The sequence below is a fragment of the Desulfosporosinus sp. I2 genome (assembly GCF_000960765.1).
GTDB lineage: Bacteria > Bacillota > Desulfitobacteriia > Desulfitobacteriales > Desulfitobacteriaceae > Desulfosporosinus.
Genome location: NZ_JYNH01000019.1, coordinates 1 through 54,679, shown reverse-complemented (window position 1 = coordinate 54,679; position 54,679 = coordinate 1). Strand labels below are relative to the sequence as shown.

Sequence of the window (54,679 nt, the reverse complement as noted above, 5' to 3'; positions counted from 1 at the left end):
GAACCGGCGACATTGTTCTTGTGTTGACGCTTGACTGGTAAAGTATAGTGTCCGTTTCTTAAGGAAACAAAACTCTCCGAAAACCAGGTTTTGTTGTTCCTGAGTAGTGCATCAAGCTTTGCTTTGATCTGATCAATCGTGATAGCGGTATGTCGCCGAATATTGGCAAGCTCAGCTGATGCCTTATCGTCGACAATACCGTTCCGGATGCAGCGCTCGATTTCATTTTCAAGCTCGGATAATTCGTTGATTGATTCACCGTACCAGGCGATGATGATATCGGTCGACTTAGCTTTCTCGAGGTAAGCTTTTATTCTTCGGCAGGATACAAGGAAGGAGGAAACATGGGCAAACTGATCAGGCATCAGAATTGCATCAATGCCGATCAGGTCAATGACCTTTTGCAGATCCGTCATTGTGGGAAGGGGCGGGGTTCCAATCTGTTCTATAATTCTTTTGGCCTGGGTTGTTTCGTCTAGGCGCCGTATTACTTCCGCCTCGTTTAATGATGGAACAAGGGCAAGACAGCGAGCTTGAACAATATTAGACTGTGCTTTATCTGCAAGTTGCTTAAGGATTTCGTCAAATTCTAGAGTTATATAATTTTTCATTTGGTATCTCCTTATAACAAAATTAGTGAACTCGTTCAACCAAGTTGAACATCGAGTCTTCGGTGACGTAAGTCTCCAGTACGAAACTCTCCACGATAGTCTCCGGTGGAGAGTATCGCCGAAGCCGTTATCCCAATAGGAATACTAACCGGCGAAGGGGAGAGTTTCGCCGAAAGCGCACGGCCCGTAACGAATACTATTGCGCTGAGGATAGACTTACGCCGAAGGCGCAGATCTACAGACGAATACTTTCGCGCCGTAGGATGGAGTCTACCCTCAATGAAGTAGAGTACGGGTTCCCACTTCCACTTGTAGAAGAGGGAGTCTTACGCTTGGGGATAAATGAAAAGCCCGCAGAAAAACATACTACACCTGTAAAAGTGCAAAATGCTCCTGCGGGCAAAATCTCAACATAAAAACAACGCGACAAGCACACCCTGTCACGCATCAATGATTGGAAGTATAGAAGCAGTCTGTTAGGTGTTTTTCAAAAGGGCAACACAACAAACGGGATACTTCCCGTTAATCGAACGCCTTTTGCAACTATATTTAGTTGAGACCCACCGTAACAGATAGAACCGACATCAATACTCCACCTTTTAATATGAAATAATTTTAGTATAATCCTATTTATTACTATTGTCAATATGTGTAAAAATGAGCCGGAAGACTCGAACTGGCATCTGTGACTTTTAGAAGCAGACAAACAGTTAACAAATCTAATTATTAGTTTAAAGGCCTTAATGCCTATGGTATAATATGGCTATAGAGCTTAAATATCAGGGTACCATGAAAAACATTGGAGGAGATTGCAATGCAAGATCCCGTTTTGCCATTTCTTCTCGCCCTGCGTGGAGCAAAAATCTATGATCTTGACGAGAATCCAGTTGATGTGAAGCGGTGGACAAAGTTGGAAAACGTGCGAACCTATTATGAATTTTTCAAACGATATGAAAATGAGTTCTAAGGCAAATCATTGTGCAAAAAAATATATAACAGAGCTAAGAAAAACCCTGTAGCGCAATATCCAAAAGAATATTGGACGGAGGAGCGTCATCCCGGCCACACATACCCTGACATGTCTCGGGGACCTATAGCGCAACTCTCGCTGATTGTATTGCTAGGCCGTTTTCTTTTGGACGGTCTGGCCCTTTTTTATCTGGATTATTTTAATTAACTTGGGAGGAAATGAAAGGAAAACGTGGAAAGTAGAGTTAGAAGAGTAGGTGGAAGAAACTTCTTGACCAAAGAATGCGGTTGGAAATACGGCATGGATATAATGCGTAATGAAATGGAGAAATACTATGATTGAATTAAGTAAGGTTTCGAAGAGCTTTAATTCGGCTGTAAAAGCAGTTGATAATATTGACTTGAAGGTAAATAACGGAGAAATTTTTGGATTTTTAGGACCCAATGGTGCAGGAAAAACAACGACCATAAAAATGGTGACGGGTATTTTGGCCCCAGACAACGGGAGTATCTTGATTGATGGTCTAGACATTACCAAAGATCCTTTAAAAGCTAAAAAACAGTTTGGTTTTGTTCCAGATAGCCCCAATATGTTTTTAAGACTTAAAGGGTTTGAATACCTTAACTTTATGTCAGATATTTACGATGTTCCTACCAAGGAGAGGAAGGAGAAAATCGAAATGTTGAGCAATCGCTTTGAAATGACGAAAGCTTTAGGAGATCAGATTCAGAGTTATTCGCACGGGATGCGTCAGAAGATAATCATTATGGGTGTTCTTATCCATAACCCTTCGGTGTGGATCATGGACGAACCGATGACGGGACTCGATCCCAGGGCTGCCTTTACTCTAAAAGAAATGATGCGTGAGCATGCAGACAAAGGAAATACCGTTTTCTTTTCAACGCATGTACTAGATGTTGCCGAGAAGATATGTGATCGAGTCGCTGTAATCAACAAAGGTAAACTCCTCTTTTGTGGTAAGTTGGGCGAAATGAAAGCTCACTTTAAGGTCCAAGGCGAATCTTTAGAAAAAATATTTCTGGATATGACTGAGCATGAATAAAAAACTATTGATATTAACCATGGCTCTTATGAAAAACGGATTTAGTTTGCCAAAGGAAAAAAGTAAGAAGATTAAACAGATATTACTATTTGTTGTTTTGGCACTCAGCCTTTTGCCGATGGCATATGGCATAATAACTTTTCTAAGGATTACGTATAATGGACTGGCAACAGTTGGCGAAGAAGGCGTTCTATTAAGTCTGGGGATCGCAATTAGTGCTTTTGTGATTTTCTTCTTTGGCCTTTTTTACACCATGAATACTTTCTATTTTTCGGATGATGTTGAGAATTTGCTGCCCCTTCCAATTAAATCGTCCCATATTTTGGGCGCAAAATTTATAATAGTTACAATTTTTGAATACTTGACAGGATGTCTGATTTTCCTGCCAATTTTAATTGTGTACGGGGTGAAAAGTGGAGCAGGAGTTTTATATTACGTTTACGCACTACTCATCTTCCTGACACTGCCTGTGATTCCTATTGTATTAGACGCTGTGCTTGTCATGATTATCATGCGTTTTACGAACCTTGCCAAAAACAAAGACGCCTTCCGGACGATTAGTGCCGTCATTGCCATAATATTTGGAGTTGGCGTCAGTACAATGTCTCAAAGGTTTGTCTTGAACCAAGGAGCTGGGCAAACGCAGCTTGGCAATAACTCCCTGGTAGCAATTACTTCAAATATATTTCCCGCGTCAAAACTTGGGGCACTTGGACTGATTAACCATGGAAGCCCTAGCGGGCTGGTTTATACAGGCCTATTTATCGTCGTGTCCCTACTGGGGTTTTACCTATTTTTGCTGTTGGGTAATAAGCTTTACTTTAAAGGAGTCACAGGGGTTTCGGTATCATCATCCAGCAAAAAGCAAATAAGCTCGGAACAATTGAGCCGGAAGTCGATTCGCAGTACTGTGATTAAATCCTATGTATTAAAGGAATTGCGGATTTTATTTCGAACTCCCGCATTTTTCATAAACTGCATATTGATGAATTTCATTTGGCCAATAATAATATTAATCCCGCTATTTACGCAACCTAAATCTAGAAATGGAATTGGAGCAATAATTGGATTACTGCAAAAGGAAGGAATAACGGGGATGGTGTTTGTAGCTTTTTTTGGAGCCATGCTTTTTGTTTCCTCCAGTAATGGTATTACAGCTACTTCCATATCAAGAGAAGGGGAGAACGTATTCTTTAATAAATATATCCCGGTGAGCTACAAAACCCAAATCATGGCGAAAGTGATTGCAGGCGTCATCATGGGTATCGTGGGAATGCTTTCAATAAGCATTGTTGCAGTGATCGTCTTGAAGCTTCCCTTGTCCCTAATGGCCTTGATCTGTGTTACAAGCTTGTTAGCTATTCTGTTCAGCAATTTCGTTGGTATAATCATCGACCTCTTTAATCCTAAACTTCACTGGGATAATGAACAAAAAGCCATTAAACAAAATTTAAATTTGTTGTTGAGTATGGCTATTTGTGTTGCATTTGGGGGATTAACGATCTTTGCAGTCATCAAACTAAATTTGAATCTAATCCAGGTAGTTGTGAGTTTGGTAGCAGTATACGGACTTTTAGATAGTTTGCTTTATCTGTTTCTAAAGAAAATAGGGAGCAAGATGTTTAGCAAAATTGAATACTAAGACGGGTTTGTTCCCAACGCTTTAGTCTGAGTTGAGCAAAAGCATTGGTATGAGCGGGTTGTAGAGCTGAATATTCTTTTTATAATGTCAAGGACAATCAGCGCCGAATTTTAAGACTACCTTGATGAACGAACCTGAATGAACAACGAAATAGACCACTGTTTTAGTCGAAAAACAGTGGTCTATTTGCTTTTGGTATGGGATTCCAACAATGATACGTGGAATACCATGTGAAAGTTGTGGAAAATAATCATCCTATTTGACAATAAACGAATGATCGTTTATTATAGATTTATCATCAATTTTATCTAAAAGTTAGGCGGCGCTCATGAGAAAAAAATGATGACGAAAAGCAAAGATGCATTAAAATTGCAGTGGTGCAGTTGATTTTGGAGGAGGGGTTCCAGGGCACATCTATCTCAAAAATAGCAAAGGCCGCTGGTGTATCTCCGGCGACAGTATATATCTATTATGAAAATAAGGAGACCATGCTTAGAGAAATTTATCGGGAATATTCTGAAGATGCGATTCAATATTTGCTTCAATGTTTAAGCCCCAATATGGTCGGAGAGGAAATCATTGCGGAACTGATCCGACGGTATTATTTCTTCATTATTGAAAACAAAGAAGTTTTTCATTTTATTGAACAATTTAGTACCTGCCCTGTTCTTCAGAGCAATTGTGGTTCGATGAAGGGACCGGCGGATTTAAATCAGTTGCTGACGGATTTAAAGAAACAGCAGATATTAAATAACTTTAACAATGATAATTTGTACGCTATTCTGTTTGCCCCTGTAAAAATGATTGCAGTGAAAAGTTGTGAGTCTGAAAACATTGCCATGGAACGTTTGGACGAGTTGATTTATATCATTCAAAAAGCGCTTCTTAAAGATTTTAAAATCTAGTCTGAGCTAGGTTCATTCGGTCTCAAACGATTAGATTTCTAGTTCTTAAGCGAGGGTAATAGCTCGCTTCCCTATTTAAAGATTATTAAATGAACATTCGTTTATGAAAGAGGAGACAATTTATATGATACTAGCAATAGAAAATCTTGTTTTATTACCAGGAATGACGTATCCATTAAGGATAGACCGCTTCAGCGAGGATGAGCTAGCCTGTATTCGAGACAAAAATCAAGAGATTGTGGCGTTGCCGTTAAAGAGGCATAGGGACCGACATGAAATCAACGTGGAGGATTTCTACACAACAGGCGTTGTCCTTGAAATACTAGAGGTGAACCCCAGCGAAAAAGGATACCATGTTCAAGTTAAGGTCTTAAACCGTGTGGAAGTATTGGGTATCAACATTGGTGAAAACATGATCACTGGAAAAACAGTTTCCGCGCAGGAAGTCATCGACCTCAACGAAAACGGTCAGAAAGAAATGATGACCTATATTCAAAATATATCTCATCAAATTGGAGCCAAATTCAGAGAGTCAGAGGGTATTGTAAAAGCAATTGATGAGATAAAGGATCTTAATATTCTGATAGGATATATCTCACGGTTTCTTCCCTTCTCAAATGAAGAGAAATATACCTTGATGGAAACAGCGTCATTAAAGGAGCGCAGTTTGACGTTTATTGATTATTTCTTACATTACAAAGAAGCGATTCAGCTCCAGATTGAAATGTCGGAACGATTTTCCGAAAAAGCGAATAAAAATTATCGTGAAGCAGTATTGAGGGAACAGTTGAGAGAGATTCAGAAAGAACTGAATGAAGACGAACCAGTCGGCAAAAAAAAGAAAGATTATAAAACACGCATTGAAGAGGCACACATGCCTGAAGAGATTCTAACAGCTTCACTAGAAGAGTTAAGCAAACTGGAAAGTCAGAATCCTGCAAGCTCGGATTATAATGTGATTCAAAATTATCTAGATCTTCTTGTACAACTACCTTGGGAAATGAAGGCGGAGAAACTCGTCGATATTGGAGAAGCCCGGCGTATCCTAGATGAGCAGCATTATGGCCTGGAAAAAGTAAAGGACCGTATCATACAGCATCTTGCGGTCATGCAATTAAAGAAAGATAAACATGGCTCTATCCTTCTGCTCGTGGGTCCTCCTGGAACAGGGAAAACAAGCCTGGGTAAGAGCATCGCAGGAGCATTGGGCCGAAAATATACGAGACTCAGTCTGGGCGGTATCCGCGACGAGGCTGAAATCCGTGGGCACCGCAGAACTTATGTAGGTGCAATGCCCGGACGTATCCTTCAAAGCATCAAAAAGGCTGGGGTAATGAATCCTGTTATGGTTTTAGACGAAGTGGATAAATTGATGACGGGTTATAACGGGGACCCAGCAAGTGCGTTACTCGAGGTGTTGGACCCTGAACAAAACAATACCTTTACAGATCATTATTTGGATTTGCCTTACGATTTGTCCAACGTATTTTTTATTGCAACCGCAAACTCCCTGGAAAACATTCCTGGTCCCTTGCTGGACCGTATGGAAATCATCCAGCTTTCAAGCTATACAACGAATGAAAAGTTTAACATTGGTAAAAACCATTTAATTAAGGAAGCACTAGAAGAACATGGCTTAACGGAAGCTGATGTCCAAATCAGTGATGAAACCTTAAAGAAGATCATTTCAGACTACACCATGGAGGCCGGGGTCAGGGGACTGAAAAAACAATTGGCCGCCATTGCCAGAAGTGTCGTGGAAAAGATTGTCCTGGGAACCGTTGAAAAACCTTATATTGTTGAAGCGGATGCCTTGGAGGAGATTCTGGGCAGAAAAATGTCCAGGCATGACATGGCTCAGGAAATTAATCCGCCGGGCGTTGTCACTGGATTAGCGTGGACGCCGGTGGGGGGCGAAATTTTATTTATTGAAGCAACAGAAATGCCTGGAAACGATCAGATCATCTTAACAGGTCAGTTAGGAGATGTTATGAAGGAATCGGCAAGGATTGCTTTAAGTCTTCTGAAATCTCGGTTGCCTATGAATGCCATTCAGTTTAAAGATAAAGATTTACATGTTCATGTACCGTCCGGAGCCGTTCCCAAGGATGGGCCGTCAGCAGGAATCGCTCTATTTACAGCATTTGCTTCTTTGATTACCGGTATCATGGTGGACGCGAAACTCGCCATGACGGGGGAGATCACGCTTAGAGGTGTTGTTCTTCCGATCGGGGGATTAAAGGAAAAATTGATAGCTGCGGAACGTGCTGGTATCACCAAAGCCTTGATTCCCAAAGATAATGTTGCCGATCTAAAGGATGTCCCAGAAGAAGTTAAAAATAAGGTTCAAATCGTAGCGGTGGAAACCATCGAAGATGTATTGAAAGAGGCGTTAGGGATTGCTTTGCCTAAAATTGAACAAGTCCTGACAGGACCTGGATTCTTCACTAAGTTAATAGATCAGCAAGATTAATTAACTAAATATATTTTAAAGAAAAGAGGAAATGAAAATGCCCGTAACAAAAGATAGGCCTTATATTTCCCTGTTACGGGTTTGCAGCTCCAAAGATTGTCCGGGAATTTATTGAGAAGATTACCTTTAAGAGCCCTTATATTTTTGTCATCATGACCTATGGAAACAAGCTGGCAGGCGGTGTCAATTGGTTTGACAACTAACATTTCCTTTAAAATAAAATCTGGGGAGGGGGAAGCTATGTCCAAAATCAGTATATTTGAAAGTTTAAGATACATATTGTACAATGTTTTCGGTCAAAGTTTTTAAAAACTACCAAGAGATCAGGAATTCAATCCCCATAGATTTCGTTAACCATCGCGGTTTCGTGCTATCTAAATTATCCAAAGTTAGGGAAATCTGAACATCCAAGATATCCGTTTTAATATACAAAGCTCCTTTAAGGAGTTCTTTTTTTGCCCCCTAACTTCGGATAATTTGCTATGGATAATGTGAAGCAGGGTAAATTAGATGTCTTGAAGAATGGGATAGGAAATAAGAATGGGGAGGCGTATAATGAAATTCTCAAGTCCTTTGATAGTTGTAGATAGTCACATCATTCTTATTTCGTACCTCATTGGTAGGAATAAGCAGGACGTTATGTGCCATGTTGGGTTTTACAATAAAAGGGGTGAGAATTTGGAGATAACAATTGTTCAAGGCGAGATTAAATACTTAGATGATTGTTTAGAAGCCTTAATGAATTCTGAACTAGCTAGTATTTACCTCCCAGATGAAAAAGTGGCAAGAAACCATTTGATTGAAGCATTTGAGAGAAAAGAAATGTATTTAGCGTTAGATAGAGAAGGTAAGTGCATAGGATACATAAGGTTTGTTTTAAATGGTATGTTTTATAATTTTCCATATGTATGTAACATATCTGTTAAGGAAAATTTTCGTATGCGGGGCATAGGAAAAAGGCTTTTAGAATTTTTTGAAGATATAGGTTTTATACATTCCGATAAGGTGTTTCTCCTTGTGAGTAGTTTTAATAAGCGAGCTAAAAAATTGTATGAATCAATTGGTTATAAACAGGTAGGTGTGATTGATGACCTTTATAAAGACGGAATATCGGAATATATGATGATGAAAGTCAAATCATCGTGAGCTGTAGTATATAGAGCGATTCTTGCCAGTTGTTTGCTCCAACTACACATTGGTACTATAAAGAGCTTTGGTCCTCGCTTAAACTGCTAATTATTCTTAAACCCCGTAGTATAAACCGCCACCTCTTTGTAGCAAGCCGTTCCATATTGAGGTGCAAAAATCGTATTCACAGCCATAATCGCAAGGTGTTTCACGCCTATGATTATGGCTCATTTATGCGGTTTTCCATTATAATACGTAGTAATTTACAATGCAATTCTAGTGTTAACAATAATTATTGTTAGCACCTAGAATTAGCACGAGAATTTTAGTGTGAATTGCACAGCGAATTCAAATGCGAATAATTGGGAAGTTATGGGTGATCAACATGCAAGGTTATTTTCTTAAGCCGAGGAATGTACGTTTATTACGTTTATTAGATGGCGAGTGGAAAGTATCCGTGATATTATTGCAACTAGAAAATCTAGAAAATCTATGAAATTGCTTGTGAGCCTTATCTTGAGACCAAGCCTTATGTGTGGTATAGTTTTACATGGAGACCTACAGTAAGGTTAAGCTTTTATGAATGGTGGTGGTTAGGATGGTAACGGTATTTTCTCCAAAAGACCTACTAGATCAATTCGAAAGCATGAGTAAAGAGAACTCGGTTCGGCAGGTGTTTATACCGGGTAAAGGGAATTTTACAATACGTTTTGAAGACGAAGACCAAAACTCTATTGCAGCCGACGTTCAAGCCAATCCTAATCTCGAACGCATGATGAATGAAGGCATGGAGGCTTATAAGAGCGGGAAAAGCTACACAACAGATGAATTACTAAAATCATTATCTATTAAAGATTTTAGCTTATGAAATCTACAGCGGTGATTTGGGCTGAACCAGTTCGTAAGAAGCTAAGAGCTTTCACTGAATTTAAAAGCAAATCTTCCGTTTCTAAGATGAGCTATGCTACATAGTCAAAAGTTTCTTCAACAGTAAAATGCTCACTACGGCATATAATCCCTAGCAGAACAGATAAACCATTAAATAACTGACATGAAATTAAAACTCGTGAACATTGAATAGAAGAGCAGCTTACTCATAAAGGGTAAACTGCTCTTCTATTTATCTGTCGCGAAATCCTACGTGATAACTGGTGTGAATCATGTGGTGAATGCAGACATAGAACCAATGCAACAACCAAACATTTGTTGGACGGCGTATTTTACAATATTTAATATAATTTGGCAGGAAAAGCAAAAGGGACGCTTAATATAAAATGAAGAAGGCATTAAAGCACTAGACATTTTTATCAGCGAAAAGAAATCAAATCGACAATAGACACAATAGATAATCACCTATAAGATTATATAAAGAAGAAAACAGTAGCTTACCACGAAAAGGTTTAAGGGGGACTCAAGACGATTAATGGGTACTGTTATTGAGCCAATGGGTAAAACGGAAATTTCAGTTTACACCTAATTCTTATTCGCGACCCAATGAAGGACACAATTGGAAGACAATTAAATATTTAATGTACTGGAGCTGATAGTCTTCGTTAAATTGAGTGAGGGGATGAAAATACTAGAATGCATTATTTTACTAAAGAATGGTATGAATTGTGCCAAAAGACAAGTGCTCATTTTGGTTTAGAGGAAGATGAAAAAGCAGGTTGTTACTCTGACGAATACTTCCAAGAATTATATAAACTAAGGTTAAAAGATTACATCCATCTACAGGAAGAAATCGCTTCTAAATACAAAACAGATAAAGGAGAGTTCCTCTAAGCACACACCTTTTGATAGTCAGAAATTATCGGAACAGTTCTATCAAGCATTTTTACTTAATCAAGAACACGTAAAGAATGTGCCGGTTGATATGATTGTGATGTTGATCCAACAAGAATTAGGTAAGCTAAGCCTTTCAATAAATGTGGCCACTCCTCAACAAGTCACCTCTCCGCCCCAACCTAACCCAGTTAGCGATTCGCCGACGGAGGTAGCAAATTAATATGAAAGATATATGCACTGAATGTGACCGAAAGGATTCTAATTCATTGTTCCGTGATATAACTCCAAGCCAGTTGCAAAATTGTGATATTATTGTTCACCTCACAAATCATATCGTTATGTGGAAAGGCATAGATTATGGTAATCCTAATAATCATATGTTTACTTATGAATCCACAACTGACGGACTAGATAAATGTAAACCGTTTGATCGGTATTGGTCCGACCTCAGTGGCTATAAGTGTAGAACCTATATTAATTTTTAAATTTAATTGTGAAAAATTCCAATAAAGTCATATGGCTAAGGGGGTATTTTCATGCGATTTCTTAATGTAGTCTCATTGAGCTTAATATTAGCAGTTATATTGGGAGGTGGAGGTTGTTCGACTGTTGCCAAAGTGACAGGAGGAAATGAAGCTAAAATTGCCAACCTCGAAAGTGAGAATCATACTCTTACTGACCATATTGCCTCATTAGAAAAAGAACTGTTGAGATTACAAGCGGAAGTCGCTTCATTTGAGCAACGGTTATCTTTAAATTACGTTGAGTATCACTCTTCGAAGAGGTTTGTTCCTAAGCCTTCTCAAATTCTTGCCTTGCCAATGAAAGATGCAATAATTTATCGGCCAATTGAACAAAACTCTGTGGTAACGGTTTTTGATGCAGTAGCTGCTGAGGGCCAGGAACTATGGTTATATGTCAGCGTACCAGTGTATGATAGTCCGATAAATATGAAAGGTTGGATTAAAGAAAGCGATACAGTTGCACTGACTAAAGATAATGTGAAACTGGTACAAAGTGATGTTGTGGTAGGGGTGGGTACTATGATTTACGAAGTATTTGAGTTTGAAAAGATTTCGGGGACGAAACCAGTTCAAGCATCTAGTGAACTGAGAGGACGATTAGAAGAGAAGAAGAATGGCTGGGCACGCCTATCTTGTCCAGGTGGGTTGACCCTTTGGGTGCTGGAAAAGGATTTAAAATATCCTGAAATAGAGTAAATGTAAGACGAATACCGTTGTCTAACTCTATAGTAAGGGAATTGGGAACCTGCAAAGGTTCCCTTTCTAATTCCCTTTGCGAGAGAACCAAAACGATAAAATCATATCAAAAGAATGTTATATTTCTCAGAAGTATATTTCATTTTGCAAAACGATATAAATTATATGCTTAATACCAGTATAGGTCTTTTTCAAATACTTTATTTTAGTAGATAGTTGCAGATGTTTAATCTCTTACAAATATCCTCTTAAATGTCTCAGAGCACCCTGGTTTACTGCAATATGACAATATAGCACTATTATCGTCTCCACGCACGTTGAGACGATAATAGTGCTATATCGGGGTTGAGTTAAACGCTTGGTGTGATCGGGTTTGAGAAGCTCATGTTCTTTTTGTAGTGACAGGGTGTTCGGGGGGGATATATTGGCCCAATCGTTTTTATTGAACGGTCAGGATTTTTTGCTTTTGCTTGGATCATTTCCGCTATCTTGGGAGGAAATGAAGGAAAAATGTTGAAATGTAGCCGTTGCATAGCTAAGGTGAACTTCAGTGTTTGGTCGATATTAGATTTGCTATTAGCGTAAGTAAATTAATTAGACCATACCATTTCTGGTTTCATTAGCTAAGTTCATATTATAGAACTCCGAAATGACCTCTAGCATTCCCTCTAAGAGAAAACCATGGGGTGTATCTGGATCGGTTTGCTCTGTAGCGGAATGGACATTAACTCCGTGCTTCTTTAGTAGAGCTTTGTAGATTACGTGATCTTCGCGGCTACGACTAAACGGTCAAATTTGTGGACTACGATAGCATCAAATCCTTTGTTCGGTTTCTTAGCTAAAGCGATCATGCGTTGGAAGGCAGGTCTTTCTGCAGTTTTCGCGGATTTACCTTCATCGAGATATTCTTCGATAAGTTTCCAACCTTTGTCTTGGCAGTATTTTCTTATGGCAATCAACTGAGCGGGGATAGATAATTCCTTCTCTGCCTGTTCTTTCGAAGAGACACGGGCGAAAATATTGATAACATGGGCGAATATCATGGTATTTATTCAGAATATTCAAAATATAATATATTAATTTAAAATATATAAAGGGGGGGGCTACTTTGGATATAGATATGAATGGATTAGGATCTCAGTATATTAAAAGAAGCTTCGAGTCTCTTACGGATGATTTAGAATTCTTATTTGAACGATTAAACGTGCCAGTCTGTTTAGCTGCAGTGTTGATTGACGGACCTAATACTGCTATTTCCAGAGATCTCCTGCGGAAAACCTGTGACTCATTGCCCATTCGTTACTCCGAGTATTTGCTACCCCAAAATATCGGGTTGGAAAAGGTCGTTGCATTAATTGAGTCGCTAAATCGGGAAAAAGATATTCATGGGCTGATCATCGAAGTGCCATCCTCTCTTGAGTCCAAGTTAAATCTATTGTATGGCTATATAAGTCCACAAAAAGATATTCGGTTGAACGATGAAGATTACCATAAAATAGAAAAATTTGGCCTTGATCCGCATGAAAAGTATATTTTAAGTATTCTCATGATGCTCGAAAAAGCCTTTAATACTGCCGTCTATCAAGCATAGTAAGTGGTCCTTGCGGAGGCGCTCTCAATGGAAAGTGCGAAGTTAACTCCTTATCATCATGTGTTTGGAATGAAATATTTTTTCGATGGGCAAAAATGAATTCGCCGGTATCGTTACCACAGTTTTGCAATGATTATGATCGTCCAGTAATTTTAAACCAAGAGGGAATACTCAATGCCCTTTGAAGAAGATTTGCGTAAAAAGGACTTTCTGATAACAGCGGAATTACTCCCGCCACGTGGTACAGAGGTTACCGAACTCTTAAAACAGGCAGAAGAATTGAAACCTTATGTCGATGCTTTCATTCTTCAAACTGAAGCGGTTTTTGATCCTGATTCATTTAAATACTTTATGGGAGGTGTGTAAGATTTACCGGTTAAGATTTTGGATGGCATTCTTCCGTTCAGATCAGCCCGGATGGCCCGCTGGGTAAACCAGTTTATTGCTGGAGTTTCCATTCCTCCTAATATCATATGCCGGCTTGAGACTGCTGAAGATCCTGTTTTAGAAGGATGGCGCATTGTTGAGGGTCTTTCAATTGTCTCAGGTTAACACCATTTTTATGATGGAGAGGATGTGTGTGGACATGTCGGTCATATTTTGAAAAAATCACTGATGCGTGGTAAAGCCATATTCGCTGATTAACGAGATACCACCGAAATTCAAAAGATATTATTGGGGATGTTCAGAAGGGAAATATCGTTGGATAGATACTTAGCCTGTTAGCCCTACCTCGGAATGGATGAAAAATGTAATTGCAATAACTATATTTTTTTCGTCGGTCATGTCCAGAGTTCTGAGGTTGTAAATCTAATCACAGCTGCAGCTCTGCAGGTGTTTTTTGTTTCACGAGGCCGGTTCCTGTTTTCACAAGCCAAACTATCTTTTTCATATGCCTGAAATGGCAGGTTTGCGCCCTTTTTAGTGTTGGCACGAACCTTGCTTTGTTAAGATGTCAAGAAGAATTTATAATTGTTTGGGGGTAAAGGATATGAACGATTTCCTAGAGCTGCTGGAAGCGGAGAGCGGTCAGCCCATCAGCCGCTGTTATCAGTGCAAGAAGTGCAGCGGCGGCTGTCCGGTAAGCTCCTACACTGACATCAGGCCCCATCAGGTGGTGAGGCTGGCCCAACTGGGGAAACAGGAGGAGCTGCTCGCTTCGCCGGGGATCTGGTACTGTACGGGCTGCATGACTTGCCAGGCGCGCTGCCCTAATGGCATCAGCATATCGGCAATTCTTGACGTAATCAAGGCCCGGGCCTTGAAGGCTGGAGATTTGACAGCTGAAAGCTTACCCTTTTTCCACGACTGCTTCCTCGCTTCGGTCAGGCACCACGGCAGAGTATTTGAGCTGGGCATGGTGGCCGGTTACAAATGGCGCTCCAAGAGATGGACCGACGATAAAGGATTGGGAGCCAGGATGTTCCTTAAAGGGAAGTTGGCGCTTCTCCCTAACCGCTGCAGCAACAGCCGGCAAATCCGCGAGATTTTCCAGATAGAAGTGGCACTCCGCAAAAAGGAAGGGGGTAAGGGCAATGGGTGAGCGACTTGGTTACTATCCCGGATGTTCCCTGCATACCAGCGCCAGGGAATACGACCTTTCCTGCCGTGCGGTGCTTAAGGCCCTTGGCGTGGACTATGCGGAAATTCCGGACTGGAACTGCTGCGGGGCCAGTTCAGCCCACGGTGCCGGGCATGCCCTCAGCCGGGCCCTGCCCCTGCGCAACCTGATGATCGCCGAGGATGTGGGAGAAGACCTGATAGTGCCCTGTGCGGCTTGCTACAGCATCTTGCGCTCCACCACCGGCTATCTGCAGGAAAAATCCGCAGAGGCCAGAGAGCTGCAGGCTAAAGTGGAGCAGGTTCTTGGCAAACCCTACCGGGAAAAAGTCCGGGTAACCCATCCTTTAGACTTGCTAACCAGGCCGGAAATGCTCAACAAGATCAAAGGACAGCTGCGTACTTCGCTGAAGGGCATTAAACTTGCCTCCTATTACGGCTGTTTCCTGGTCCGGCCGGAAATTGCCGCCTTCGATAACCAGGAACAGCCTCAGAAGATGGATATTCTGCTGCGGGAATTGGGTGCTGAAGTGGTCCGCTGGTCCTATAAAACCGAATGCTGCGGCGGCGGAGTGGGGATTACCGAGGGATCGGTGGCGTCTTCCCTGGTGGAGAAGCTGGTCTCTGAGGCCAGGAAGGCGGGGGCGGAAGCTGTGGTCACGGCCTGCCCCCTGTGCCAGGCTAACTTGGAAGGCAGGCAGACCCAGGGTTTACCTGCTTTCTATTTCACAGAACTGGTGGGCCTGGCCTTGGGGATTTCCGCAAGCAAGCGGTGGTTTAAGTCCCATCTGGTAGATACAACCTCTGTGTTAACCAAAGTGCAAGGGGGGATATCCGGTGGCAGATAAAGTGGTTGGCGCCGTAATGGTGGTAGGGGGCGGAATTGCCGGCATGCAGTCCGCGCTGGATCTGGCCAATGGGGGATTCTTGGTGCATTTGGTGACTGACGAATCCTCAATCGGCGGCAAAATGGCCCAGTTGGACAAGACCTTTCCCACCAATGAATGCGCCATGTGTCTCTTAGGGCCGAAAATGTCCGACACCTTAAGCCACCCTAATATTCAAATCCATACCTGCTCAACTTTGACCAAAGTCGAAGGTGACGCAGGTAACTTTAAGGCCACGGTGACAGAGGCCCCGCGCTACGTCAATATGGCCGAGTGCACGGCCTGCGGGGATTGTGAGCAGGTCTGCCCGGTTGAGGTAGGGGATCACTTCAACGAGGGCTCCATGCAGCGCAAAGCCATCTATAAGCTGTTTCCCCAGGCGGTGCCCAACAAGTACCTGGTGGAAAAAAGCGGCACACCTCCCTGCCGGGGCACCTGCCCGGCAGGGTGTAACGCCCAGGGTTATATAGCATTGCTTTCCCAAGGAAAGTTCGGCGAGGCCTTGGAGGTTATCAGGAGGCGCATGCCCTTTGCCGGGGTTTGCGGACGGATCTGCCACCATCCCTGTGAAGGAGAATGCAACCGCAAGCAGGTCGATGAGCCCATCGCCATCGCCCAGTTGAAACGCTCGGCGGCGGACTACGGTTGGGCAGAAGCGGCGGAACAGAACCTGTTGGTCCAACTGCCCGCAGAATTCTTGCTGGATGAACGGGGAAATCCCTTAACAACAGCTGTCATCGGGGCTGGTCCCGGCGGCCTGGCAGCAGCTAAGGACCTGGCTGAGCTGGGTTACCAGGTGACTGTCCTTGATGCCCTCCCGGAAGCCGGCGGGATGCTCCGGGCCGGAATTCCCCGCTACCGTCTGCCCGGGGAGATTGTCAGCCGTGAAACCCAGGCCATCTTAGACCTGGGAGTGACCTTCAGGCCCAATACCAGGGTCGGGGCAGACGTATCCTTTGCGGACTTGCAAGCAGAATTTAACGCAGTGCTTGTGGCAACAGGTTTTCAAAAGGGCCGTTCGCTGCCCATCCCGGGGAGCGAACTCAAGGGAGTGGAACTGGGGGTCGAGTTCCTCCGGGCGGCTGCCTTGGGTGAAACTCCGGCAGTAGGCAGGAATACAGTGATTATCGGCGGGGGCAATGTAGCAATAGATACGGCCCGCACCGCTCTGCGGCTGGGGGCAGGGGAAGTTCACCTCTACTGCCTGGAAGATTATGAACATATGCCGGCTCACCGATGGGAGATCGATGAGGCCGAGGAAGAAGGGGTACGCGTTCACGCCGGTTGGGGACCTAAAGAAATCCTTGGCGAAAACGGCGGAGTGACCGGAGCAGGTTTCAAACGCTGCACCCGGGTCTTCGATGAAAATGGACAATTCAATCCAGCCTATGATGAACTGCAAACGGTAATGATCAGCGCCGACTGTGTTATCCTTGCCATCGGCCAGGCCAGCGACCTGTCCTTCCTGGACGGAACAGGGGTGGAAACCAACCGGGGCGTGATTAAGGTTGATAAGCTGACATACGCCACCAATCAAGCAGGGGTGTTCGCCTGCGGGGATATCGTCAGCGGGCCTGCTTCTGTGGTCGCTGCCGTCGGCGCCGCCCATGAAGCGGCTGAATCCATCCACCGTTTCCTCCAGGGTCTGGACCTCAGGCAGGGCAGGAGTCTGGAGAGACCGGAACCGGTGGGAGTACCTGAAGGTTTGAAGGTAACGGTTGCCGCCCGGCAAAACCAGGCCCAGGCGGATCCCGCTCAGCGGGTCAGGGATTTCTCTGAAGTCTATCAAGGTCTGACCCAGGAGCAGGTCATCAAGGAGGCTAAACGCTGCCTGAACTGCGGGATTTGCTCCGAATGCCTGCAGTGCGTCAAGGCCTGCAAGAAAAAGGCAATTGACCATGCGGCAGAACCCCAGGTTTATGAATTGGCCGTGGGGGCCGTAATCCTCTCTCCCGGTTACGAGGCGGAATCGGGAAACCTGAGGGGCGAGTACGGCTACGGCATCTATGAAAACGTCATGACCTCCCTGGAGTATGAACGATTGCTTAGTTCTACCGGGCCTACCCAGGGCCATGTGCTGCGGCCCTCGGATCGCAAAGCGCCGCAGAAAGTCGCCTTTATCCAATGCGTAGGCTCGCGGACCTGTAATAAGGGAACTGAATACTGTTCTTCTATCTGCTGTATGTATTCGACCAAAGAAGCCATCATCTCCCGTGAACACGATGCCAAAATCCAGCCGGCAATATTTTATCTGGACATGAGGTCCTACGGCAAGAACTTTGACAAGTACGTTAAATCAGCTAAGAAAAACGGGGTGCGTTATGTGCGCACCATGATCTCCAGCGTCAAGGAAGATCCCTTGAGCGGCAGCCTGATTATCAAATACCTCCAGGACAGCAAAATCGTGGAGGAAGAGTTCGATTTGGTGGTCCTGGCCATGGGGGTTAAACCGCCGAAGGCTGCCGGGGAACTGGCCCGTGTTACGGGGATAAACTTGAATGAATACGGCTTCGCCCATACCAAACCCCTCGACCCGATTCAGACCTCCAGAGCAGGCGTTTTCGTGGCGGGAGCTTTCCAGGGTCCCAGAGATATTCCCGAGACCGTGATGAACGCCAGCGCTGCTGCCGCTGCAGCCGGTGCTCTCCTGGCTGACGGACGTAACCAGCTGGTTACTCCCAAGGTCTATCCTCCGGAACGCGATGTCAGCGGGGAAGCAGCCAAAGTGGGGGTGTTTATCTGCCATTGCGGCATCAACATTGGTTCCATCGTAGATGTGCCTGGCACTGTAGCCTATGCCAGGACCCTGCCCGGCGTGGTCCACGCCGAGGAGTTCCTCTACACCTGTTCCCAGGACTCCGTCAAACACATTGAAGACGTCATCAACGAGCAAGGGCTTAACCGGGTAGTGGTAGCTTCCTGCACCATCAGGACACATCAGCCCCTGTTCCGAGAGGCCTTAAGGGAGGCCGGATTAAACCAGTTCCTGTTCGAAATGGCCAATATCCGGGACCAGTGCTCATGGGTGCACAGGGCTGAACCAAAACTAGCTACAGTTAAAGCCAGGGACTTGGTCCGGGCGGCAGTGGCCAAGGTCAAGGGCCATGCGCCTCTGCACCTGGAACCGGTGCCGGTCGTCCCCAGGGCTCTGGTTATCGGAGGCGGGATAGCCGGAATGACGGCCTGTCTGACCTTTGCCGAGCAGGGATTCGAGTCTTACCTGGTGGAACGGGAGCAGATCCTGGGCGGCAACCTGCGCAGCCTGTGCTTTGGGGAAGACGGCCAGGACGCACAGGAATATCTGCTTGAGGTGATCGACAAAGTCCGGTCCAACCCCTTGATTCAGGTGTTTACTGAAACGGAACTCCTGGATATTACCGGTCACCAGGGACACTTTGTCAGCTCTATGAAGACTGGGGACCTGCGCCAGGAGGTGCACCACGGGGTGGTTATCGTGGCCACGGGCGGCAGGTTGTCGGAAGCAAACCCGGTATACGGAATGGATAAAGACCCCAGAATCATCACCTTGGCTGAGCTTGAACAAAAACTTCACGCCCTGCAGCAGATACAGGAAAGTAATCCGCTGTTAGCCTATTTCGAACCGCGGGTCAAATGGCGCGAAGCGGCCATGATCCTCTGCGCCAGCGCCGGGGAGGAACTGACCTACTGCAGCAGGAGCTGCTGCACCCAGGGCATCTCCAACGCCATCAGGCTGAAGCAGCAAAATCCTCAGGGCACGGTCTATGTGCTGCACCGCGAAATCCGCACCTACGGTTTCCTGGAGAGCTACTACAAGCTGGCCCGGGAAATGGGGATAGTCTTCGTCCGCTATTCCCCGGATAAGCTGCCGGCGCCGGAAATTGGCGCGGAGCTGTCGATTAGGGTGGAAGACCTGGATTCAGATATAGAATTTCTGATTAAACCGGACCTCTTGGTCTTAGCGCAGGGTTTTGAAGCGGCCGAGGGCGCCAAGGAACTGGGCACCCTGCTCAAAGTGCCGCTGAATGAAGACAGCTTCTTCATGGAAACCCACGCCAAGCTGGGACCAATGGATTTTCCGGGCTCCGGAATGTTCCTCTGTGGAGCCGCCCACTCGCCCAAGTTTGTCAGCGAGGCTATCTATCAGGCCCAGGGGGCAGTGGCCCGGGCAGTGACCATCCTGGCTAAGTCCCACTTGATGGTGGGTGGGGTGGTTGCTAAGGTGGAAGCGGAAAAATGTGCCGCCTGTCTGACCTGCGTCCGGGTTTGCCCCTACAGCGTACCGAAGATCGGACCCAACATGGTCGCGGAAATCGAAGCTGTCCAGTGCCATGGGTGCGGCACCTGCGTCGGCGAGTGCCCGGCTAAAGCCATTCAACTCCAGCACTACACCGACGAACAAATGCTGGCCAAAATCTCCGCGGTTGGGAGGACTGAGTAATGGAAAAGCGCGAAAGTGGAAAAACGGAAAGTTTCTATCCCAAAATCATTGCCTTCTGCTGTTACTACTGCGCCTATTCGGCCGCCGACCTGGCCGGGTCGCTGCGCCTGCAGTACCCGCCAGCGGTGCGGATGATCGAACAGCCCTGTTCCGGCAAAGTGGATATCCGTCTCCTGCTGCAAGCCTTTGAGGACGGAGCGGACGGGGTGTACGTGGCGGGCTGCATGGAGGGGGATTGCCACTTCCTCAAAGGCAACATCAGGGCCAAAAAACGGGTCAACGCCGCCAAAAAAATCCTCGACAAGGTCGGGGTCGGCGGCGAGAGGCTGGAAATGTTCAACCTGTCAGGCTCCATGGGCCCCAGATTCGCCGAAATAGCCAATGAGATGACGGAAAGAATTTTACGGCTCGGTCCCAACCCGCTGAACACAGCCAGGGCCGAGCGGGCCACAAAGGGAGAGGAGGGAGACCCTAAATGATCGTAGCGGAAGCTAAAACGTTGGAGGAAATCCTGGAGTCCCTGCAGGGAATGTCAAAGGTTTTGGTAGTGGGTTGCGGCGGCTGCGTGTCGGTCTGCCTGGCCGGCGGAGAAAAGGAAACGGGAATTCTGGCCAGCACCCTGCGCATGAAACGCGAGCTTATGGGCGACCCCCTGGAAACTGTGGAGGAAACCCTGACCCGCCAGTGCGACCCCGAGTACGTGCAGCAGCTGGCCAAAAAGCTGGAAGGTATTGACTGCATCCTTTCCCTGGCCTGTGGAGTGGGTGTACAGTTTCTAGCGGAACAATTCCCCCAAACTTGGGTGGTTCCGGCCCTGAATACCCTGTTCGCCGGTGCGACCATGGAACATGGACTTTGGGAGGAACGCTGCGGGTTGTGCGGGGAATGTGTGCTGGCCCGGACCGGCGGGGTTTGCCCGGTAATTCGCTGCGCCAAGAGCCTCTTAAACGGTCCCTGCGGCGGTTCGCAGAATGGCAAATGCGAAGTGAAGCCCAACGAATGCGCCTGGCAGTTGATTTACAACCGGATGAGCGAGCTGGGCAGGGTGGAACTGCTTCTGGAGGTGGCTGGGGCCAAGGACTGGTCTAAGTCCAGGGACGGCGGTCCCCGCAAAATGGTCAGAGAGGATGTGAAGATCGATGGCTGAGGAAAAGAGCAAACTGCAGAGCCTGTTTGAACAGGGAGAATTTGCAGTAACCTGCGAGATCGGCCCCCCGAAAAACGCCCAGGGAGACGGCATCCGCAAGCACACCGAACACCTGAAGCCATTTGTGGACGCCGTAAACCTTACCGACAACCAGACAGCCATCGTCAGGCTCTCCAGCATCGGGGCCGGTGTTCATGTCCTGGCGGCAGGCGGCGAACCTATTATCCAGATGACAACCCGCGACCGCAACCGCATAGCTTTGCAGAGCGATTTGCTGGGGGCCTACAGCCTGGGGGTTCGCAACGTGCTCTGCCTCTCGGGGGATCACCAGACCTTTGGCAACCATCAGGAAGCGAAAAACGTCTATGATCTGGATTCCATCCAGTTAATCAAAACTGTAAAAGACATGCGGGAAGCCAAAGTGTTCCAATCCGGGGAAGTAATCAAGCAGGGGGAGCCACGGTTTTTTATCGGGGCGGTCGCCAATCCCTTCGCCGACCCCTTCGAGTTCCGGGTGCTGCGGCTGGAAAAGAAAATTCGGGCAGGCGCCCAGTTCATTCAAACCCAGTGCATTTTCGACATGGAACGCTTTGAAGCCTTCATGGATCTGGCCCGCAAGAGGGGCCTCCACCAGCAAGCCTATATTATGGCCGGGGTAATGCCCATCAAGTCCGCCAAGGCCGCTAAGTATATGCAGAAAAACGTTTCCGGCATGCTGGTCCCCGATGGGATTGTGGAAAAAATGAGCAAGGCTGAGGACCAACCGGCCGAGGGGGTCAAACTTTGCATCGAGCAGATCAAACATTTGCGGACCATTCCCGGAGTACGGGGAGTTCATATCATGGCAGTGGCCTGGGAAGAAATTGTGCCGGAAATCGTCAAAGGAGCGGGGCTGTTACCAAGGCCTTAAGAAAAAGAGAAAGGAAAATGGCATACCTGGATTACTGCAAACCTGCCACAAGTATTTTGACAACACCTACCTGGTACAGGGCGCGTGTGGACTGAAATTGTGCAAAGGGTGCTGGTTGGAGTACGATTACGTCTGCCCGATCAGTGAAAGCAATTTGAATGGGGAAGAAGACGCGCAGCAAGTTAAACCCGACAGTAGCAAAGAGTAAAAGATCCGCCTCCCGAGTGGAGGCGGATCCGAATTTATGCCAGAGCTGAAGCACTAAATTAGAATTGGCGTATCATAAGGCTCTTAGAGAACCTTAATAAAAATTATTTCGTAAGAATGGAATTCTTTATACCAGGCTGCTGTAGATTTTAAACGCGCAGCATGCTGAAACTGGATGTATGATGATGACATATTTGGGGTAGTAGACCCTGAAACAGGGGAAACTGCTTATTGTTGTATAATGGGAAATGTTGGAGAAAATTTTGCCGTTGCTGGTTATCTTGGCCCTGAGGGTTTGAGCGGAATTCTTGGTCTTTTCTCTGGAGAGATTGATCCAGATGAATCTGAAAGTATGTTTATCCAAAAGTGCCTGATGTGTTCTTTTGAAGACCGATCACTTTTGGAAGCGTCAGATTTAAAACAGATTAAAGAATTAGGCTATCAGCGTCAAATGTATTGATGAAAGAGGTATTTGACATGAATGATTCTAAGTTTAAAGTACTTCTCTACTCCGATGGTTCACCGCATTCATTATTTGCTGCCGTTTATGCAGCTGACCTCTTGAAGAGTATCCCTAATATGCATTTAACCGTCTTGTTTGTTCAAGATAAAGTTGTAAGTTTTAAGGGGAGAGATTCAGATTCGATAGAACCTAGACCAATTGATCCCAAATTGGACTGGGTGAAACACTTGATGGGTGAAGTAGATTCGGACAAAATAATTCAGTACTCTGAAATACTTGCCAAAACCAACGAAATATTTTCTAAGAGAGGATACGACGTCAACCAGCGGGTAATCTATTCTGATTCAAGTATTTCTGATACCGCTAAGGCAATTCTTAATTATTCCACAAAAAATGCCTTCGAGTTATTAATTATGGGCACACGGGGTTTAACTAGTTTAAAAGGTTTGATTCACGGTAGTTTAACGCATATCATGATTAATAAGTCTTCTGTACCAGTATTATTAGTTAAAAAGCTTCCTCAAGAGTTCGTTGATCGTTACTGCACTACTGTCGATGTCGAAGAACAATTCAATGTACTTCTCTATTCCGATGGGTCACATCAGGCTTTTTCTGCAGCTGTTTACACAGCCAATCTATTCAGGAACATACCTAACATGCATTTGACTGTTGTCCAAGTACAAGAAAGTGATGAAGGGTCTAAAGGGACAGCGCAAGGTTGGATAGATACCTGGCCAGTTAGCCCTACCTCTGAATGGATGAAACACGTAATGAATGTATCTGATGGGGAAACCAAACGGCATTATCATGAAATACTTGCCAAAACCAACGAAATTTTTTTTAAACGAGATCATAAAGTTAATCACCATGTTTTATATGTTACTAACAACATTTCCGACGTCTCAGATGCGATTCTTGATTATGCAACAAAAAATTCATTTAGTTTATTAATCAACGGTACGCGAGGGCTTTCTTCATTAAATGGGTTAATTTTCGGTAGTTTCGCACATAACTTGCTTAACAAGGCTACTGTACCCGTGTTGTTAATTAAGAAACTTCCTCAAGATTTTATTGATAGTTATTTGTCAGACACGGAGTAATAAGTTCTTATTAATAAAGAAATGTAATACCAATGAAACCGAGAAAACTATGGCGTTTATTTGATGTCCACGATGTTGGCGGATTGGCGTGTCAAATTCAGACCTATTGTTAAACAATCTATATCCAATGCCGTGTTGGATAGGGTAAGTGATGGTCTATACCGACAGGAAGTTAACACTGAGTCCAATATTATCGTTGAAAATAAAATCGATGACAAGATTAAAAGCAAGGAAATTATTACCACGGATGATGATCTTAAATCTTTTGAGTACATTAAAGAGATGTTGGCAAAGTACGGTAGAAATGTCGATCAACTAGGCTATAAAGATACTCAAAACTATTTTTCGATTTATGTATCTAATCTAAATAACTGGTTTATTAGAATAAATCTAGGGTAGTTTTTTCTTATTTACTATTTCGCCATGTTTCGCCGTCAATTTGAAATATAGTATCTGTAAGAACCTTAAGCAGGCATTATAAGTGTGGAATTTTACGATTTTTTACCATTAAAAGAGAGATTCTTCCTATGCTAGTATACATAGCTTTCCCTGCATAGATTGAAAAAGTTGAAGTCCGGCTTGATGCGGTTTAAATATATAAAGGAGCCAGATATATGTCTTTTAGGAGAATTGGATTTCCTCTTCAGTTAATAGGTTTGAGTTATATGGTATTACTTATTATAATCTCAAATTATTATCCGTTCTTACAGACTAATATGCCGAGAAATATGATTCCGGGGACTACTTTAATATTTCTCGGACTATTAATAAAGCCTAATAAAAAATCTTAGTGATTTCATTACTTTGCTAGCTAAAGTAACTGCTCGCCATCTTTATCCACCCGGTATCCAGCGTTTTCACTAGGAAAACTATGAACGATTTAGAAGTATACTTGCTGATATCGAAGGGCAGGGGAAATTTTATGAAAAAGAAATCTAATCTAGTGCTTACGGGAAGAGCGAGGTCTCTCTTCAATACTGGTACACGTCCCCATAAATCAACTAAAGACTACACCCGAAAAGTTAAACATAAAGAAACGACTTCTAAAGATGGAAAGGAATAAAAGATAGCTCAGCTTCCATTAGTTCCAAGTCCGAGGTTGCTGCAACTAAGAATAAACTGTACTATCAGGACAAAACATCATATGAGCAAGATGTCTATTCATTTTGCAGTAAACCACTTTCCGAAAAGGTAAAAGAGTATTGCTTATCAAACCAACGTCGATTTCAAGGAAAACTGTATTGCAATGATCACCAAAAAAGTAGGTAAGAAGGGTGCGTCGAACATGGCATTCCCGTTAGATCTGCCAGCTCGTACGTGCCTTCGGAGGTGGACCACGCCAGGGTAAGGTCTAGCAATACGACTATTATCAACCCTTTTGATAAATTGGCTAATCCTTTCTGCTAAGTACGGGTATTTATCACCATTAGAAATAGTGCCAGAAACATATGATATTACCAGGTCAATAGATCTGCGTAGATGTAATCGTGATCCCATAATTGAAAGGCAATTAAGAGTTAACCCCTACAGATATTCTATTAGTGGAAGCTAGGCTAAAGGCAGTCATAAGTTAGAGGTGTAGCATGTCTAAAATTATCTATGGCCTATATGAGCAAATCATTAACGGTATCATTAATGAAAACCTTACTATTATCAGCAAGAAATTTTGGACAAATTGAAAGCTGAGCGAGAAGTTAGAAAAACAAGCTCAAGACTACATTTTAGAGAACATACGAAATGCGGTTAATAATAAGAAAAACTTGCTCAGCAAGCTCCATGATTTCATGGAAATCAAACAAGAACTTAATGTTAGGGAGTTTTATGAGGGTTACCATGTGACCCCTCAAGATGTGTATAGCAAGAAAGTTACTGTGGTGGGATTAGGGGCTCAGGCTGGTTTACTTAAGGGATATAAGATGGACACAGAAAGGGAACGTTTGCTAGCCTCTGCGCTAGGCAGATTGTCTTTAGCTAATTCCAGACGTTTGATTCGTTTTATGCAGACGATCCTACCGCGGATCTTGATAGGTGAAGTTTCATTGCTACAATCTTTGAGCACGGTAGAACGGACTATGCTTATGATGGTTCACTATACCCTGTGGGGTAAGGGGCTAAGTGATCTAGGAAATAGGTTTGCTTCTATAGAAGAGGCGCTATATTGGGCCATTGACGATCCACGACTTTATCAGGAACTGATGGACTTACTGGACTATCAGTATATGAAGATCGATTTTGTGGATAAGCCTTTAGACAAATTCGAAAATGACTATCCGCTGGATTTATATTGTTCTTATACGTTTGATCAGATTCTGGTGGCTCTGGGAAAACATACGGAACAAAAGAAGAGCTCTTTTCGGGAAGGAGTTCTCTACCTAGCTGAAAAGAATTTGGACGTGTTCTTCGTGACCTTGAACAAGTCAGAAAAAGACTATTCTCCGTCAACGATGTATCAGGATTATTCCATCAATGAGGAGCTATTTCATTGGCAGTCCCAGAGTCGAACGACCGAGGAATCGCTGACCGGGCAGAGGTATATTAACCAAGTAACCAGTGGCGGGAATGTATTGTTTTTTGTCAGGGAGTATAAGAAGGAGGGAACGTTTGCCTCGCCTTTTACTTGTCTGGGATTTGCTGACTTTCAAAGTCATTATGGCTCGGCACCGATCAGTATTGTTTGGAAGATGAAGGAGTCGTTGCCGGGGTTTGTGATGAAGAAGACGGTGAAGGTTTGATATGGTCGATGTTGATAGAAGAGATAAGGGTTGTTTCGGCTAAAACGAAAGTAATAGTCTAATGTTGTCCATTTCATCAAGACAATAGAGTCTAAGGGAGATTAACGGTGAAGACGAATCGTTTTGGGAGAAATTAATTGATCAACTAGCGACGAGGGATATGGTACTTAAGCATGGTCCTGGGATAATCCATAGCCAAAAAAGAAGGGTATGAGCAAATTAGTTCTATATTCTTGGAAACGGCTGAAAATGAGAAGGAACATGCTAAACTCTGGTTCAGAGAACTTGGCGGTATTTCTAATACTATTGAAAACATGAAAGCGGCGGTAGCAGGGAAAACGGCGAATGGACTGATATCTATCCGAGAATGGCCGCCGAAGCCCGGGAGGAAGGGTTAGAGCGTATTGCCAAGTTATTTGGAAATGTGGCAAGAATAGAAAAAGAACACGAGGAACGTTATAAGCAACTTTTAGAGAACCCGGAAGAGGGAAAAGTCTTTAAAAAAGATGGCAAGGTTTATTGGTAGGATGATTGAAAACAATAAGTTTAAAAGTCTACAATAAACTTGTACGAGATAAAATACCACAGATCATCAAGCAAAGTGGAAGACGGGCGATGAGGGATTTCTTCTAGGACTATAGTGCTAGTCGTTTCATAGAATGGGTTGTAAATAAAATATATATAGTTTAGAATGTGCTTTGGACGTTAGTACAAAAACCAAAGGGGTTAAACAAAATGCAAATAGGAGAAAAAATACGTAAAAAAAGAATTTCAGCAGGTATTAAACTAATTGAAATCGCTAAGCAAACAGGATATTCCCAAAGTTATATAAGCCAAATTGAAAGAGGAATTGTGAATCCCTCTGTAGTTGCTATGCAAAAAATTGCCGACTCTTTCGGTTTACCTACAGCGTATTTTTTTGAATCCAGCAATCCGGTGACTACAAGTCCTGATATTACAGGAATTGTAAGAAAAAGAGAACGAAAAGGCCTCCTTTATCCGGGATCAAATATTATTTATCAATTACTTTCCCCTGATTTGCAAGGGAAAATTGAGTTTTTGAATATTACTGCGCCTCCGGGAAGCTCAACTGGTGATGAACCGTTTATTCACGAAGGGCAAGAATGGGGGGTCATTCTTAAGGGCACAATGGAGATATGGGTGAAAGATGTTCGATATATTTTGGAAGAAGGAGACTCTATTACTTTTGATAGCTCACATCCTCACCGTTGGACCAATTGTGGTCATAATGAATTAATTGCTGTTTGGGTCGTAACACCTCCATCCTTCTAAATTCTTACCCAATGGACAACACACCACTTTGTAATATTACAAGGTGGTGTTTTTAAATTATATTAATTGGGATATTACTTAATTTAACAGTTTAATATAAAATATACTTAAAAAAATTAAGTAATAGTTAAATTATTTGCAGGAGTATTCAAATTTATAGCGAATATCAAATTTTAGAACAGATAATTCAGAAAAAAATTGTATTTCGAGAATTATCGAAAGTAGATCGAAGGAGGGATAGGGAGAGAGTGTGTTGCATAGAAGGAGATTTCAGTTTTAGGCATGACTTATGCGGCTTGAAAAATAGTGGTTACTCGCCTGTATAATTTAAGATCATTTAATAGGAGGAATATTTATGTTACTGCAAAACCTAACCTGGACTGATGCCAAAGAGCAAGCGAAAAAAAATCCGGTCGTAATCGTTCCACTCGGGGCAACTGAGCAACATGGCCCCCTCTTGCCATTATGGGTAGATATTTGCTTGGCAAATGAAATTGCCGTCGCAGTTGGGGAGCAAACCGGAGCTATTGTGACCCCGCCTTTGAATTTTGGGTATTCGGAATTGTGGGAAACGTATCCTGGTACAATAAGCTTTTCTTCCTCTACTTTCAAGAGTGCCCTTCATGACATCTGCTCTAGCTTGATTCGGGCGGGCTTCAAAAAGATTTTTTTACTCAATGGACATAATCCAAATTTAATTATTATGCAAACGGCTGCCTATGACCTTGTAAACGAATTTGGAGATCAAGATATTTCTATTGTCGCAGCTACCTATATCTTCATGGCTAAAGAAGAGTGTGACAAAATTGGTGAGAACTTTAGAGATGGAACCCATGCCAATGAAATGGAGACATCCATGATGCTCGCGCTACATCCAGATTTGGTGAAGATGGAGCGGCTCTCAGAGCAAGTTGAGAGTTATGAACCGAGGCGCGTAATAGCTTTTGATCAAGGAGCAATTATTGTAAATAAGTGGCCTGAAAGTAAAGTCTATAGTGGGGTTTACGGAAACCCTGCTCTAGCAACTGCAGAAAAAGGGCAAGCCTATTTTGAAGTTCTCGTCGAGAAGATTTCCCAATTTACTATGGAATTCCAAGAAGGTAAACATGATCCAACTCTTCTATCCGGAAAAGCGAAGACAAATTAAATCAAGTGAAATATCAACTGACATATAAATTCTATAAAGAGGTGCTAGATGATGAAAAAGGTTTATGAAAAAGTTGAAGTTAAAGATGGTTTAGATGTTATATTGCTTCCTCGCCCAGTGGTAGTCGCCACATGTGTTGACGGAGAAGGAAAACCAAATGCTATTACTTTAGCTTGGTGTTCGCCAGTATCCCACAATCCATTAATTGTCGCAATCGCCATTTCCCCAAAACGATATTCCCATGACCTCATTGCCAATGCTGGGGAATTCGTAATAAATTTCCCAGGGATCGAGTTAGGTGAAGAAATAAATTGGATGGGTAGAAAGTCGGGTAAGAAGTACGATAAGTTTGAAGCTACAGGATTAACCATTTCCCCCGCTAAAGAAGTGAATGCCCACGTCATTAATGAATGTTATGCCCATTTAGAGTGTAAAGTAGTAGATCAAGTGGTTAGTGGGGATCATACGACCTTTTTTGGAGAAGTAATCCATGCTGAAGTAGCCAAAGAAACACTGCATAAAGTGAAGCAAGGTGGACCGCCGTCCTATTACTTTGATCCTACTAAGATAAAGACGTTACAACATCTTGGGGGAAATATGTATCTCTCTAACGAGGAAGAGTATATTGACTATATCGTTGAAGGGGAGAGCGACGTTTAAACAAATAAATATAATAAGGAGGAAAAGGTATGTCCGTAAACTCGACTGTTAATAAACGTGGGCGTTATCGGATTGCTATTTTGGTTGTCATCTGGCTGCTTTATGTCATAAATTACTTTGATAAAATGGCAGTTCTAAACCTTTTGCCCTATATTCGCAAAGATTTAGGTTTATCTCCAGCAACTGTAGGTTTCGCGGCATCCTTGTTTTTCTTTGCATACGCCTTAGCCCAACTTCCAGCAGGAATGTTAGCTGATAAATTTGGACCCAAGAAAGTCATGTACTTTGCTATTACAGTGTTTACCATCTTCACGTTTTTGACTGGAAGAATCAACTCTCTATTTTCGTTCATGGCAGTGCGGTTGGGATTGGGTTTTGGTGAAGGTTTTCACTTTGTTCCAAGTATAAGAACAATCTCTGACTGGTTTCCGGCTAAGGAAAAAGGAAGAGCGACATCGTTCTTTACGACAAGTTGGACGGTTGCGCCTGCCGTCGGTGCGATTATAATCACGTGGATTGCGGCAAGTTGGGGATGGAGAGGGGTCTTTGCTACTTTATCTATTCCAGGATTCTTCGGGATTATCGCACTTTGGTTAGTTATGATAAATACTCCTGAAGAGGCTCATGCTATGGGCCGTATTTCAAAAGAAGAACTGGATTATATCAAAGGAACCTCCACAACGGACTCTAAAGTAGATAAGCCGAAAGCACGGTATCGCGATGTGGCTGGTGATCCTCAACTGTGGATTATTACGGCAATCGTTTTCATTAAAACCTTTGTTTACTGGGGAGCAGCAACTTGGTTATCTTCCTTCTTGGTTGAACAGCATGGATTTAATATCAAAACCATGGGCCTGTTAGCTTCGTTGCCTTTTGCAGTTGGATTCATCGGCCAAATGACCAGCGGTTGGATGCTGGATAAAGTCACCAAGTCGAAGGCTAAACCGTTGCTTATTGCTGCATTCACAGGACTTGCTGCCATACTTTACTTTGTACCCCTCGTTCCAAAAGGTAATATCCCTTTACTGATCATCGTTTTGGCAATTCAAGGATTCTTTATTGTGTTCTATGATGGCCCAATTTATGTCTTCATTCAAATGAGATACCCGAAGGAACTTGTTGGAACAGTGACTGGTGTGACCCAAATGATTGGACAATTCGGATCATTTATTGCTCCGACGGTTGCAGGGTTTTTAGTCATAACAGGAGCGCCAGGGGTATCCAACTTTAGTGGAGTGTTTAAATTGTTTATGATCGCGTCTATTGTGGGAATCGTTCTTTCACTTATTATTAAAGAAACGCCACTAAAACAAGCAAATCAAACACCAATCGCTGGAAGTAATAAATCCCTGTAAATTATAACTATCATACTGCGATTAAAGGTGAGTAACGGAGAAACATGGGCTTACAAGTCAACCCCATGTCTCCGATTTGAAAGGAGTCGTTTATATGTATAAAATAGAACTTAGTGATGCACCGGAGGAGTGGGGTATGTCCAAAATCTTTGTTGAAAAAGAAAATCAGGCGATTGAATCTGGTATCTTTCGTTGCGACCCGGGTCAATCCTTACCTATGCATACACATAATGACGGTGATGAATATTGTTATTTGTTTGAGGGCAAGGGAATTTTTGTCATTGATAACGAAGAAATCGAAGTTCAAACTGGGGAATTGATAAAAATCCCTAAAGGGATTTTGCATCGATCATATAATGTATCAGATCGACCCTTTAGTAGTTTTTATTTAGTTTGTCCTTAAATCATAAGTTCGGGAGGGTAACGTATGAACGGCTTTACAGGTAAGGTTTTACGAGTAGATTTAACACTGCGCAAAGTGACGGTGGAAATACCTCCTGAAGAATGGTATATCAAATACCTTGGCGGAAAAGGGATGGGGTATAGGTATCTTCTTGAGGATCTGGCCCCCCATACGGATCCTCTCGGACCGGATAATGAAATAATATTTATGGCTGGACCCTTTGCTGGAACCATTATCCCAACCTCGTCTAGAATGGCGGTTATGACGAAATCTCCAGCTACGGGGACCATTTTGGTTAGCTTAGTTGGGGGAGGAGTCGCGGCAGAGTTAAAATATGCAGGGTATGACGGTATCATCGTCATGGGTAAAGCTTCTAACCCTGTCTTTTTATATGTTACGGATAAACGCGTAACGTTTGAAAACGCGTCTCAATTATGGGGCAAAGGAATTCATGAAACGGAAAATATTATTCGTAAGAAAACTTGGACTGCTAATGCTAAAACACTGACGATAGGACCTGGGGGCGAAAACCTTGTCCCCTATGCCTGTATTACTGTGGATGCATACCATCAGGCAGGTCGCGGCGGAGCTGGAGCCGTCATGGGGAGTAAAAATCTCAAAGCCATTGCCATTAAAGGAACTACTGGAAATAAGGTCGACAATATGCCGGAATTCTTAGAATATATCCGGGATATCCGCGATAATGACGTTCTAACAGAACCCAACCTTTGGGTGGATACGGATGGAACTCCGATGATTGTTGACTTATCGCAAGAAGTAGGTTTTCTGCCCACTAGGAACTTCCAAGAAGGACAATATGATAAGGCGGCACATATCAATAGCGACGCCGTAAAAAAGAAGCAGAAGAAAACCAGGGCTTGTACTACATGCCCTTTGGGGTGCGGCCGTCTTACCCAAGCGGATGATGGAACGATGGTCGAGGGACCAGAGTATGAAACGATTGCTTTAGCGGGATCCAACACAGATATTGCTAGTATTGATGGGCTCATTCGTTATAATAAGATTTGTGACGATTTGGGGTTGGACACTATGTCCACCGGTGCTGTTCTTGCGTATGCCATGGAGGCTACGGAGAAAGGACTTCATGATTTTGGAATCCGCTTTGGCGAAGAAGAAAAAATGTTAGAGTATGTGAAGAAGATAGCCTATAGGGAAGAAATTGGGGCAGAGCTGGCTTTAGGTCTTAAAAAACTCGCTACTAAGACGGGAACGGAAAGCATTTCCCTCGAAGTGAAGGGCCTGGAATTTCCTGGGTATGATCCTAGAAGAAGTAATGGTTTAGCTTTAGCCTATGCCACCTCTGATCGTGGGGCTTGTCACCAAAGAGCCTTTGCGGCCGAAGAAGATACGTTTGGACAGATGGATTCTTTCACGTTTGTAGGGAAAGCTGCAGTGGTCAAACGTATACAAGACTTTAATAGTGCTAAGGATTCCTTGGTGATTTGTGATATGTGGCGCCCTACCCTAGAAGTGCTTGCGAAGTTGTTTACCAGAGTAACAAATCTACCAATGACCGGGAAAGAACTAATGAATTGTGGGGAGCGAATTTGGAACATCGGACGTTTATTCAACACGAGAGAAGGGTTTACAAGGGCTGATGATAGTCTTCCACCCAGAATTTTGAACGAGAAATTAAAGAATGGACCTGCCAAGGATCAAATCTTCAATAAAGATGAGTTTAAACTGAGTCTATCGGAATATTATGCTTTACGGGGTTGGGATGAGGATGGAAATGTCGATCAGAACACGCTGGAACGGCTCGGGATGGATGTAGCATTATATTCAAAGGTTAGAGGTGATAGGACATGAAAATAGCCTTTGATGCTTCGAGTTGTACCGGGTGCAAAAGTTGTGAAATCGTTTGTTCTGCAGCTCATACCGGCGAATTCAATCCTGCTCGGTCAAGAATTCGAGTTGAGAATGATTCATTGAATGGTAGCAGCATAATCAATGTCTGTCGGAATTGTAAAAATCCTCTTTGTGTAAAAGCCTGCACGTATGGAGCATGTATGCAAAATCATGAACTTGGAGTTATTATCATCGATTATGATATTTGTGTTGGGTGTTATGCTTGTGTTGAAGCATGTCCTTTTCATGCCAACTTTATTGATCCAGTGGAAAAGGTCCCGCTCATTTGTGATGGCTGCAATGGGGATCCAACTTGTGTTAAGTATTGTTATAAGGAAGCGATTAGGGTAGTGGAATAGAATATCAAGATGAAGACTAGCTAAATAATAGGCGAGCGAGTCTTCGTCTTGATTTCTTTCAAATCATTGATTAACTTGTTTGTCGTTAATTATTTAACTTAATTCAATTAGTCCTAGGGGAGTGGGGAGTTATGCTTTGGAATTTTTACACACATTCAATTTGACTATTTTCCAGTGGTCTTGGTTCTTCGTTGGGGCTTTGATGATAGGGTTCTCAAAAACGGGGATAAGTGGTTTGTTAATACTTGTCATACCCATACTGGCCGATGTATTTGGAGGAAAGGAATCAACGGGAATTATTTTGCCTATGCTGATAGTGGGCGATTTGTTTGCGGTGTGGTATTACCATCGGCATACTGAGTGGGGCAATATAAAAAAGCTTTTGCCCTGGACGGTAGTTGGACTTACACTGGGCTTAACCGTCGGTAAATATATTAACGATTCTCAATTTAAAATTCTCATAGCCATAATGGTTTTAATATGTTTAATTATTTTGGTTTATACGGAAATAAAGGGGGACCGCTTGAATGTTCCGAAGAAGTTATGGTTCTATGCTTTCATCGGAATTCTGGTCGGTTTTGCTACGATGATCGGTAACGTGGCTGGTCCTATTTTTACCCTTTATCTGCTGGCGTCGGATTTTAAGAAAGATGATTTCCTGGGTACCACTGCTTGGTTTTTTTTAATTATAAATTCAGCTAAGGTTCCTCTTCAAATCTTCGTATGGCATAATATTTCAATCAAAAGCATGTTGCTGGCATTTGGTATGATACCCGCCATCACGATAGGTGCTTTGGTGGGAGTGGCAATTATAAAGAAGCTCGACGATAAACTTTTTCGAATTATTGTAATAATGATCACTGCTATTGCAACAATTAAGCTTTTTATTTGAACCAGCAATCCAAGGTGATACCATTAGAAATTGGGTGCCTGACATCAACTAATGTACTTATTGTTTAGCTTGTACGTAAGCGTCAATTATAACCAAGTTCAAACTCCTCCAGAATTATGAGGTAAAAAACTTTCATGGTCACGGATAGAGGTGATAATCCACACGATGCGTACGGGGACAAACAGCCTGCTGCCCTCAACGCCGGCGCGCAAACGCAGCGACTGCGAACATGAACTATTCTCAGGCGCTCATCCTTCTCGCGGTCCCGGAAGAAGAACGGGAGCAGTTCATCGCGGAGATGGATATCGAAAACATGTCCGTTCGGGAACTGTAGAAGGCGGTGAAGGAGCGGGACCAAGCTCTTCAGGACCGGGAACAGGCCTTTCAGGATCGGGACCGGGCCCTGCAGGAAAAAGTCGATCTCCAGAAGGCTCTGGACGGTGAAAAGGGCAAAACCACTCAGCTGGCTAAGGAGCGCGACAACCTGAAGACGAAGGCGAGTGATCTGCAGAGGTCCAATCAGGCACTTGAGCAGGATGTCGAGAAAAAGCAATTGGAGAATGACAAACTCAAAGAAACGACAGGTTACAAGAGCATCCAAAGGATGAATAATACTCTTACTGTCGCGTATAACAAGGTGGCCGGCAATAAAATCGCTTTTTTATATGAGAACCTGGACAAAGCGTTCAAGGAACTGGCTTATGAGATGACCAAGTTCGCTTCGATTGATCCGGATGTGCATGCAGCGTATAAAAAGATGGTGAATGTTTTTTTAATCAAAGCTATGCAGAAGAGAATGGGGCAGATAAAGTTTTCGGGGAGAAGCAGCGCAATATCGTAGATTCATGTGAGTTCTTGTTCTAAATTGCTAAAGGCATCCGTATTAAAAAAGTCCGACAGTGAGATTTCTAAACCATCACACAACTTTTTAATGGTTACAATACCAGGGTTCAGGCTCTCATCATTTAGGATGCTTTTTATAGTCGATTGTGGTACGGCGGCACGATAGCTCAAAGCATTGGGCCTTATATTCCGTTCTTTGCAAAGTTCAACAATTCTATTCACTACTGCTTGTCTCGTATCCATGAATACACCTCCTAGTGAATTATCACTAATTAAAGCATACAGAAAAAACTAAGTTTTGTTAGTGATATAGCACTAACAAAACTTATGTGTCATAATTAGTTATCTAACACTAATTGTGCAGAGGGGTGTATTTCGCGTGCCAGATTATAAGGAAATGTATTTTCAACTTGCCGCCAAAGTTGCAAATGCTGTTGATATTCTTGTTGAAGCTCAGCAGCAAGGAGAATACGATTATTCTAAAGAAGAAAGCCCGGTTATTTTGCTGAAAAATACTAGACCAGAAGAAAAGGGTAGTGATTAGGCATGACGATCATGTTTGAACAACCAGCTACTAATCTCCTCTACATTTAAATCCTGGAGATATTTTGCCCCAGTGCTGGAGATCTATGTAATCGCACAATCACACGAACTGTTGGGTATTTACGCAGTGGTTTATTAGCTTGCCCATTGCGGCATCTAACACTGTGCCATTATTTGGTCAAGCCATTCCCTTTACACAGAACATATGTTTTCATATAATAAATACAAACGTTCTACGTAAAAGGATGAAGAATATGGGCCAACGAATTATATTTCATATCGATGTGAATTCTGCGTATTTGTCATGGGAGGCGGTTCACAGGCTTCAGCATGGTGATCCGCTTGACTTAAGAACTGTACCATCTGTGGTTGGTGGTGATCCTGTGACTCGTCATGGAATCGTATTAACGAAATCAATTCCTGCCAAGAAATTTAATATTCAAACGGGGGAAACCATCCACACTGCTATAGCAAAGTGTCCTGATTTGATTGTTGCCCGCCCCAACTACTCTTTATATATGCAATGCTCTAAAGCATTTGGAGATATTCTCCGTGAGTATTCACCTTTGATTGAGCAATATTCAATAGATGAGTATTTTATGGATTTCTCGAACATGGAACGACTATATAATGATCCGGTGGAAGCAGCCTACAAAATCAAAGATCAAATTAAAAACGAACTAGGGTTTACGGTTAATATCGGTATTAGCACAAACAAAATCCTGGCTAAGATGGCATCCGAGCTAAAGAAGCCTGATAAGGTTCACACAATCTTCCCTGACGAGATTGCAGAGAAAATGTGGGTTCTTCCTATTGAAGAGTTGTTTATGGTTGGACGTGCTACTGCGAAGAAGCTACGGAGTAGAGGCATTAATACGATTGGCGATCTGGCTAATTATGATCCTAAGCTTATTAAGCTATTTTTAATGAGCCATGGTATGTTGGTCTGGAATTACGCAAACGGAATTGAAGGCAACCCAGTGAGAGAAAATCGCCGACCTCTGATTAAGGGAATTGGAAACTCAACTACTATCGCTTTCGACGTTGAGGATAGAAGGACCGCACATTTGGTCTTGTTGTCATTGACGGAAACAGTTGCCGCTAGGTTAAGACAAGCTGGTTATTGTGCTAGGTTAGTATCTGTCTCATTAAGAACTAATGAGTTTTATAATTGTTCGCACCAGAGGAAGATCTTCTCTGCGATCGATTGTACAAACGCAATACACGAGATTGCTTGTGAGCTGTTTGATGAGCTTTGGAAAGGTGAACCTGTTCGACATCTGGGAGTTCGGGTCTCTGAGTTATGTCAAAATAACTTTTATCAGTTAGCTCTTTTTGAGAAAGATTACGAGAAGCAGAGAACTGTTGACCGGGCAGTAGATTCAATACGTCAGAGGTATGGGAATGGCTCGGTGTTTAGATCATCATTTTTGAATAGCGGAGTGCGCTTCAGCACTGGGGGAACAATGGACGATGAGGAATTTCCGATGATGTCTAATCTATTGTAGCCTGTAGCCTAAATCCCTCCCACCGCCTACATTTCGACCTAAGCAAGAACCCGCCGAGGTAAAGTCTAGGTAACAGGGACTTTTTAAGTGATGAGCCGAAATAAACGTATGATATAATACTCTTAGCACAAGACTAAAGCGTATGGAGTAGCAAATGACTATTAATTATGAACCAAGGCAACTACCAGAGAAACCCGGTGTTTATATGATGATCGACTCACTTGGAAATATTATCTATGTTGGTAAGGCGAAAAATCTAAAAAACAGGGTGTCCCAATATTTTAATAATCAGAAGGACAGGACTCCAAAAGTCGTTGAAATGATACGCCATATTCATACATTAAAATATATAGTTACAGATACGGAATTGGATGCATTTATTGAAGAATGTCGCCTGATCAAGGAAATAAAACCTCGATATAATAAGCAGATGAAGAATGATAAAAAGTATTGTTATCTTAAAATAATGGCTGAACACTACCCTAAAGTTACGATAGTAACTGAAAAAATAGATGATGACGCATTGTATTTCGGTCCTTTTACCAGTCTTGGGCGGGTTGAGACAGTATTACAATATTTGAAGGAGTTCTATCCTATACGAAAATGTTCTACTCCAAGACTGGTTAAGAGGACTGATGGTTGTCTGTTCTTGCAATTAGGTACTTGTTTGGGAGTTTGTACTGGGCGGGTAAGTCCTGATGAATACAAGGTTTATATTGAAGAGATCCGGCAACTTTTGAACGGGAATGATAGAATCGCAGTTCAGGAACTTTCTGAAAAGATGGATACAGCTATTAAAAATCTTAATTTTGAAAAAGCAGCCCAATATAGTGCCTATCTTTTAGGACTTCGACATGTCATTGGAAAGCAGCGATTAGTTCAATCCTCAAGTAAAAATCGGAATGTCTTAGCAGTTGAATATATTAATGCTGAGCTTGTTAAATTGTTCCTAATCAAAGGGAACAAGATTCTTTATCGAAAAGTGATTAATTTAGTAACGGCTGATATTTCTGAATTAAGGCAGAGCCTAAATCAGATAATCAGGGATATATTTATGACAGAGAATAGTGGCATAGTCAGATTAACACAGAATGATATCGATGAAGCGCAAATTATTCACTCATATCTGAAGAAGAATCGGAGTAGGATACCTAGTTTCTGGATCTCATCTACACGACTAAATAGAGAAACATCTGGTCTAGATGCCACAGTCTTAAAGATAATAAACCGAATTACTTCCGAAAATTTATCAGACGGTCTTATCCTTAATGGAGATAGGATTTGAATGACAGCAGTATACTTAATGTTGATTAGTTTGATCTCTGGTTCGCCTCGCCAGGGTCGGTAATGACAGGATATAAAAGTCGGTCTGAATATCTAAAGAAAACCCGGTTTCACCGAGCCTTGGCGATGGCGAAACCGATGGTTGCACTTATGCTACAGACGAAGACACTGTCTTCGCACGTATTAGCCTTCTTGCAGTATGCAACGAAGTTATACTTTCTGACAGTATAAAGAAAGCCATAAAATTGGCCTTTCTAAAAAAGCACCCTAATACTAATTGTTAGGAGTTTAGAGCATGTGCGGTCGCTTTACAATTATCGATATTGAGGATATAAGAGAACGATTTAATACTGAACCAATAAGCTTAAAACCTAGCTACAACGTAGCCCCGACTCAAGATGTCCCTGTCATAATTAATGATGGGTCCAATCATTTAGATATGTTTAGGTGGGGTCTAATACCGTTTTGGGCCAAAGATTCTTCGATCGGCAATAAATTGATAAACGCCAGGGCAGAAACTTTGGACGAAAAGCCTAGTTTTAAGCATTGCCTTCAACGAAAGCGTTGTCTCGTAGTGGCTGATGGATTTTATGAGTGGAAGAAAGAAGGCTCTGGCAAACGACCCCACCGGATAACTCTAAAGAACAAAGAACTATTCGGATTTGCTGGTCTTTGGGACACGTGGAAGCAACCAACCGGCGATATTATAAATTCATGTAGCATTATCACAACTACCCCCAATGATCTTATGGCCCCCATACATCATCGCATGCCAGTCATTCTCCCGAGAGAAGTTGAGCACGTTTGGTTGGATCAGGGTGTTACAGATAGCTCTTTTCTAAAGAGCTTGTTAATACCATATCCGTCAGATCTAATGATGGCATATGAGGTTTCAAAGTTAGTAAATTCGCCTAAAAATAATGGGACAGAGTGTTTGGCTTCTGTGGAATCCAGACTGTTTTGAGCTAGAATCTTTCACAGCTTGTTTTTTAACGTTTCTAGGCTATGACGCATTCGTAGGAAATTATGAAATAAATATAATTTCTATTCAGTCGATAGAGGTGAAGGTAAAGGTGAAAATGAAAAAACAATTATTATTAATTTTTGGAATCTTAGCAGTATTTCTTTTATTGGTAGGGTGTGTTAATGATAACCCAATAAATAAAGGCAATGAAAATATTAGCTCAAAAACTATTGCGATAGGTAAATATTTTGGAAAGTCATATAGTATAACTTCCTCGTTTTTGCCAATTCTTACCTTAAAAGACAATAATGAATTCAAATTTGAATAATGATAATCTTAAAGAAGGTGCTGATAGTATGAATAATGCAGCAGCTATTGAACCTAAAAAATTGGGATGTATGAATAGTATTAGAAATATAGCTAAGAAAGCTATCAAAGAAAAGGGCTTAAGTGATTCTGAAATAAGGAAAACCTTAGGTTCAAAGAGATATGAGAAGTAAACTTAAGGCCGTGTTGGATACTAATATTTTTATAAAAGCATGGTTTTCTTCAGAAGACAATAATGTATGCACCAAAATAATGGATTTAATTGATGACAGGAAAATTCAACTTTTATTTGCGCAGGATACTATAGGAGAATTAGTTTACTTAGTTAAAAATTTTGCAAGACATAATATTACTGATGTAAATGATAGACTGGCAATGCTACAAGGCGTAATGGAATTGTTCTACTATAGTACCTCGGTAAATACGATGAATACTTCTTCTCCTATTATACTTGATAAATATGATGATAACGGCCTTCTGTCATAATTGGCTGGCTTGATCCTTGATGAAAATCAAAAGATATTTCTGAATGGTTGTGTGATTGCTATCTCTGATAACTTTATTGATCGAGAATATACACGAAAGATATTGGAGGTGTTAAGAATGAGCAAAGTTTTACGAGCGTTGGAAGAAGAAGCAAAAGACGAGGGCCGCGTTGAGGAAAAAAAGGCAACTGCCAAGAAGCTACTGCTTAAAGGCATGAGTATTGATGAAATAGCTGAAATAACTGGTTTGTTGAAAGAAGATATTCGTTTGCTTCATTAACATGCGACGGTCGTGAAAGTCAACCTTAGTACTCTGCTTGTTGTGACGGCATGCGCCGCTTGAATTTCGGCTTGTCCGTATAGGCTATGCTTTTGCTTGTCCGGAGGTTATTTTTTTGCGACCCGCTTTTTTTGATTTTATACATACGCAAAGCCTGTCCGAGAAACGAATACGTATTCGTTTCTCGGACAGGCTTTTATGAGGTTGTCACTCTGCTTGTTGAAGCATTTACGGTTAAAGATTTCGGGGAGATGCAGCGTAATATCGGTGATTCATGTGAGTTCTTGTTCTAAATTGCTAAAGACATCCGTATTAAAAAAGTCCGACAGTGAGATTTCTAAACCATCACACAACTTTTTAATGGTTACAATACCAGGGTTCAGGCTCTCATCATTTAGGATGCTTTTTATAGTCGATTGTGGTACGGCGGCACGATAGCTCAAAGCATTGGGCGTTATATTCCGTTCTTTGCAAAGTTCAACAATTCTATACACTACTGCTTGTTTCGTATCCATGAATACACCTCCTAGTGAGTTATCACTAATTAAAGCATACAGAAGAAGAAAAAGTTTTGTTAGTGATATAGCACTAATGAATATTATGTGTCATAATTAGTTATATAACACTAATTGTGCAGAGGGGTGTATTTCGCGTGCCAGATTATAAGGAAATGTATTTTCAACTTGCCGCCAAAGTTACAAATGCTGTTGATATTCTTGTTGAAGCGCAGCAGCAATGCGAAAAAGCATTGTAAATACACTTTCAATTTCAGCGGTTAGAAAAAATTTATATAGGAAGAAGATGAAGAATATGAACTTTAGTGAAGCTGTTGAACGTTCCGTTCAAATAAGAAAACTGTACCACCAGTTAGAAAAGAAGTACCATGAAACAGAATGGACAGTAGAAGAAGATGCGTTAGCTTTTTTGACAGATGCAGGATTAGTGGGTCGTCTGACAATGGCTCAGCAGGGGCGTTGGCCAACAAGTGGGGAAACCGTATCTGAACTAGAGCATAAGCTTGGCGAATGCATATGGTGGCTGATTATTTTGGCGGAACGCATGAATATTGATATCAATGAAGCTTTCGAAAAATTCTTATCCAAAACTGAAAAACTAGGAGAGTAAGTTAACGAACATGTGATCAGGTGTCTGACACCAACTTATCAATCATGGAAGGAATGTTGGGAAGGGAACCCGGCAGATGATCAATGTAAGGCTGTTAAAATACTTAGTGAGGCCAGTTCAGTAGATAATCTTGCAAGAGTTTTCGATACCTACCGAGCATTTCATAATGGAGGAATTCAAAAAAAGATTGGTCGTTGACAATCTCTGTGCAATAACATATGCTCTATCTAACTTTGAGGGTATGAAATGGGGGGGTAACGATGAAACCTAAGTTATCTCAAATTGATCTTGATGAATTGCTTAAAATACCCCTGCTTAAGGCCTTGAGCGAACAGCATTTACTTACCCTAAATCGATCGGCCCACGAACGTTCATTCCGAAAAAGAGAGTGTATTTTTACCCCGGAAAAGCAAGAGGATTTTATACTAATTCTCCTTAAGGGTAAGGTTAGAATCTATCTCAGTTATCCCAATGGTAAAGAGTTTACGGTCGCCTTTTTAGAACCGGGGGATGTTTATAGTAGCCATTCGGGTACTTTTGCAGATGCGATGGAAGACACCATCGTCTGGACCATCGACATTAAAGTCTTTCGAAGCCTTATGCTACAAGATCCGGTGATCTTGATCAGCATGGTCAAAGTCTTAGGTGAAAGCTTGGGAAACACTCTAGGAATCATTGAAAATCTCGTTTTTCGCGATGTCGGTAAACGTTTAGCAAATTTTTTGATACAAGCCGCTAGGGAAAAAGGACAGACTAATGAACACGGTACCCTAGTGAATTTAGGCTTGACCTTCGATGAAATAGCTTCTGCAGTGGGAACATCCCGTCAAACTGTCTCTACATTCCTCAATGGTTGGCAGAAAGCAGAAATCCTGACACTGAATCGCAAATCATTTATCCTAAGGGATATTCAAGCCTTGCAAGAGAGTATGGAAGAAGACTAAAACTAACGAATTGTCTGTTAAAAATAAGAAAACCATCAGCATTCTGACGGTTTTCTTATTTTTATTCTTCTATAATCAGAATAGTTGAACTGTTGAGTTCAGTCATGAAAGTAATCGATCAATTTAAGGAGGAATTTATAATATGATCAAGACCTTTTTGACAACAGATCTGACAATAGATCAGGGAGTACAGGAACTTCTCTTGAAAGCGAAGGATGAAGGGATAGAGACAGCCTTTGATCGAGCTATACAACAAGAACCACGCTGTAAGTTTGGCTTAGCTGGGGTTTGTTGTCGTCGTTGCATGATGGGCCCTTGCCGGATTAGTTTTGGTGAAAAAGGGGCGAAGCGAGGGGTCTGCGGTGCAACGGCGGATCAGATCGTCGCTCGCAACTTGCTAACACTCATCGTCGATGGGGCGACACCCCATGTCGAACACGCCCGCGAAGTGGCACAAACCCTTTTGGAAGTTGCTGAAGGCAAAGCGCCCTACGAAATTAAAGGTAAAGATAAGTTAGGGAAAATCGCCCAAGGCTTGGGCTTAACTGTTGACGGCAAGAGTTCAAACGAAGTGGCAGCGGAAGTCGCGCTGATAGCTTTGCAAGATTTTCAGAAACAAACCGGGGTAGCCAACTGGTTAAGTTTACGTGCCCATCCCAAGTCCGTTGAAGCTTGGGAAAAATTAAACATTCTACCTCGCAATGCTCACTTGGAAATTGCCAATGCCATTAATAAGGCTGCCATGGGATGTGATAGTGATCCACTCAACCTCCTCCTCGGAATTATGACGATGGCTCTTGTGGAAGGGTATGATGGGCTACACCTCTCCACCGATCTTTCAGACGTTCTGTTTGGCACACCGAAGTTAGTCAAGGCTCAATATAATATGGGAGTCATCAAAGCGGATTATGTGAATATTGCGGTGCATGGCCATATTCCGATGGTTTCGGAAAAAGTAGTGGAATGGAGCCGAAAACTAAACGGGGAGGCAAAAGCTTTAGGTGCCCAAGGAATTAATGTCATCGGGATCTGCTGCAGTGCCAATGAGTTACTAATGAGGCAAGGGGTTTCCGTGGCAACCAATTTTTCTAGCCAAGAATTGGCGATTGTGACTGGGGCGTTAGAGGCAATGGTTGTCGATGCTCAATGTATCATGCCGGGCTTGCAAAAAGTTGCCGAATGTTATCACACGGAATTGATTTCCACCTTGCCTATGATTAAGATCGAGGGATCTAGCCACGTTGAGTTTACTCCGGCTAAGGCTGATCAAATGGGCGAAGAAATTGTTCGCAAAGCCTTAGGCCGATATTCCGAACGCGATATGGTTAAGCTACACATACCAGAAGGAACTGTTGAAGCGTATGCTGGATTTTCCGTGGAACAAATCATAGAAGTACTTTCGAAGATCAATCGGGAAGATCCTCTCCAACCCTTTATCCAAGCGCTCACAGACGGGGATATCTTAGGTGTGGTGGCCATTGTCGGGTGTACTAATCCGCGATTAAAGCAAGATTGGGCTAATACTGAAGTAGCCAAAGAACTTTTAAAACATAATGTTTTGATCGTAGCAACGGGCTGCTCGGCACACTCTCTAGGTAAAAACGGTCTTCTGTCTCCGGAGGGCATCGAGTATTGCGGCCCTAAGCTCGCCAACGTGCTGAAAACAATTGGTGAGGCGAATGGGCTCACTTCGTTGCCTCCGGCATGGCATATGGGAAGTTGCGTCGATAACTCCCGAATTGATGATTTGTTAGTGGCCCTAGCCAATCGCGTAGGAGTCGGGGTACGGGATTTGCCGGTTGCTGGCTCGAGCCCAGAACCTCAGAGTCCCAAAGCTTTGTCTATTGGCACGTTCTTTATAGCCCAAGGAGTCGACGTTCATATCGGTCTCAATGCTCCGATCAGTGGTTCACCGTTTGTCGAGAATGCTTTAACGGGTGATAAAGGAGAATTTGCTGTAACGACGGATGAGTTGTTCGGGGGCAAGTTGATTTATGAGGAAGACCCCATCAAAGCAGCTCATTTATTAATTCAACGAATTATTAAGAAGCGAACAGCTTTAGGGTTGCAGAGCCCCGATCTTGAATTTTAAAAATAGAAAATTTTTTTTTAAAAGTCATTAATAAGTCACTAATATTAGGAAGGAAAACAACGACATGAGCGTGACAAATAAAAGTCTAAAAATCGCTGTTTCTGGTAAAGGTGGGGTGGGTAAAACCACCTTGGCCTCGCTTCTATGCCATTTATATGCCCAAGATGGGCAGCAGGTCCTTGCGGTGGACGCTGATCCGGATGCTAACTTGGGGACTGCGCTGGGATTTCCTCCAGAGTTACTCGCTAAGCTTACTCCTATTTCTAAGGAGGCGAAGTTAATTAAGGAGCGCACCGGTGCAGAACCGGGGTCAATCGGGGCCATGTTTAGTATCAATCCCTACGTGGACGATATTCCCGACACGTATGTGGCTAAGCATAACGGCATCAAACTTTTGCGCATGGGTTCAGTAACCTTGGGAGGCTCCGGTTGTGCCTGCCCTGAGAGCACTTTATTGCGCAGTTTGTTAGAGCATATGGTCTTAGAACGAAACGAAACTGTCATAGTGGACATGGAGGCGGGTTTGGAACATTTCGGGCGTGGAACGGCGAGAGGGGTGGATGCTTTTATCGTCGTCGTGGAACCGGGCAAACGGAGTTTTGAGACAGCGCATGCAGTCGCTAAACTTGCCAAAGACATTGGAGTTAGCCAAGTATATGCCGTTATCAATAAAGTTCACCCCGGCCAGATCGAAGAGATTCAACGGGAAATGAACTTTATTCCGATCTTAGGATATCTACCCTATGACGCTATGGCAGTGCAGGCCGATCTCACCGGTCAAAGCCTCTTTGATTTAAGTCCGAAATTCGTGGACCTAGCTAAAGAAATTAAGATACAGATCGAAGCGTTAATCGGTTAACTTAACAAAAAATTCATTTAGCGCCCCAGGTTTCTTTATAGAACTTGGGGTGCTTGTTTTACCTTGCGATACCAGAAGTGAACTGCATACATAAAGCCTCAAATATTGTTAAAAGAAACAGTTGCTGGCAGGGTATTACAGAATTATGCACGGGCTGATACCAATCGAGGTTAACAAATCTAATTACTAGTTTAAAGGCCTTAATGCCTATGGTATAATATGGCTATAGAACTTAAGGACCGACTCTAATCAGGGTACCATGAAGTGTTAAAAAACACTGGAGGAGATTGCAATGCAAGATCCCGTTTTGCACCAGGCCATAGCTGCGTGGGAGAAATCAAGTGATGATCCAATGGTGAGAGAAGCGTACTTTGCGAGACGCAAGGCAGTTTTAGATGAGAAGGCGGCCGTCAGAGAAGCAGAACTCCGCTTGAGGGAAGCAATCCAGAAGGGACAGGTAGAAGGAAGGACAGAAGGAAAGGAAGAAGTTGCGAAGAATCTTTTGGCCATGGGAATGGAGATTTCAAAGGTAGCTAAAGCAACAGGTATGACGGAAGACGAAGTTAAAGTGCTAAATGAATGAGACTACTGATCGAGGGAAGGGTCTGCTCCCCATATGGGGCCCAAGGAGCATCGGTGCCTGTCGAATCAGAAAAAGCTATCCCCTACACTATGGAAGTGTGGGGCGATTTTTTATCCACAATTCGCTTTTAAATTTCTGAAGTTGATTGCGTCTTAAAGGAGAGTATTTAAAATGCATTATACAGGTACTATTTATAGACCTCCCGGTGAAGCCAAAACCTTACTATTACAAGTCACTGTCGGATGTTCACATAACCACTGTACATTTTGCAGCATGTATAAGGATGTCCCATTTCGCATTGAGCCTATAGAACAAATAGAGGAAGATCTCAGAGAGCTTCGCTCCTTGCGTCCTAATGCGGAAAGGGTCTACCTTGTCGGTGGTGACCCCTTTGTGTTAAGCTTCGAACAACTTAAAATAATCGCCAAAAGAATCAAAGAATACCTGCCGTGTTGTGAAACTATTTCCATGTATGCTCGGATAACCAATATTAAAGCTAAAACGACAGAAGAACTCAAGGTACTACGTTCTTTGGGTATCAATCACTTGTATATCGGGATTGAAACCGGTCATAATGAAACGTTAACTCAAGTTCATAAAGGAAATACCGCTGACGAAGCTGTCGTACAATGCAAACGACTAGAGGAAGCAGGAATTGCGTACCATGCAATTTATTTGAATGGCTTAGCAGGTCATGGTAAAGGGATAATTAGCGCCTTTGAAACTGTTAAACTTTTTAATAAACTTAAGCCAGAAAGTATAGGGATAACTTCCTTGGTCCTAATACCCGGTACCGACTTATATGAACAAAAACTCAAAGGTGAATTTGTTGAAGCCACCGAATTCGAACGAGTTCAAGAAATGAAATACTTCATCGAACATCTGGAAACAAACACCAAAGTCTTGGCTAATCATGTGTCAATGGCTACCCCCATAATTGGTAAAATCCCTGAGGATAGACCGAAGATGCTTAAAGTGCTGCAAGACACTCTTGATGATTTTGATGAAGACGAATTAAGGCAATATCGAGAGCAGTTAAGACAGTTGTAATGAAATACGGGTTAAAAACTACGGCCACGTGTTCATATGCTAATATTTGGTTAAGGCGGCATGAGAAACAGTATCCGGATATCCTTTCCGAGGGTACGAGTAATCAAGCCGTAGCATGCAAGATTGACGGAAAACAATAACGTCAAGAAGCAGTTACACTAGCCCGTATTCAGCTTTTAGTCCAGATAACTCTAATGAAAACATAATGCCCCATGAATAGTATGGAAAGTCGAGGGTAAAAATGGAATTTACGAGTTGCCCCATTAAGATGAGAAAACATTTATTGGAGCAACTTACTGCACTCGAAGACTCTCCAAGAGAACACGGCATTATGTTGCATGGGGAGTGGCGTGGACACAATATAGAGCTATTTATGAAATAGTTGAAAATAAAATTACTGTTTTGGTATTATTTATTGATAAAAGAGAAGGATTCTATGAGACATTAAAACGAATGAAAATGGCGAAAAGATTGCTCGGCAATTCGATGAATTACTGGGCTATTTATATATTTACTGAGCATTAAGCACAAGGAACACCAACAGAATGATGTCTCGGATTGCCTGATTTTCAAAGTCATTATGGCTCGGCACCGATTGGCATTGTTTGGAAGATGAAGGAGCCTATGCCGGGGTTTGTAATGAAGAAGACGGTGAAGGTTTGATTCACCAGGAGTGAGATTATGAATATTCGATATTTACACGAACGCTTATCTCGTATAGAAGAGATTACCGTGGTCGGCAAAAATACAGTGGTGGACGGTGTTATTTGCCATGTTATGGGTGTAGTACGCTATGGCAATGTACCCGACTTTAGAACCATCAATAGCTTTCGTGGTGAGCGAATGAAAGACATCATCCTTGAAGTATTTAGTGGAGTGGTCGAACTATAATTAAGCAAGGGCACATCAAATTAGAAAATTACTTCTTAGATGGAACTAAAATAGAAGCCAACGCTAACAAATACAGCTGGGTCTGGGGGAAATCAACCAAGCGCTATAAAGAGAAGCTGTAAGGATTGCCTCTATCGGGATCGTTGTATAAAGAAGACGGATAAACCTGAATTCAACAAACGGATTTACATCAATAGACGCGGTAAAGAACTAAAAGCCCAAGCGAGGGTTAACTTAACGAGTGAGTACGGTTTACAAATGCGTAGTCTGAGGCCCGTTGAAGTTGAAAGTGTCTTTGGTAATATCAAAGGCAATTTTGGTATCCGACGATTTATACTCAAAGGATTGACGAAGGTAAAACTAGAATGGGGACTACACTGCATTGCTCATAATATGAGAAAAATGGCAGCCTTCAGCGTGTGATGGGCTGCCATATTTTCTTTATCGTTCATTTTATTAATCTCTAGCGCGAAAAACAAAGAGGGTGGTGCCAAAACTGCAAAGTTTCAGCACACCCCCTTATTGTTTGTAGGTTTATGGTAAGATCAGAATTTAAATGACGGAATCATCGTCTTGAGAAGGAAACATTATTTTGTGGCAGTCGCTATAATGGACAAGGTCTTCGTCTATAACGTAAATCAAGACACTTTGGAACAGCTCGATCGCCTTGAAGGGGAAGGCAGCTTGTATCTCAGGAAATATTAAATTGCTGTTTATGTTTACCCTGTCCGAAGATCTGGAATTAAAAAAGATTGAAAGGATTGTCACAGCACCGGTATCCTTTGGCAAATACTTGTTATCCCATCTTGAAGGGAAATTTGGTTCAATGTCGAATTTGTACATAATATACAAATAATTAAGCTAAATAGGCTTTTAAATTTGATCTATTAATCTTATTCGAAAGGAGAAATTCACTTTGATAAACGATGAAGTAAGCAAGTTAGAAAAACAAAGTTTTTATCCAAGAATACAAGATTCGTGGAAGAACTTTGTAGAAGGACAATCGATAACTAGTGAAGTTCGCCAAATCATTGTTGATTCTTGGCACAATAGTGTTAAGAAAGGAATAAGCCCTTTTCAGAAAAAGGTTAATCGTGTTCAATCAGAGAAAGAAATTATCTATAATGAGAGTTTGAATAGAGACTTAATCGATGTCAGCCTACCAGTAATGGAGAATCTTTATAAATTTGTCGCTGGTTCTGGGTTTACTGTTACACTAATTGATAATAAAGGTATTATTCTTAAAATTATTGGTGATCAAGAAGTTGTTCGTTCAATTTCTAAAGGTAACTTCATTATTGGAGCTGATTGGAGCGAAGAAAGTGCAGGGACAAATGCTATTGGCCTTGCTCTAAAACTTAATCAGCCTGTTCAGGTCATTAGTTATGAACATTTTTGTATCTGTTCCCACAATTCCACTTGTTCTGCGGCTCCGATTCATGACACAGAAGGAAATATTATGGGAATCTTGGATATGACGGGTGATTTTGAAAAGGCTCATTCTCATACACTAGGTATGGTAGTTGCTTCGGTACACGGGATTGAAAAGCAGTTAGAGACTAAGTATGCTTGGGAAAAATACAATTTAGCTAACAGCTATCTGAATGCTATAGTTGAGTCAGTCTCCGAAGGAATGATGGCAGTTAATGAAGCTGGAATAATTACTCATATAAACAGCTGTGCTATTAAAATGCTTGAAGGCAGCAAGGACGAAATCATCGGTAGAAATTTTAGAGACCATCTTAAATCATCCTTTTTAATAGAGAACAAGAAAGACTTATCAGGTCTTACGGATCGTGAAGTAGATATTATTAGTAACGGGAAAGTCAAAAAAGCCATTATTTCTTCACGGAAAATCGAAGGTCTTCCTAGTGGAATGAAGGGAGCAGTTTTAGTCTTTAATGAAATTAACAGAACTCGAAAATTGGTGCAAAGAATGTCAGGATTAGAAGCAAAATTGACGTTTAAAGATATTCTTGGAAGAAACGAAATGTTTCTTAAGACTGTAAGGTTAGCCGAAAATGCTGCTCGGAGTCATTCAAATATCTTACTATTAGGTGAAAGCGGCACAGGGAAAGATGTTTTTGCTCAGGCCATTCATAATGCTAGTCATAATTCAAATGGACCCTTCGTGGCCATAAATTGTGGTGCGATACCTCGAGAACTAATTAGCAGTGAACTCTTTGGCTATGTAGACGGAGCTTTTACGGGTGCAAAACGTGGTGGCAACCCGGGTAAATTTGAAATGGCAGAGGGCGGAACGATATTTTTAGATGAGATTGGTGAAATGCCTCTTGAGCTACAGACTATTCTATTAAGAGTCATCGAAAACAAATCAATTATGAGAATTGGAGGACAAGATTCAATCCCTGTTAATGTACGAATAATTGCAGCAACAAATAGGGATTTAATTAAGGAAGTCGATCGAGGGAATTTCAGAAGAGATCTATATTATAGATTAAATGTGATTTCGATTAAGCTTTTACCTTTACGTGAGCATAAAGATGATATTCCTCTTTTATGTGAACATTTTATCAAAAAGATGAATCATCAATTAGAAAAAGATGTTAATGGAATCGAAGATGAAGTACAACAGTGTTTTAATGCTTATGAATGGCCGGGAAATATTCGAGAATTGTATAACATCCTAGAGAGGTCCATGAATATTGCGCAAAGTTCAAAGTTGTCAGTAAACTTTCTTCCCTCTGAATTTACGACTTCTCAAAATGTAAAGAATCCTGTTCCGCATAATTCTTTTGAAGAACTGGAAAAAGAATTGATTTCCAACTTAATGACTGAACATTCTGGCAACATTACTAGAATCGCTAATAAACTTGGTGTTGCCCGAACGACACTTTATCGAAAATTAGATAAATATGACTTGAATCAACAATGATGCTCTTTTAACAGAACATCTTCAATTAAATATAGGTAATGGAAGTTTTGTAGAACATAGGTCTTTCCAGAAAGGGAGGACCTATTTTTCTTTGATGACTTAATATTCGTAGCGTAGCGAATGACTACACTGTAGCAATTCGCTGCAATTAATTAAATAGAAGAAGTCGTTCTTAGGCTGTAAAAACACTCTGAATACAGGACTTTATGGAGTGTGCTGCAATTCTTGATTGTGGCATAGGTTTTGCACTTAATGAATTTCATCTGCAAGAACTAACATTTAAAGGGGAAATGATTATGAAAACAGGCAAAGAGTATATCGAAAGTTTGCGGAAACGCAATATCAAGGTTTATGTTAAAGGTCAACTCTTGAAGAGTGAAGAGGTAATAGACCATCCTTTTATTCGTGGACATGTGAACTCAGCAGCGATGACCTTTGAGCTTGCTCATGACCCAACTACAGAAGACCTGGTGACCGCCACTTCACATCTTACTGGTAAGAAGATTAATCGCTTTACTCATATTCATCAAAGCAAGGAAGACTTAATCAAGAAAGTAAAAATGTTACGAATGATCTCGCAAAAAACAGGCACATGTTACCAGCGATGTGTAGGGTTTGATGCCATAAACGCTTTATATTCTACAACTTTTGAAATGGATTTGAAACTTGGCACTAATTATCATGAACGCATGAAAAGCTATATCCAATACATGCAGGATAACGATATCATGGTTGCGGGAGCTATGACTGACCCCAAGGGTGACCGAAGTCTGCGACCTGGACAGCAAGCGGACCCTGATATGTTTGTACATGTTGTGGAGAAAAATGACCAAGGAATCGTGGTCAGGGGAGCAAAGGCCCATATGACGGGCATGGTAAACTCACATGAGATGTTAATTATGCCTACTATGGGCATGATCGCTGAAGATAAAGATTATGCCGTATCCTGTGCAATACCAGTTGACGCTCCTGGAGTCCTACACATCTTTGGGCGACAGACGAACGATGACCGTAAATGTGAAGGGGAAATAGACCAAGGGAATGCTCAGTTCGGTATTGTCGGCGGCGAATGTCTTACCGTTTTGGAAAATGTTTTTGTGCCCTGGGAAAAGGTCTTTATGTGTGGGGAAACTGATTTTGCTGGCATGCTGGTAGAACGGTTTGCCAGCTATCACCGACAAAACTATGGTGGCTGTAAGGGCGGCGTTTCCGATATCGTGATCGGCGCTGCGGCTGTTATGGCAGATTATAGTGGTTATGCGAAGGCTGCTCATATTAAAGATAAAATCAACGAAATGATTCACTTGGCAGAAACCCTCTATGCTTGTTCCATCGCTTGTTCCGCTGAGGGGAAACAAACTGCTTCGGGGTCCTATTTTGTAGATCCGCTTCTGGCAAATGTCGGCAAGCATAATGTAACTCGGCTCATTTATGATATTGACCGAATTGCCCAAGATATTGGGGGAGGATTGACTGCTACACTCCCATCAGAATCCGATCTAAAAAATCCTGAAATTGGTATGTATGTGGAAAAATATTTTAAAGGTGTTGCCTCTGTTCCGACTGAAGATCGAATGCGTATGGCCAGACTACTTGAAAATATGACGGGTGGCACGGCATTGATCGAAAGTATGCATGGTGCTGGGTCTCCCCAAGCGCAAAAAGTAATGTACTCAAAGCTATCTAATTTAGACCATAAGAAGCGCTGTGCAATGAATCTTGCCGGTATTAAACCCAAAGGCGATGAAAATACAAAATAGCATGTAGCGTAGCGAATGACAACACTGTAGCATTTCGCACCATAAATGCTTAATTCAGTAGGACAGGTCGGGGACCTTAAACGTACTGAATAGGGAGATTTTTGATGACTAACTGCCTTTCAAGGGTGTGGCATGCTTCTTGCTCCTAAAGTATTTCATAAGAACCAAACAAGTAGTGTAGGGATGAGGAGGGGATTAAATAGGTTACTAGCTTGTTCTTATGAAGGAGTACCGATTCTGGCGGGCTCCTATCGGGTGGATATAGCTTGTAAATGTTATGAAAACTATAGTCGGTGTTAAATTTTGCGGACATTGTAATCCACTGATCGAAGGACCAGAGGTCATTGAGACTCTCAAGAAACTGGGACCTGATTTGGAGTTTGTATCTTGGCAGGAGCAACAAAAAGATATCCTTCTGATTTTTTGTGGTTGCACATCGGATTGTGCTACTCGTCCTCAATTCGAGGGTCCCGTGATTAACGTGTCTGGTAATTTTGTGGAACGAATTCAGTATTCGTTATCGGAATTACCCATTCAAATTCTAAGAAAGATCAGAGAAAAGGAGGCGGTATGGTTGATTAATTTCAACCCTAAGGACAAAAAGAAAGCGGATAAACGGATGACGCTTACCGATGCTATTAAAACCTATGTTCCCGATGGAAGTATGATTTCATTTAGTGGTATGGGAGGAGCTCAGTGTGTTGCTCAGACCTACGAAATAATCAGGCAAGGAATTAAAAATCTGACCTTTGTGGGAGACAGCCCTTGTGAAAGCGGAGATATGTTAATCGGAGCCGGAGCGATCAAGAAGGCCGAACTAGCCTGGTGTTCTTATGCAGTTGCCGGATTAGGGTATAACTTTCGTAGAGCGATTGAACAAAAGATTCCCCACGAAATTGAACTGGTAGAGTACTCGAATTATACGATTGGTCTACGGTTTTTAGCAGGTGCTATCAATGTGCCTTATATTCCGACCAAATCCTTAATGGGATCAGACCTTTTAAAGTATAACGACAAGATAAAGGTTGAAGAAGACCCTTATAACGGAGAAAAAGTAGCCTTGATCCCAGCGGTTAATCCTGATGTAGCCATTGTTCACGTCTCTCGTGCTGATAAACGAGGCAATGCTCAAATGTTCGGATTTTCTTCGAATGCTGAAAATCTTGCTCGGGCTGCTAAACACACTATCGTTACTTGCGAGGAAATTGTAAGTACTGAGGAAATACAACGCCATCCCAATTTAACGATCATTCCGGAATATGCAGTGGATGCAGTTGTCGAAGTGCCATTTGCCTCTCATCCTTGGAATTTTCCCTATGCCTATGCTTATGACATGCCCTTTCATACCCAACAATTAGCGGCCTTTAAAACGAGAGATGGTTTTGAGAAATGGTTAGAAGACTACTGCTTTGCTCCTGGTAGTTGGGAGGGCTATCTTGAAAAAGTTGGATAT

At 42.5% G+C, this 54,679-nt stretch carries 52 protein-coding genes and 4 pseudogenes; 51 read left to right on the top strand and 5 right to left on the bottom strand.

The features are described from left to right. A pseudogene (locus UF75_RS07305) lies at positions 1 to 611 on the bottom strand (DNA mismatch repair protein MutS); the annotation flags it as partial. 832 nt (positions 612 to 1,443) lie between these two features. Here UF75_RS07305 and UF75_RS26920 point away from each other — a divergent pair. From UF75_RS26920 to lon, 5 genes and pseudogenes are all read left to right on the top strand, one after another. Then, positions 1,444 to 1,578, top strand: a pseudogene (locus UF75_RS26920) (AAA family ATPase); the annotation flags it as partial. Positions 1,579 to 1,915: 337 nt separating this feature from the next. Then, positions 1,916 to 2,644, top strand: a complete 729-nt coding sequence (locus UF75_RS07300; protein WP_045573942.1) for an ABC transporter ATP-binding protein — start codon at positions 1,916 to 1,918, stop codon at positions 2,642 to 2,644. Next, positions 2,637 to 4,286: a hypothetical protein gene (locus tag UF75_RS07295; RefSeq protein ID WP_045573941.1), complete on the top strand. Its 1,650-nt coding sequence runs from the start codon at positions 2,637 to 2,639 to the stop codon at positions 4,284 to 4,286. The genes UF75_RS07300 and UF75_RS07295 overlap by 8 nt, the downstream gene beginning before the upstream one ends. A 374-nt stretch (positions 4,287 to 4,660) precedes the next feature. Next, complete coding sequence (locus tag UF75_RS07290) at positions 4,661 to 5,191, top strand: TetR/AcrR family transcriptional regulator (RefSeq protein WP_242860155.1); 531 nt, start codon at positions 4,661 to 4,663, stop codon at positions 5,189 to 5,191. 124 nt (positions 5,192 to 5,315) lie between these two features. Further along, a complete protein-coding gene (gene lon, locus UF75_RS07285) occupies positions 5,316 to 7,664 on the top strand; it encodes an endopeptidase La (RefSeq protein WP_156146304.1) in 2,349 nt (782 codons plus the stop codon). On the opposite strand, the gene UF75_RS28985 is transcribed toward lon, so the two are convergent. Beyond that, the gene (locus UF75_RS28985; protein ID WP_197079344.1) at positions 7,661 to 7,870 is read right to left on the bottom strand and encodes a hypothetical protein; all 210 of its coding nucleotides are present in this window, start codon (positions 7,868 to 7,870) and stop codon (positions 7,661 to 7,663) included. The genes lon and UF75_RS28985 overlap by 4 nt on opposite strands. A 472-nt stretch (positions 7,871 to 8,342) precedes the next feature. Here UF75_RS28985 and UF75_RS07275 point away from each other — a divergent pair, with 472 nt between their 5' ends. From UF75_RS07275 to UF75_RS07255, 4 genes are all read left to right on the top strand, one after another. Next, positions 8,343 to 8,810 carry a GNAT family N-acetyltransferase gene (locus tag UF75_RS07275; protein WP_045573951.1) on the top strand — a complete coding sequence of 156 codons (468 nt, stop codon included), beginning with the start codon at positions 8,343 to 8,345 and terminating at the stop codon, positions 8,808 to 8,810. Between the two features lie 580 nt (positions 8,811 to 9,390). Next, positions 9,391 to 9,660: a hypothetical protein gene (locus UF75_RS07270; RefSeq protein ID WP_045573937.1), complete on the top strand. Its 270-nt coding sequence runs from the start codon at positions 9,391 to 9,393 to the stop codon at positions 9,658 to 9,660. Positions 9,661 to 10,376: 716 nt separating this feature from the next. Then, the gene (locus UF75_RS07265) at positions 10,377 to 10,574 is read left to right on the top strand and encodes a hypothetical protein (RefSeq protein WP_052693063.1); all 198 of its coding nucleotides are present in this window, start codon (positions 10,377 to 10,379) and stop codon (positions 10,572 to 10,574) included. Between the two features lie 539 nt (positions 10,575 to 11,113). Further along, positions 11,114 to 11,797, top strand: coding sequence for a bZIP transcription factor (locus UF75_RS07255; RefSeq protein ID WP_045573935.1), 684 nt, complete (start codon positions 11,114 to 11,116; stop codon positions 11,795 to 11,797). 758 nt (positions 11,798 to 12,555) lie between these two features. Here the strand turns inward: UF75_RS07255 and UF75_RS28975 are convergent. After that, complete coding sequence (locus UF75_RS28975; protein WP_052693061.1) at positions 12,556 to 12,840, bottom strand: recombinase family protein; 285 nt, start codon at positions 12,838 to 12,840, stop codon at positions 12,556 to 12,558. Between the two features lie 65 nt (positions 12,841 to 12,905). On the opposite strand from UF75_RS28975, the gene UF75_RS07245 reads away from it, so the two are divergent. From UF75_RS07245 to UF75_RS07135, 23 genes and pseudogenes are all read left to right on the top strand, one after another. After that, positions 12,906 to 13,388 carry a tetrahydrofolate dehydrogenase/cyclohydrolase catalytic domain-containing protein gene (locus UF75_RS07245; RefSeq protein ID WP_045573934.1) on the top strand — a complete coding sequence of 161 codons (483 nt, stop codon included), beginning with the start codon at positions 12,906 to 12,908 and terminating at the stop codon, positions 13,386 to 13,388. A gap of 174 nt (positions 13,389 to 13,562) precedes the next feature. After that, a complete protein-coding gene (locus UF75_RS07240; RefSeq protein ID WP_045573933.1) occupies positions 13,563 to 13,754 on the top strand; it encodes a hypothetical protein in 192 nt (63 codons plus the stop codon). A gap of 18 nt (positions 13,755 to 13,772) precedes the next feature. Beyond that, positions 13,773 to 13,940, top strand: a complete 168-nt coding sequence (locus UF75_RS28100) for a hypothetical protein (protein WP_156146302.1) — start codon at positions 13,773 to 13,775, stop codon at positions 13,938 to 13,940. Positions 13,941 to 14,379: 439 nt separating this feature from the next. Further along, entirely contained in the window at positions 14,380 to 14,931 is a 552-nt protein-coding gene (locus UF75_RS07235) for a 4Fe-4S dicluster domain-containing protein (RefSeq protein ID WP_045573932.1), read from the top strand. Beyond that, positions 14,924 to 15,796 carry a CoB--CoM heterodisulfide reductase iron-sulfur subunit B family protein gene (locus UF75_RS07230; protein ID WP_045573931.1) on the top strand — a complete coding sequence of 291 codons (873 nt, stop codon included), beginning with the start codon at positions 14,924 to 14,926 and terminating at the stop codon, positions 15,794 to 15,796. The genes UF75_RS07235 and UF75_RS07230 overlap by 8 nt, the downstream gene beginning before the upstream one ends. After that, complete coding sequence (locus tag UF75_RS07225; protein WP_045573930.1) at positions 15,786 to 20,255, top strand: FAD-dependent oxidoreductase; 4,470 nt, start codon at positions 15,786 to 15,788, stop codon at positions 20,253 to 20,255. The genes UF75_RS07230 and UF75_RS07225 overlap by 11 nt, the downstream gene beginning before the upstream one ends. After that, a complete protein-coding gene (locus UF75_RS07220) occupies positions 20,255 to 20,734 on the top strand; it encodes a hydrogenase iron-sulfur subunit (protein ID WP_045573929.1) in 480 nt (159 codons plus the stop codon). Before UF75_RS07225 ends, UF75_RS07220 begins: the two co-directional genes overlap by 1 nt. Then, positions 20,731 to 21,402 carry a methylenetetrahydrofolate reductase C-terminal domain-containing protein gene (locus UF75_RS07215; protein ID WP_045573928.1) on the top strand — a complete coding sequence of 224 codons (672 nt, stop codon included), beginning with the start codon at positions 20,731 to 20,733 and terminating at the stop codon, positions 21,400 to 21,402. Before UF75_RS07220 ends, UF75_RS07215 begins: the two co-directional genes overlap by 4 nt. After that, positions 21,395 to 22,312 carry a methylenetetrahydrofolate reductase gene (locus tag UF75_RS07210; protein ID WP_045573927.1) on the top strand — a complete coding sequence of 306 codons (918 nt, stop codon included), beginning with the start codon at positions 21,395 to 21,397 and terminating at the stop codon, positions 22,310 to 22,312. Before UF75_RS07215 ends, UF75_RS07210 begins: the two co-directional genes overlap by 8 nt. A 382-nt stretch (positions 22,313 to 22,694) precedes the next feature. Next, on the top strand, positions 22,695 to 22,979 hold the full coding sequence (locus UF75_RS07200) for a hypothetical protein (RefSeq protein WP_045573925.1): 285 nt from the start codon (positions 22,695 to 22,697) through the stop codon (positions 22,977 to 22,979). A gap of 17 nt (positions 22,980 to 22,996) precedes the next feature. Then, complete coding sequence (locus tag UF75_RS30975) at positions 22,997 to 24,082, top strand: universal stress protein (protein WP_045573924.1); 1,086 nt, start codon at positions 22,997 to 22,999, stop codon at positions 24,080 to 24,082. A 63-nt stretch (positions 24,083 to 24,145) separates the two neighbouring features. Continuing rightward, positions 24,146 to 24,481: a hypothetical protein gene (locus tag UF75_RS07190; protein WP_045573923.1), complete on the top strand. Its 336-nt coding sequence runs from the start codon at positions 24,146 to 24,148 to the stop codon at positions 24,479 to 24,481. Between the two features lie 1,385 nt (positions 24,482 to 25,866). Then, positions 25,867 to 26,814, top strand: a complete 948-nt coding sequence (locus UF75_RS07185) for a DUF3427 domain-containing protein (RefSeq protein ID WP_242860154.1) — start codon at positions 25,867 to 25,869, stop codon at positions 26,812 to 26,814. 188 nt (positions 26,815 to 27,002) lie between these two features. Further along, a pseudogene (locus tag UF75_RS07180) lies at positions 27,003 to 27,328 on the top strand (rubrerythrin family protein); the annotation flags it as partial. 221 nt (positions 27,329 to 27,549) lie between these two features. Beyond that, positions 27,550 to 28,107 carry a cupin domain-containing protein gene (locus UF75_RS07175; RefSeq protein WP_045573922.1) on the top strand — a complete coding sequence of 186 codons (558 nt, stop codon included), beginning with the start codon at positions 27,550 to 27,552 and terminating at the stop codon, positions 28,105 to 28,107. Positions 28,108 to 28,462: 355 nt separating this feature from the next. After that, on the top strand, positions 28,463 to 29,254 hold the full coding sequence (locus UF75_RS07170) for a creatininase family protein (protein ID WP_045573921.1): 792 nt from the start codon (positions 28,463 to 28,465) through the stop codon (positions 29,252 to 29,254). 48 nt (positions 29,255 to 29,302) lie between these two features. Beyond that, complete coding sequence (locus UF75_RS07165; protein ID WP_045573920.1) at positions 29,303 to 29,914, top strand: flavin reductase family protein; 612 nt, start codon at positions 29,303 to 29,305, stop codon at positions 29,912 to 29,914. A gap of 29 nt (positions 29,915 to 29,943) precedes the next feature. After that, complete coding sequence (locus UF75_RS07160) at positions 29,944 to 31,269, top strand: MFS transporter (RefSeq protein ID WP_045573919.1); 1,326 nt, start codon at positions 29,944 to 29,946, stop codon at positions 31,267 to 31,269. A gap of 94 nt (positions 31,270 to 31,363) precedes the next feature. After that, positions 31,364 to 31,672, top strand: a complete 309-nt coding sequence (locus UF75_RS07155) for a cupin domain-containing protein (RefSeq protein WP_045573918.1) — start codon at positions 31,364 to 31,366, stop codon at positions 31,670 to 31,672. A 24-nt stretch (positions 31,673 to 31,696) separates the two neighbouring features. Then, positions 31,697 to 33,502 carry an aldehyde ferredoxin oxidoreductase family protein gene (locus UF75_RS07150; protein WP_045573917.1) on the top strand — a complete coding sequence of 602 codons (1,806 nt, stop codon included), beginning with the start codon at positions 31,697 to 31,699 and terminating at the stop codon, positions 33,500 to 33,502. Beyond that, entirely contained in the window at positions 33,499 to 33,900 is a 402-nt protein-coding gene (locus tag UF75_RS07145; RefSeq protein ID WP_045573916.1) for a 4Fe-4S dicluster domain-containing protein, read from the top strand. The genes UF75_RS07150 and UF75_RS07145 overlap by 4 nt, the downstream gene beginning before the upstream one ends. A gap of 136 nt (positions 33,901 to 34,036) precedes the next feature. Beyond that, positions 34,037 to 34,792, top strand: coding sequence for a sulfite exporter TauE/SafE family protein (locus UF75_RS07140; protein ID WP_045573915.1), 756 nt, complete (start codon positions 34,037 to 34,039; stop codon positions 34,790 to 34,792). Between the two features lie 340 nt (positions 34,793 to 35,132). Beyond that, positions 35,133 to 35,633: a hypothetical protein gene (locus tag UF75_RS07135; protein ID WP_052693057.1), complete on the top strand. Its 501-nt coding sequence runs from the start codon at positions 35,133 to 35,135 to the stop codon at positions 35,631 to 35,633. A gap of 2 nt (positions 35,634 to 35,635) precedes the next feature. Here the strand turns inward: UF75_RS07135 and UF75_RS07130 are convergent, their stop codons facing one another. Then, positions 35,636 to 35,878, bottom strand: coding sequence for a helix-turn-helix transcriptional regulator (locus UF75_RS07130; protein ID WP_045573914.1), 243 nt, complete (start codon positions 35,876 to 35,878; stop codon positions 35,636 to 35,638). A 136-nt stretch (positions 35,879 to 36,014) separates the two neighbouring features. Here UF75_RS07130 and UF75_RS28970 point away from each other — a divergent pair, with 136 nt between their 5' ends. The 8 genes from UF75_RS28970 to UF75_RS28080 all read left to right on the top strand — a co-directional run bounded on the left by UF75_RS28970 (position 36,015) and on the right by UF75_RS28080 (position 41,026). After that, positions 36,015 to 36,179: a hypothetical protein gene (locus UF75_RS28970; RefSeq protein WP_197079343.1), complete on the top strand. Its 165-nt coding sequence runs from the start codon at positions 36,015 to 36,017 to the stop codon at positions 36,177 to 36,179. A gap of 253 nt (positions 36,180 to 36,432) precedes the next feature. Continuing rightward, positions 36,433 to 37,686, top strand: coding sequence for a DNA polymerase IV (locus UF75_RS07125; RefSeq protein ID WP_045573913.1), 1,254 nt, complete (start codon positions 36,433 to 36,435; stop codon positions 37,684 to 37,686). A 154-nt stretch (positions 37,687 to 37,840) separates the two neighbouring features. Then, positions 37,841 to 38,971 carry a GIY-YIG nuclease family protein gene (locus UF75_RS07120; protein ID WP_045573912.1) on the top strand — a complete coding sequence of 377 codons (1,131 nt, stop codon included), beginning with the start codon at positions 37,841 to 37,843 and terminating at the stop codon, positions 38,969 to 38,971. A gap of 294 nt (positions 38,972 to 39,265) precedes the next feature. Then, positions 39,266 to 39,934 carry an SOS response-associated peptidase gene (locus tag UF75_RS07115; protein ID WP_045573911.1) on the top strand — a complete coding sequence of 223 codons (669 nt, stop codon included), beginning with the start codon at positions 39,266 to 39,268 and terminating at the stop codon, positions 39,932 to 39,934. A 109-nt stretch (positions 39,935 to 40,043) separates the two neighbouring features. Further along, positions 40,044 to 40,262 (top strand): hypothetical protein, encoded by a 219-nt coding sequence (locus UF75_RS07110; protein WP_045573910.1) that lies wholly within the window; start codon positions 40,044 to 40,046, stop codon positions 40,260 to 40,262. Next, positions 40,255 to 40,434, top strand: a complete 180-nt coding sequence (locus UF75_RS28085) for a hypothetical protein (protein WP_197079342.1) — start codon at positions 40,255 to 40,257, stop codon at positions 40,432 to 40,434. The genes UF75_RS07110 and UF75_RS28085 overlap by 8 nt, the downstream gene beginning before the upstream one ends. Continuing rightward, on the top strand, positions 40,424 to 40,747 hold the full coding sequence (locus UF75_RS07105) for a PIN domain-containing protein (protein WP_156146294.1): 324 nt from the start codon (positions 40,424 to 40,426) through the stop codon (positions 40,745 to 40,747). The genes UF75_RS28085 and UF75_RS07105 overlap by 11 nt, the downstream gene beginning before the upstream one ends. Positions 40,748 to 40,864: 117 nt before the next feature. After that, positions 40,865 to 41,026, top strand: coding sequence for a hypothetical protein (locus UF75_RS28080; protein WP_156146292.1), 162 nt, complete (start codon positions 40,865 to 40,867; stop codon positions 41,024 to 41,026). Positions 41,027 to 41,298: 272 nt separating this feature from the next. Here the strand turns inward: UF75_RS28080 and UF75_RS07100 are convergent, their stop codons facing one another. After that, positions 41,299 to 41,541: a helix-turn-helix transcriptional regulator gene (locus UF75_RS07100; protein WP_045573909.1), complete on the bottom strand. Its 243-nt coding sequence runs from the start codon at positions 41,539 to 41,541 to the stop codon at positions 41,299 to 41,301. A 220-nt stretch (positions 41,542 to 41,761) separates the two neighbouring features. On the opposite strand from UF75_RS07100, the gene UF75_RS07095 reads away from it, so the two are divergent. The 11 genes and pseudogenes from UF75_RS07095 to UF75_RS07040 form a co-directional block, all read left to right on the top strand. Further along, positions 41,762 to 42,151: a MazG-like protein gene (locus UF75_RS07095; protein WP_242860153.1), complete on the top strand. Its 390-nt coding sequence runs from the start codon at positions 41,762 to 41,764 to the stop codon at positions 42,149 to 42,151. 260 nt (positions 42,152 to 42,411) lie between these two features. Then, the gene (locus UF75_RS07085; protein WP_242860152.1) at positions 42,412 to 43,095 is read left to right on the top strand and encodes a Crp/Fnr family transcriptional regulator; all 684 of its coding nucleotides are present in this window, start codon (positions 42,412 to 42,414) and stop codon (positions 43,093 to 43,095) included. 142 nt (positions 43,096 to 43,237) lie between these two features. Next, positions 43,238 to 45,187: an anaerobic carbon-monoxide dehydrogenase catalytic subunit gene (gene cooS / locus UF75_RS07080; RefSeq protein ID WP_045573906.1), complete on the top strand. Its 1,950-nt coding sequence runs from the start codon at positions 43,238 to 43,240 to the stop codon at positions 45,185 to 45,187. Positions 45,188 to 45,257: 70 nt separating this feature from the next. Then, the gene (locus UF75_RS07075) at positions 45,258 to 46,046 is read left to right on the top strand and encodes a carbon monoxide dehydrogenase accessory protein CooC (protein ID WP_156146305.1); all 789 of its coding nucleotides are present in this window, start codon (positions 45,258 to 45,260) and stop codon (positions 46,044 to 46,046) included. Between the two features lie 277 nt (positions 46,047 to 46,323). Then, complete coding sequence (locus tag UF75_RS07070) at positions 46,324 to 46,629, top strand: Rpn family recombination-promoting nuclease/putative transposase (RefSeq protein ID WP_082075055.1); 306 nt, start codon at positions 46,324 to 46,326, stop codon at positions 46,627 to 46,629. A gap of 171 nt (positions 46,630 to 46,800) precedes the next feature. Beyond that, positions 46,801 to 47,679 carry a radical SAM protein gene (locus UF75_RS07065; RefSeq protein ID WP_045573904.1) on the top strand — a complete coding sequence of 293 codons (879 nt, stop codon included), beginning with the start codon at positions 46,801 to 46,803 and terminating at the stop codon, positions 47,677 to 47,679. 804 nt (positions 47,680 to 48,483) lie between these two features. Beyond that, positions 48,484 to 48,689 (top strand): annotated as a pseudogene (locus UF75_RS29930) (IS1182 family transposase); the annotation flags it as partial. Continuing rightward, on the top strand, positions 48,676 to 48,993 hold the full coding sequence (locus UF75_RS29925; RefSeq protein WP_348983034.1) for a transposase: 318 nt from the start codon (positions 48,676 to 48,678) through the stop codon (positions 48,991 to 48,993). The pseudogene UF75_RS29930 and the gene UF75_RS29925, both read left to right, overlap by 14 nt. 493 nt (positions 48,994 to 49,486) lie before the next feature. Further along, positions 49,487 to 51,466, top strand: a complete 1,980-nt coding sequence (locus UF75_RS07050) for a sigma-54-dependent Fis family transcriptional regulator (RefSeq protein WP_242860151.1) — start codon at positions 49,487 to 49,489, stop codon at positions 51,464 to 51,466. Positions 51,467 to 51,762: 296 nt separating this feature from the next. After that, positions 51,763 to 53,226 carry a 4-hydroxyphenylacetate 3-hydroxylase family protein gene (locus tag UF75_RS07045; protein WP_082075058.1) on the top strand — a complete coding sequence of 488 codons (1,464 nt, stop codon included), beginning with the start codon at positions 51,763 to 51,765 and terminating at the stop codon, positions 53,224 to 53,226. Between the two features lie 277 nt (positions 53,227 to 53,503). Further along, a partial coding sequence (locus UF75_RS07040) for a CoA transferase subunit A (protein WP_197079341.1) occupies positions 53,504 to 54,679 on the top strand: 1,176 nt, incomplete at its 3' end.

What these genes read in the sequence shown, in the direction of transcription:
- UF75_RS07300 (WP_045573942.1), top strand. Translation starts at nt 1,916, where the DNA reads ATGATTGAATTAAGTAAGGTTTCGAAGAGCTTTAATTCGGCTGTAAAA.
- UF75_RS07295 (WP_045573941.1), top strand. Translation starts at nt 2,637, where the DNA reads ATGAATAAAAAACTATTGATATTAACCATGGCTCTTATGAAAAACGGA.
- lon (WP_156146304.1), top strand. Translation starts at nt 5,316, where the DNA reads ATGATACTAGCAATAGAAAATCTTGTTTTATTACCAGGAATGACGTAT.
- UF75_RS28985 (WP_197079344.1), bottom strand. Translation starts at nt 7,870, where the DNA reads ATGTTAGTTGTCAAACCAATTGACACCGCCTGCCAGCTTGTTTCCATA.
- UF75_RS07270 (WP_045573937.1), top strand. Translation starts at nt 9,391, where the DNA reads ATGGTAACGGTATTTTCTCCAAAAGACCTACTAGATCAATTCGAAAGC.
- UF75_RS07265 (WP_052693063.1), top strand. Translation starts at nt 10,377, where the DNA reads ATGCATTATTTTACTAAAGAATGGTATGAATTGTGCCAAAAGACAAGT.
- UF75_RS07255 (WP_045573935.1), top strand. Translation starts at nt 11,114, where the DNA reads ATGCGATTTCTTAATGTAGTCTCATTGAGCTTAATATTAGCAGTTATA.
- UF75_RS28975 (WP_052693061.1), bottom strand. Translation starts at nt 12,840, where the DNA reads ATGATATTCGCCCATGTTATCAATATTTTCGCCCGTGTCTCTTCGAAA.
- UF75_RS07240 (WP_045573933.1), top strand. Translation starts at nt 13,563, where the DNA reads ATGCCCTTTGAAGAAGATTTGCGTAAAAAGGACTTTCTGATAACAGCG.
- UF75_RS07235 (WP_045573932.1), top strand. Translation starts at nt 14,380, where the DNA reads ATGAACGATTTCCTAGAGCTGCTGGAAGCGGAGAGCGGTCAGCCCATC.
- UF75_RS07230 (WP_045573931.1), top strand. Translation starts at nt 14,924, where the DNA reads ATGGGTGAGCGACTTGGTTACTATCCCGGATGTTCCCTGCATACCAGC.
- UF75_RS07220 (WP_045573929.1), top strand. Translation starts at nt 20,255, where the DNA reads ATGGAAAAGCGCGAAAGTGGAAAAACGGAAAGTTTCTATCCCAAAATC.
- UF75_RS07215 (WP_045573928.1), top strand. Translation starts at nt 20,731, where the DNA reads ATGATCGTAGCGGAAGCTAAAACGTTGGAGGAAATCCTGGAGTCCCTG.
- UF75_RS07210 (WP_045573927.1), top strand. Translation starts at nt 21,395, where the DNA reads ATGGCTGAGGAAAAGAGCAAACTGCAGAGCCTGTTTGAACAGGGAGAA.
- UF75_RS07200 (WP_045573925.1), top strand. Translation starts at nt 22,695, where the DNA reads ATGTATGATGATGACATATTTGGGGTAGTAGACCCTGAAACAGGGGAA.
- UF75_RS30975 (WP_045573924.1), top strand. Translation starts at nt 22,997, where the DNA reads ATGAATGATTCTAAGTTTAAAGTACTTCTCTACTCCGATGGTTCACCG.
- UF75_RS07190 (WP_045573923.1), top strand. Translation starts at nt 24,146, where the DNA reads ATGTCCACGATGTTGGCGGATTGGCGTGTCAAATTCAGACCTATTGTT.
- UF75_RS07185 (WP_242860154.1), top strand. Translation starts at nt 25,867, where the DNA reads ATGGAAATCAAACAAGAACTTAATGTTAGGGAGTTTTATGAGGGTTAC.
- UF75_RS07175 (WP_045573922.1), top strand. Translation starts at nt 27,550, where the DNA reads ATGCAAATAGGAGAAAAAATACGTAAAAAAAGAATTTCAGCAGGTATT.
- UF75_RS07170 (WP_045573921.1), top strand. Translation starts at nt 28,463, where the DNA reads ATGTTACTGCAAAACCTAACCTGGACTGATGCCAAAGAGCAAGCGAAA.
- UF75_RS07165 (WP_045573920.1), top strand. Translation starts at nt 29,303, where the DNA reads ATGATGAAAAAGGTTTATGAAAAAGTTGAAGTTAAAGATGGTTTAGAT.
- UF75_RS07160 (WP_045573919.1), top strand. Translation starts at nt 29,944, where the DNA reads ATGTCCGTAAACTCGACTGTTAATAAACGTGGGCGTTATCGGATTGCT.
- UF75_RS07155 (WP_045573918.1), top strand. Translation starts at nt 31,364, where the DNA reads ATGTATAAAATAGAACTTAGTGATGCACCGGAGGAGTGGGGTATGTCC.
- UF75_RS07150 (WP_045573917.1), top strand. Translation starts at nt 31,697, where the DNA reads ATGAACGGCTTTACAGGTAAGGTTTTACGAGTAGATTTAACACTGCGC.
- UF75_RS07145 (WP_045573916.1), top strand. Translation starts at nt 33,499, where the DNA reads ATGAAAATAGCCTTTGATGCTTCGAGTTGTACCGGGTGCAAAAGTTGT.
- UF75_RS07130 (WP_045573914.1), bottom strand. Translation starts at nt 35,878, where the DNA reads ATGGATACGAGACAAGCAGTAGTGAATAGAATTGTTGAACTTTGCAAA.
- UF75_RS07125 (WP_045573913.1), top strand. Translation starts at nt 36,433, where the DNA reads ATGGGCCAACGAATTATATTTCATATCGATGTGAATTCTGCGTATTTG.
- UF75_RS07120 (WP_045573912.1), top strand. Translation starts at nt 37,841, where the DNA reads ATGACTATTAATTATGAACCAAGGCAACTACCAGAGAAACCCGGTGTT.
- UF75_RS07115 (WP_045573911.1), top strand. Translation starts at nt 39,266, where the DNA reads ATGTGCGGTCGCTTTACAATTATCGATATTGAGGATATAAGAGAACGA.
- UF75_RS07105 (WP_156146294.1), top strand. Translation starts at nt 40,424, where the DNA reads ATGAGAAGTAAACTTAAGGCCGTGTTGGATACTAATATTTTTATAAAA.
- UF75_RS28080 (WP_156146292.1), top strand. Translation starts at nt 40,865, where the DNA reads ATGAGCAAAGTTTTACGAGCGTTGGAAGAAGAAGCAAAAGACGAGGGC.
- UF75_RS07100 (WP_045573909.1), bottom strand. Translation starts at nt 41,541, where the DNA reads ATGGATACGAAACAAGCAGTAGTGTATAGAATTGTTGAACTTTGCAAA.
- UF75_RS07095 (WP_242860153.1), top strand. Translation starts at nt 41,762, where the DNA reads ATGCGAAAAAGCATTGTAAATACACTTTCAATTTCAGCGGTTAGAAAA.
- UF75_RS07085 (WP_242860152.1), top strand. Translation starts at nt 42,412, where the DNA reads ATGAAACCTAAGTTATCTCAAATTGATCTTGATGAATTGCTTAAAATA.
- cooS (WP_045573906.1), top strand. Translation starts at nt 43,238, where the DNA reads ATGATCAAGACCTTTTTGACAACAGATCTGACAATAGATCAGGGAGTA.
- UF75_RS07065 (WP_045573904.1), top strand. Translation starts at nt 46,801, where the DNA reads ATGCATTATACAGGTACTATTTATAGACCTCCCGGTGAAGCCAAAACC.
- UF75_RS07045 (WP_082075058.1), top strand. Translation starts at nt 51,763, where the DNA reads ATGAAAACAGGCAAAGAGTATATCGAAAGTTTGCGGAAACGCAATATC.